The organism is Wolbachia endosymbiont of Rhagoletis cingulata, assembly GCF_048537655.1.
Lineage (GTDB): Bacteria > Pseudomonadota > Alphaproteobacteria > Rickettsiales > Anaplasmataceae > Wolbachia > Wolbachia pipientis.
The window spans coordinates 519,044-576,714 of the sequence record NZ_CP175927.1 but is presented as its reverse complement, the minus strand read 5'-3'; the positions used below and the strand labels follow the sequence as shown (position 1 = coordinate 576,714).

The 57,671-nt window shown below is 35.1% G+C and carries 42 protein-coding genes, 4 pseudogenes and 1 riboswitch (2 of these 47 running past the window's edge); of the genes and pseudogenes, 17 read left to right on the top strand and 29 right to left on the bottom strand.

What is annotated here, in order from left to right; genetic code table 11:
• A protein-coding gene (locus ACJZL3_RS02675) for a valine--tRNA ligase (RefSeq protein WP_182282612.1) crosses the window boundary here: on the bottom strand, window positions 1–1,706 show its 5' portion. It extends 889 nt beyond the left edge of the window; the window shows 1,706 of its 2,595 coding nt (coding positions 1–1,706); it begins with the start codon at window positions 1,704–1,706; its stop codon lies beyond the left edge, outside the window.
• A 249-nt stretch (window positions 1,707–1,955) separates the two neighbouring features.
• Here ACJZL3_RS02675 and ACJZL3_RS02670 point away from each other — a divergent pair, with 249 nt between their 5' ends.
• On the top strand, window positions 1,956–3,248 hold the full coding sequence (locus tag ACJZL3_RS02670; protein WP_419198913.1) for a hypothetical protein: 1,293 nt from the start codon (window positions 1,956–1,958) through the stop codon (window positions 3,246–3,248).
• Window positions 3,249–3,298: 50 nt separating this feature from the next.
• Here the strand turns inward: ACJZL3_RS02670 and ACJZL3_RS02665 are convergent, their stop codons facing one another.
• On the bottom strand, window positions 3,299–3,814 hold the full coding sequence (locus ACJZL3_RS02665; RefSeq protein WP_010962614.1) for a gamma carbonic anhydrase family protein: 516 nt from the start codon (window positions 3,812–3,814) through the stop codon (window positions 3,299–3,301).
• Between the two features lie 144 nt (window positions 3,815–3,958).
• On the opposite strand from ACJZL3_RS02665, the gene secG reads away from it, so the two are divergent.
• The 3 genes from secG to ACJZL3_RS02650 are packed head-to-tail and all read left to right on the top strand — an operon-like array spanning window position 3,959 to window position 6,316.
• Window positions 3,959–4,279: a preprotein translocase subunit SecG gene (gene secG, locus ACJZL3_RS02660; RefSeq protein ID WP_010962615.1), complete on the top strand. Its 321-nt coding sequence runs from the start codon at window positions 3,959–3,961 to the stop codon at window positions 4,277–4,279.
• On the top strand, window positions 4,279–5,883 hold the full coding sequence (locus ACJZL3_RS02655) for a CTP synthase (RefSeq protein WP_015588967.1): 1,605 nt from the start codon (window positions 4,279–4,281) through the stop codon (window positions 5,881–5,883). The genes secG and ACJZL3_RS02655 overlap by 1 nt, the downstream gene beginning before the upstream one ends.
• Before the next feature lie 25 nt (window positions 5,884–5,908).
• Window positions 5,909–6,316, top strand: a complete 408-nt coding sequence (locus ACJZL3_RS02650) for a nucleoside deaminase (protein WP_010962617.1) — start codon at window positions 5,909–5,911, stop codon at window positions 6,314–6,316.
• A gap of 40 nt (window positions 6,317–6,356) precedes the next feature.
• On the opposite strand, the gene ACJZL3_RS02645 is transcribed toward ACJZL3_RS02650, so the two are convergent.
• Together ACJZL3_RS02645 and ACJZL3_RS02640 are read right to left on the bottom strand one after the other, a co-directional pair.
• Window positions 6,357–7,559 (bottom strand): MFS transporter, encoded by a 1,203-nt coding sequence (locus ACJZL3_RS02645; protein WP_419198962.1) that lies wholly within the window; start codon window positions 7,557–7,559, stop codon window positions 6,357–6,359.
• Between the two features lie 178 nt (window positions 7,560–7,737).
• The gene (locus ACJZL3_RS02640) at window positions 7,738–7,971 is read right to left on the bottom strand and encodes a hypothetical protein (protein WP_419198912.1); all 234 of its coding nucleotides are present in this window, start codon (window positions 7,969–7,971) and stop codon (window positions 7,738–7,740) included.
• 868 nt (window positions 7,972–8,839) lie between these two features.
• On the opposite strand from ACJZL3_RS02640, the gene ACJZL3_RS02635 reads away from it, so the two are divergent.
• The 3 genes from ACJZL3_RS02635 (at window position 8,840) to ACJZL3_RS02625 (ending at window position 11,328) form a co-directional block, all read left to right on the top strand.
• The gene (locus ACJZL3_RS02635; protein WP_419198911.1) at window positions 8,840–9,187 is read left to right on the top strand and encodes an AAA family ATPase; all 348 of its coding nucleotides are present in this window, start codon (window positions 8,840–8,842) and stop codon (window positions 9,185–9,187) included.
• A gap of 4 nt (window positions 9,188–9,191) precedes the next feature.
• Window positions 9,192–9,782 (top strand): AAA family ATPase, encoded by a 591-nt coding sequence (locus tag ACJZL3_RS02630; protein WP_419198961.1) that lies wholly within the window; start codon window positions 9,192–9,194, stop codon window positions 9,780–9,782.
• Window positions 9,783–10,329: 547 nt separating this feature from the next.
• Entirely contained in the window at window positions 10,330–11,328 is a 999-nt protein-coding gene (locus ACJZL3_RS02625; RefSeq protein ID WP_010082654.1) for a pyruvate dehydrogenase complex E1 component subunit beta, read from the top strand.
• Here the strand turns inward: ACJZL3_RS02625 and ACJZL3_RS02620 are convergent.
• The 14 genes and pseudogenes from ACJZL3_RS02620 to ACJZL3_RS02555 form a co-directional block, all read right to left on the bottom strand.
• On the bottom strand, window positions 11,304–11,678 hold the full coding sequence (locus ACJZL3_RS02620; RefSeq protein ID WP_006279664.1) for a TrbC/VirB2 family protein: 375 nt from the start codon (window positions 11,676–11,678) through the stop codon (window positions 11,304–11,306). The genes ACJZL3_RS02625 and ACJZL3_RS02620 overlap by 25 nt on opposite strands.
• A gap of 854 nt (window positions 11,679–12,532) precedes the next feature.
• Window positions 12,533–14,329: a translation elongation factor 4 gene (gene lepA / locus ACJZL3_RS02615; RefSeq protein ID WP_010082651.1), complete on the bottom strand. Its 1,797-nt coding sequence runs from the start codon at window positions 14,327–14,329 to the stop codon at window positions 12,533–12,535.
• Window positions 14,330–14,404: 75 nt separating this feature from the next.
• Entirely contained in the window at window positions 14,405–15,799 is a 1,395-nt protein-coding gene (locus ACJZL3_RS02610; RefSeq protein WP_419198910.1) for a malonyl-CoA decarboxylase, read from the bottom strand.
• 1,270 nt (window positions 15,800–17,069) lie between these two features.
• Window positions 17,070–17,762, bottom strand: a complete 693-nt coding sequence (locus ACJZL3_RS02605) for a thiamine diphosphokinase (protein ID WP_010962623.1) — start codon at window positions 17,760–17,762, stop codon at window positions 17,070–17,072.
• Entirely contained in the window at window positions 17,743–18,018 is a 276-nt protein-coding gene (locus tag ACJZL3_RS02600) for a SemiSWEET family sugar transporter (protein ID WP_006280002.1), read from the bottom strand. Before ACJZL3_RS02600 ends, ACJZL3_RS02605 begins: the two co-directional genes overlap by 20 nt.
• Window positions 18,007–18,109, bottom strand: a riboswitch (TPP riboswitch). (Overlaps the previous gene by 12 nt.)
• Window positions 18,110–18,185: 76 nt before the next feature.
• Complete coding sequence (locus ACJZL3_RS02595) at window positions 18,186–19,031, bottom strand: SPFH domain-containing protein (protein ID WP_010962624.1); 846 nt, start codon at window positions 19,029–19,031, stop codon at window positions 18,186–18,188.
• A 7-nt stretch (window positions 19,032–19,038) separates the two neighbouring features.
• Complete coding sequence (locus ACJZL3_RS02590) at window positions 19,039–19,977, bottom strand: M23 family metallopeptidase (RefSeq protein ID WP_419198960.1); 939 nt, start codon at window positions 19,975–19,977, stop codon at window positions 19,039–19,041.
• Window positions 19,978–19,980: 3 nt separating this feature from the next.
• A complete protein-coding gene (locus tag ACJZL3_RS02585; RefSeq protein ID WP_419198909.1) occupies window positions 19,981–20,721 on the bottom strand; it encodes a YebC/PmpR family DNA-binding transcriptional regulator in 741 nt (246 codons plus the stop codon).
• Window positions 20,722–20,780: 59 nt separating this feature from the next.
• A complete protein-coding gene (locus ACJZL3_RS02580; protein ID WP_010962627.1) occupies window positions 20,781–21,488 on the bottom strand; it encodes an outer membrane protein assembly factor BamD in 708 nt (235 codons plus the stop codon).
• Between the two features lie 60 nt (window positions 21,489–21,548).
• Window positions 21,549–22,376: a hypothetical protein gene (locus ACJZL3_RS02575; RefSeq protein ID WP_419198908.1), complete on the bottom strand. Its 828-nt coding sequence runs from the start codon at window positions 22,374–22,376 to the stop codon at window positions 21,549–21,551.
• Between the two features lie 126 nt (window positions 22,377–22,502).
• Entirely contained in the window at window positions 22,503–24,296 is a 1,794-nt protein-coding gene (locus ACJZL3_RS02570) for a reverse transcriptase/maturase family protein (RefSeq protein WP_253309139.1), read from the bottom strand.
• Window positions 24,297–24,849: 553 nt separating this feature from the next.
• The gene (gene ltrA, locus ACJZL3_RS02565) at window positions 24,850–26,100 is read right to left on the bottom strand and encodes a group II intron reverse transcriptase/maturase (protein WP_419198617.1); all 1,251 of its coding nucleotides are present in this window, start codon (window positions 26,098–26,100) and stop codon (window positions 24,850–24,852) included.
• A gap of 43 nt (window positions 26,101–26,143) precedes the next feature.
• Window positions 26,144–26,266: a hypothetical protein gene (locus tag ACJZL3_RS02560; RefSeq protein WP_419198591.1), complete on the bottom strand. Its 123-nt coding sequence runs from the start codon at window positions 26,264–26,266 to the stop codon at window positions 26,144–26,146.
• A 353-nt stretch (window positions 26,267–26,619) separates the two neighbouring features.
• Window positions 26,620–27,135, bottom strand: a pseudogene (locus ACJZL3_RS02555) (helix-turn-helix domain-containing protein); the annotation flags it as partial.
• Window positions 27,136–27,264: 129 nt separating this feature from the next.
• Here ACJZL3_RS02555 and ACJZL3_RS02550 point away from each other — a divergent pair.
• The 7 genes and pseudogenes from ACJZL3_RS02550 (at window position 27,265) to ACJZL3_RS02520 (ending at window position 36,100) form a co-directional block, all read left to right on the top strand.
• Complete coding sequence (locus ACJZL3_RS02550) at window positions 27,265–28,161, top strand: Rpn family recombination-promoting nuclease/putative transposase (RefSeq protein ID WP_010962719.1); 897 nt, start codon at window positions 27,265–27,267, stop codon at window positions 28,159–28,161.
• A complete protein-coding gene (locus ACJZL3_RS02545) occupies window positions 28,162–28,701 on the top strand; it encodes a pyrimidine dimer DNA glycosylase/endonuclease V (protein ID WP_419198907.1) in 540 nt (179 codons plus the stop codon).
• Window positions 28,702–30,056: 1,355 nt separating this feature from the next.
• Window positions 30,057–31,850 (top strand): reverse transcriptase/maturase family protein, encoded by a 1,794-nt coding sequence (locus ACJZL3_RS02540; RefSeq protein WP_253309139.1) that lies wholly within the window; start codon window positions 30,057–30,059, stop codon window positions 31,848–31,850.
• Between the two features lie 150 nt (window positions 31,851–32,000).
• Window positions 32,001–32,393: pseudogene (locus tag ACJZL3_RS02535) on the top strand (helix-turn-helix domain-containing protein); the annotation flags it as partial.
• A 25-nt stretch (window positions 32,394–32,418) separates the two neighbouring features.
• Entirely contained in the window at window positions 32,419–33,330 is a 912-nt protein-coding gene (gene wmk, locus ACJZL3_RS02530) for a WO male-killing family protein Wmk (RefSeq protein WP_010962716.1), read from the top strand.
• A gap of 483 nt (window positions 33,331–33,813) precedes the next feature.
• Entirely contained in the window at window positions 33,814–34,728 is a 915-nt protein-coding gene (locus tag ACJZL3_RS02525) for a DMT family transporter (protein WP_006280073.1), read from the top strand.
• A 64-nt stretch (window positions 34,729–34,792) separates the two neighbouring features.
• Entirely contained in the window at window positions 34,793–36,100 is a 1,308-nt protein-coding gene (locus ACJZL3_RS02520; RefSeq protein ID WP_419198906.1) for a UDP-glucose dehydrogenase family protein, read from the top strand.
• A 17-nt stretch (window positions 36,101–36,117) separates the two neighbouring features.
• Here ACJZL3_RS02520 and ACJZL3_RS02515 read toward each other — a convergent pair whose 3' ends face one another.
• The 3 genes and pseudogenes from ACJZL3_RS02515 to ACJZL3_RS02505 form a co-directional block, all read right to left on the bottom strand.
• Window positions 36,118–37,263, bottom strand: a complete 1,146-nt coding sequence (locus ACJZL3_RS02515) for an MFS transporter (RefSeq protein ID WP_006280071.1) — start codon at window positions 37,261–37,263, stop codon at window positions 36,118–36,120.
• Between the two features lie 127 nt (window positions 37,264–37,390).
• Window positions 37,391–38,443, bottom strand: coding sequence for a threonine aldolase family protein (locus ACJZL3_RS02510; protein ID WP_006280070.1), 1,053 nt, complete (start codon window positions 38,441–38,443; stop codon window positions 37,391–37,393).
• Window positions 38,440–39,063, bottom strand: a pseudogene (locus tag ACJZL3_RS02505) (threonine aldolase family protein); the annotation flags it as partial. The pseudogene ACJZL3_RS02505 and the gene ACJZL3_RS02510, both read right to left, overlap by 4 nt.
• A gap of 58 nt (window positions 39,064–39,121) precedes the next feature.
• Here ACJZL3_RS02505 and ACJZL3_RS02500 point away from each other — a divergent pair.
• Window positions 39,122–39,954 (top strand): IS5-like element ISWpi1 family transposase gene (locus ACJZL3_RS02500; protein ID WP_094189578.1). Its coding sequence is split into 2 segments (ribosomal slippage): window positions 39,122–39,491 and window positions 39,491–39,954, totalling 834 coding nucleotides; the frame shifts between segments, so codons are not numbered across the junction.
• A 19-nt stretch (window positions 39,955–39,973) separates the two neighbouring features.
• Here the strand turns inward: ACJZL3_RS02500 and ACJZL3_RS02495 are convergent.
• The 7 genes and pseudogenes from ACJZL3_RS02495 to ACJZL3_RS02465 form a co-directional block, all read right to left on the bottom strand.
• Window positions 39,974–40,408: pseudogene (locus tag ACJZL3_RS02495) on the bottom strand (aminotransferase class I/II-fold pyridoxal phosphate-dependent enzyme); the annotation flags it as partial.
• Between the two features lies 1 nt (window position 40,409).
• Window positions 40,410–42,185, bottom strand: coding sequence for an ABC transporter ATP-binding protein (locus ACJZL3_RS02490; RefSeq protein ID WP_006280068.1), 1,776 nt, complete (start codon window positions 42,183–42,185; stop codon window positions 40,410–40,412).
• Window positions 42,186–43,175: a phytanoyl-CoA dioxygenase family protein gene (locus ACJZL3_RS02485; protein ID WP_006280067.1), complete on the bottom strand. Its 990-nt coding sequence runs from the start codon at window positions 43,173–43,175 to the stop codon at window positions 42,186–42,188.
• Between the two features lie 3 nt (window positions 43,176–43,178).
• The gene (locus ACJZL3_RS02480; RefSeq protein ID WP_006280066.1) at window positions 43,179–44,873 is read right to left on the bottom strand and encodes a WG repeat-containing protein; all 1,695 of its coding nucleotides are present in this window, start codon (window positions 44,871–44,873) and stop codon (window positions 43,179–43,181) included.
• On the bottom strand, window positions 44,834–47,170 hold the full coding sequence (locus ACJZL3_RS02475) for a glycosyltransferase (protein WP_006280065.1): 2,337 nt from the start codon (window positions 47,168–47,170) through the stop codon (window positions 44,834–44,836). The genes ACJZL3_RS02480 and ACJZL3_RS02475 overlap by 40 nt, the downstream gene beginning before the upstream one ends.
• Window positions 47,127–48,086 (bottom strand): NAD-dependent epimerase/dehydratase family protein, encoded by a 960-nt coding sequence (locus ACJZL3_RS02470; protein WP_419198905.1) that lies wholly within the window; start codon window positions 48,084–48,086, stop codon window positions 47,127–47,129. Before ACJZL3_RS02470 ends, ACJZL3_RS02475 begins: the two co-directional genes overlap by 44 nt.
• A gap of 131 nt (window positions 48,087–48,217) precedes the next feature.
• Complete coding sequence (locus ACJZL3_RS02465; protein WP_010082157.1) at window positions 48,218–48,979, bottom strand: sugar phosphate nucleotidyltransferase; 762 nt, start codon at window positions 48,977–48,979, stop codon at window positions 48,218–48,220.
• Between the two features lie 693 nt (window positions 48,980–49,672).
• On the opposite strand from ACJZL3_RS02465, the gene ACJZL3_RS02460 reads away from it, so the two are divergent.
• Together ACJZL3_RS02460 and ACJZL3_RS02455 are read left to right on the top strand one after the other, a co-directional pair.
• Window positions 49,673–53,200, top strand: a complete 3,528-nt coding sequence (locus ACJZL3_RS02460; protein WP_419198904.1) for an SNF2-related protein — start codon at window positions 49,673–49,675, stop codon at window positions 53,198–53,200.
• Window positions 53,201–53,905: 705 nt separating this feature from the next.
• Entirely contained in the window at window positions 53,906–56,101 is a 2,196-nt protein-coding gene (locus tag ACJZL3_RS02455) for an AAA family ATPase (protein ID WP_006280189.1), read from the top strand.
• Between the two features lie 1,165 nt (window positions 56,102–57,266).
• On the opposite strand, the gene ltrA (ACJZL3_RS02450) is transcribed toward ACJZL3_RS02455, so the two are convergent.
• On the bottom strand, window positions 57,267–57,671 hold the end of the coding sequence (gene ltrA / locus ACJZL3_RS02450; RefSeq protein ID WP_419198903.1) for a group II intron reverse transcriptase/maturase. The gene runs 909 nt beyond the window's last position; only the last 405 of its 1,314 coding nucleotides appear in the window; its start codon lies off the right edge, out of view; its stop codon occupies window positions 57,267–57,269.

Below are 57,671 nucleotides of genomic sequence, written 5' to 3'. Positions count from 1 at the left end.
TTTGCATGATAATGTGCCTTTAAAATAGTATAAAAAGCCCAAGTTCTTATTATCTCATGGCTCTGGCTGCGCAGATCTGCAGGAAATATCGTATCATAGCGATGATTTGGTAAGCTAAACTCACTGTTTACTGCCAGTGCACTTAGTTGAGGAGTAATTGAACTTGTGGCCCAAGTATCCATTACATCTTGATCTGGGATAATCTCTTCTTTGCTATACCCTTTTGGTAAATCTTTCGATGGATCTATAGGTAGGGCCTTTATTTCAGCTAGGATGATTTTGCCCTCTTCTCCTTTACGCTTGGAATACCACGCTGGAAATGGCACACCAAAATAGCGCTGCCTTGAGATGCACCAGTCCCAATTTAGCCCTTCTATCCACACTTCCATGCGTTTACGCATATTGCTTGGGTGCCAATTGCATTCTTTTACTTTATCTAATACTTGAGCTTTTTGCTCTAAGGTCTTGATAAACCATTGATAAGTAGGCAATATCTCAAGTGGTGCACCAGATCTTTCTGCACACTTAACAGAATGAGAAATGTTAGTGCTTTCTACCAAAAGTCCTTTTTCAGTTAGGATTTCGATTATCCGCTTTCTTGCTGCTGTAACTTTCAATCCATTTATTTCATTTAGTATATCGTCTGTCATCCGAGTAGCTGACACTGGGATCCATTCTTCTTTCTGATCACACCCACCTTCCTTTGTCATCTGAGTAGCCCTTTCTCCTGTCATCCCAGTAGCCCCTATGGTGTCATCCCAGTGCCCAGACACTGGGATCCATATTTCTTCCTTCTGACCATGTACTGAATGAAGGCTCATCCTCCCATCCTGATCGATGATAATTTTCATCGGTAGATTATGCTTTTGCTGCCAATATATGTCGAGTTCATCACCAAACGTACAGCACATAACAAGCCCAGTGCCTTTATCTATTTTAACCTTATCATCAGCTATTATTGGAACTTTTGTCTCTGTGATCGGCACCACGGCTGTTTTTCCGATCAGATGGGTGTAGCGCGCATCCTCTGGATGACAAAAAACTGCAACACATGCTGGAAGTAACTCAGGTCGCGTAGTTGCAATGTTGATCTGCTCATTTTCTTCAGTAGAGAAAACTATCGTATTTAAGGATGACTCAAAAACTTTATCTTCTATTTCTGCTTGCGCAATTGCTGTTTTATCAACCGGGTCCCAAAGGATGGGCTGCATTTTTCTATATGCATACCCTTTATTATATAGATCAATAAACGACATCTGTGAAAGCGTCACAGTTTCCTTGCTGATCGTGTGATATTCCAAATCCCAGTCATAACTAATGCCGACCGATTTAAATAGTTCCTTGAATTCTTGCTTTGATTTTTCAATAACCTCATGGCACATCTCTATAAATTTTTCCCTGCCAACTTCTTTTGCGCGGGTTTTATAGGTTTGCTCAACCAATCTTTCAGTGGGAAGCCCATTATCATCAAACCCAATTGGGTAAAACACATCTTTTCCCAGCATGCGCTGAAACCTTGCAATAAAGTCCGTGTGGCAATAGCTAAATATATGGCCAATATGCAATTTACCCGATATTGTCGGTGGAGGTGTGTCTATAGTGAAAGTGTTATCCTTTTCACCATTCCACCTGTAAACTTTACTGCCTTCCCACAATATGTTGCATTTGTCTTCAACTTCTTTAAAGCCGTATTTTTCTTTTAACATAAATATTTCTCAATTTTAAACTTTAAGCTAGCAACGTCATACCGCCGCGGTATCTCTAGATCCCGCTAACAAGCAGCGGAATGACGATGGTCGGTAAACCTAAATTACTTTAGCTATAGCACAATTACGGCAATTTTACGCCAAAATTTTTTGTTTACGAACATAAATTTTCTATGCTATGATAAAAATATTACTTGACCTTAGGTTCTAAGGGTATTATGTAATGTTAAATTATAATTGAGGTTCGTTATGCTAAGCTTAAAGAATGGTACAGTACAGGTTGCCGATGATAAAATAGTGCTTGTTATAAAAAAAGATGATTATGAAGAATTTAAAAAGTATAAAAACGTAGATAAGAGTGGTGCTATAATTGATGACAAGTTTTATGTGGGCTGTACGCTAAATGATCAACAACTATATATTACTGGTTCTTATCCTCAAGAAGAACTAGGAGATAATACAATCATGAATGTAAAATCCGTTGGGAAAAAGGGTGGCAAATATTTTAGTCGCCTAGAAGAAATGAAAAATCTGTTAGGCTTTAACGATGGGAAAGAGGAGATTATGGTAAAAGCCCTATCTTTCCATCCCACAGTACAATTGTTAGAAGAGAAAAATGTTAAAACAACAGAATTGGAAGCTGCAGAAGAGCAGTTAAAGGGGAAAAATGAAGAATTAGAAGCTGCAAAGAAGAAAGCTGAGGAGGAATTGAGAATTAAAACACAAGAATTACAAGATCAATTGGACACAGCTCAGCAGGAAAAACAAGACTTAGAAGCTGAAGTGGAAAAACTAAAGGCAATAGATTCTACAGCGTTGCAGCAGCAGTTAGAAGAGAAAAATGCTAAAATAACAGAATTGGAAGCATTAGATGCTGTGGCGTTACAGCAAAAGTTAACAGAGAAAGAGAATGAAATGACAGCATTAAAAGCTCAACCAGATGCTGCTGTTACGAAGTTAGAGGGTGAAAAAACAACACTAACAAATAAAATAAAAGATTTAGAAGCACAGTTAAACAACCAACCAAATGCTGCTCAGTTAAAAGCCAAAGAGGATGAAATAAATAAACTAAATGATGAAGTTGCGCAGTTAAAGGCAGCACCAAATGATACTGCTGCTCAGTTAAAAGCCAAAGAGAATGAAATAATAGCATTAAAAGATCAAGTTCAGCAGTTGCAAGCAGCACCAAATGATACTGCTGCTCAGTTAAAAGCCAAAAAGGATGAAACAAAAGACTTACAAAATCGATTGACTGAAGCTGAGGAGAAAAATAGAAAACTAGAAGATAAAAGCAAAACAACTGAGCAACCAAAACAAGGCAATGGAGCACGGTACACTGCTACTGTTGGTATGGGTCTTGCTGCTGGACTGATAGCATTTACTGCACTTGAACGTACAGTTAAGTTAGAGATGTTAGTAATGATTGGTATAGCAGTAGCATCTGCACTCGTAGCCGGTGGTATTACATATGCAGTATTACCTAGTACTCAAGTAGATGGGGCAAAAGCACAAGAAGTAAATGAGAATGGGAAAAAGAAGTAACAAGGGTTAAGCCGAAATGTACGTGTCAAGTAAAACACTTGACGCGAACTTCAGTTTTTATATTCCTTCATTAGCATAATATAATTTTGTGCTGATTGTGTAATATGTTTAATTTCTTCATTCGACATTTTTTTGAAGAATTTTGCTGGCCTGCCAGCCCATATTTCCCCACTTTTTATCACTTTTCCGTGTGTTACCAGTGAGCCAGCAGCTACCATAGCTTCAGGCTCCACAACTGCATGGTCCATCACGGTAGAGCCCATACCAATAAACGCCTTATCATGCACCGTGCATGCGTGCAACACACAAAAATGTCCCACTGTTACCATGCTGCCAATAATTGTGTCACCACCTGGGTTTCTATCCACATGAATTACCGTTCCATCTTGAATATTTGTTCCATTACCTATTTTTATTGATCCAACGTCCCCTCTGATTACACAATTAAACCAGATGCTTGCATCTCTTCCTATTTCAACCTTACCTATGATATGCGAACCACCTGCGATGAAAGCACTTTCGTCTATTTTTGGTTCATAATCTTTATATTTTAAAATGTGATACATATTAAGCCCAAAGTCTTATGCATATGTTAATCAAAATAAGGTAAGCAGTAAATACATACTTAGATTTCAAGTTATTTGGGTGACAGATGTTCTTGACTTACGTGCTTTGTACTGCTAAGATTTTTATTTTCAGCCCTATCTATAATGTCAGTAGCGGTATTAAGTATATTTCAAATAATATTGGTTGTTGTGTTAGTAATTTTAGTGCTCTTGCAGCCGCCTGGAAGTAGTTCGTTAAGTGGTTTTAGTAATACACAACAGGGGGTCAATTCGATGATTCCAGTGAAATCTTCTGAAAACCCGCTCAGCAGAATAACGGCTATTGTTGCTGGATTGTTTATTATAAACACATTGCTATTGTCAGGATTATATTCAAAAGACGTACATAAAAAATCGATTGCAGAGAAAATTATATTAGAAAAAAAGCAAGAAAGTGAACCTACTTCTGTTCCATTTGAAAATTAATGAAGGAAGCTAAATTTATCTTTGTTACAGGTGGAGTTGTGTCATCGCTTGGTAAAGGCTTAGTTGCTTCAAGCGTTGGTGCGCTTCTTCAAGCTCACGGTTTTAAGATCCGTATCAGAAAACTTGACCCGTATCTCAACATTGATCCTGGGACAATGAACCCAACTCAGCACGGAGAGGTATTTGTGACCGAGGATGGTGCTGAAACTGATTTGGATCTTGGGCATTATGAGCGTTTTACTGGAATTAAAGCAACAAAAGATGACAATATAACAACTGGTAAGATATATCATGAGTTATTGAAGAAAGAGAGGCGTGGTGATTATCTGGGCAAAACTGTGCAAGTCATTCCTCATGTGACAGATTTGATCAAATCGTTCATTTTTAATGGTACGGAAGGTTTAGATTTTGTAATATGTGAAATAGGCGGAACTGTAGGTGACATTGAAAGCCAACCATTTTTGGAGGCTATACGTCAAGTTAACTACACATTAGGAAAACAAAGAGTTATCCTTATTCACTTAACTTTAATACCATATCTTACCGCAGCGCAAGAATTAAAGACAAAACCAACGCAGCATTCAGTTCGAGAGTTAAATTCCGCGGGGTTACAACCAGATATTATATTATGCCGCAGTGAGAAAGAAATTTTCGATAATCAAAGAGAGAAAATAGCTAAGCTTTGCAATGTTTCTTTATCCAATGTGATACCTGCCCCTGATGTGAGTCATATATATGAGTTACCGGTGTTGTATAGCCAATGTGGGCTTGATACGCAAATTTTGGAGCACTTTCATTTAAGTAAGCCAAAACCAAGCTTGACTGAATGGGATCAAATAGTGCATTCCATAAGGCACCCAACACAGGAAGTTACTGTATCTATAGTGGGAAAATACACCGAATTCCCTGATGCATACAAATCACTGGTTGAAGCATTAAATCATGGTGCGATTAGTAATAAAGTCAAAGTAAAGATAAATTGGGTTAACTCAAGAGAGAAGGAAGAAAAACCTATAAATGAAAAACTTATAGGAGAGAAATTACAGAATTCTCATGCAATCCTTGTTCCAGGGGGGTTTGGTGATGACGGAGTAGAGGGTAAAATATTAGCAATAAATTATGCCCGTACAAATAATATCCCATTTTTCGGAATTTGCCTTGGTATGCAGCTTGCAATTATTGAATTTGCTCGTAATGTTGTTAAGCTTGAAGATGCACACTCTGAAGAATTTCGTAACTGTAAACATCCAATCGTTAAGTTAGCTGGCGATCAAGATGACGATCTTGGTGGAACCATGAGACTTGGGGCATACAAATGTAATATAAATGCAAACTCTAAAATGATGGATGCATATAGTAACACTACTATTTCAGAAAGACACAGGCATAGATACATAATCAATTCAGATTATAAAGATGATTTGGAAAAAAATGGGCTGCTATGCAGTGGCATATCAGAAGATGGAACGTGCATAGAGGCAGTGGAGTTAGAGAGTCATCCGTGGTTTATTGGTGTGCAGTTTCATCCAGAATTTCAATCAAAGCCGTTTTCTCCTCATCCTCTTTTCGTGTCGTTCGTTAAAGCAGCAATTGATAAGAAATAAGTGCCTAGTGTTTAAGTATCAATATATGGAGCTTGCCATAGAGCAAGCCAAACTCGCTCAAAAAAATGATGAGGTGCCCATAGGTGCTGTAATAGTGAGTGGAGACAATATCATTTCTTCTGCACACAATATATCCAGCGATCCAACTGCACATGCAGAGATGTTAGCGATCAGACAAGCATTTTCAACTCCCACGCTTTGTGATGCTGATATGTACGTAACATTAGAACCATGTCCGATGTGTGCTCAAGCTATTTCCTTTGCCAGAATTAAACGATTGTACTTTGGAGCTTATAATCCAAAAGGTGGAGGAATTGAAAATGGTGCTAAGATATTTCAATTTTGCAGCCATATACCTGAAGTTTATGGTGGGATATTAGAAATAGAATGCTCTTTTTTGTTAAAGGATTTTTTTGAGAAACTAAGGACCTAATTTAGGTTACGGTATAAATCTAAGAGAAAACTGAGAACTTTCACAAATCAAAATTTTTATCTTGCGGTTTTATTTGCAATATTGCTACCACACTGATCAACAAGCAGAAGACTATATAAAGCCCAGCAGCAAGGTTTGTTTGAGGAAATGTTACAGTCAACCAAATACAAACCATAGGAGTAAATCCTCCATGTAACGCATAAGAGATATTGCGTGATAAGCTCACACCACTAAATCTAACATTGGTAGGAAAGAGTTCAGATGCAACTATTCCTATGGGAACTATACCCCTTTCTATTATAGAGAGAACCATTACGCTCAACGCAATCACAAGATAATTTTTATAGTAATATGCAATAGATAACGCAGGACAACACAGTGCCATTGTAATTGCTATAAATAAGATTGCAGTGCGCTCTTTTCCAACTTTATCAGCCAACATTCCAAACGCTATTGAAGATATCGGCATTAATACACTGGTTATAATCAATACAATTTCGTTGATATATGTTGTTACATAAACATCCACTGATGCTATTTCCTTTGCGAGAGTTCGAAGAAATATGGTAAATCCAACAGCAACATTAGCAGGTACAGATATTAAAATAGCAAGTATAAGAGCTCTCTTGTGGCGTTTTATAAGCTCTATTATTGGCAAATCAGGTAAATTTCTTTGTTTTCGATTTTTTTCATATGCTGGAGTTTCTCCCAATGTGTATATGCTATACGCGCTAATTAATCCTAAAATAGCTGAGAAAATAAATGGCAATCTCCAACCCCAGGTACAAAAATCAGTAGTTTTTTTGCAGATAATCACTATCACCGCAGAAAGCAAGACGCCAATGGAGCGACCAAAACCCATCATTCCAAAATACATCCCTAAGTTCTCTTTCCTACTGGATAAATGCTCTATAAGATAAACAGAACTTCCTTGTTCACCACCAAGTGCAATTCCTTGTGTTATATGGATTGCAAGAAGCAATATAGTAGAAATTATACCTACTTGATTGTGACTTGGAATAAATGCAATGAGACTTGATGGTATCAATATTAGCAAGATAGTAATTATTAATGCTATCCTCCTTCCATACCTGTCACCAACGTGACCAAATATGAATGCACCAAGTGGCCTTACAATTGCACCTAGCCCTACAATTCCAAATAATTGCAGTATGTTACTGTAGACATCTTTTGCAAAACAAAACTCTCTGCTGATTATGTAAATCAAATCAATAAAAAGCATGTAGTCATACCATATTGCGATTCTGCAGAGTATGGTTGATATCAACACCCTTGTTTGCACTAAATTCAATTCGTAAATGTTTGCTTATTCTATTCTGGCTGCTTTTTGGGATTTTACAACCTAAACATATGGAGTTGACTTTTTTATTATGGTGTGTGATAATTGCAATGAATATAGCTTATTTAGCAGCACTTATAGCAGCAGCTATAATGTGTATAAGCATTTTCTTTATATTATTTAAGGGAATTAAAGAACACTTAGATTCAAAAGGATTTCTATCTCTTCTGAAAACAGTAGGTGTAATTTCTATAATACTATCAATTATATCTCTCCCACTTATTATATTAAGCCTTACTACTCCGTCACCTCTGGTAGTAGGTATAGTAGGTGGTATCGTTGGTGCTATTTCCATAATACCATTAATAGTAGCTTACATTTTGCTTGTGGCTATATCGAATATCTTTATTACCAAGTCTTTATAAATTTGAGCTAATGTTACTGTCTTCATTTCTTCTTGGTTGTAATATTGCTGAAAGTTATCTATTTCCATAGGTATAACATATAATCTGATTTTATAAGATATTCTACCGGGATTAAAATATCGTAAATCTTAGGCGTTATAAACAAAATTTACAGGAAAAATAAGATGATACTACTCAAAAAGGCAAACAAGACGGTATTTTTCTGGCATAAGTTAGCGTTCAGCTTTACCTTTCCTTGCAAGACATTTTAGAGCTATTATGTCTTACTTCTTGAAGATACAAGTTAGCGTTTTTAACCCGAATTCTGGATTGGAGATTAAAAAAAACAAGAATATCAATAGCTTATTGTTTTAGCATTTACGATAAAGCAGTAAGCATTTTAAGACTAGTTACTAATTTAGTAAAATTCAAGACTTTCAATAATTTACCTAAAATCTAATCCAGAATTCGGGTTAATAATAAAATCTTGTTTTTTGAAAATGAATTTGGTAAACTTTAAAGATGTATGTGACAATATGGTGATATATTGTTTTTAGTATTTAATAAAGTACGTACTTGATAATTTTTCTGAACGCTCTAATCAAGCTAAAATAGGTAAGCTAGATAAAATTATTCTTAGTTTAAAATTGGTATAAGGTATTAAGATGAAAAAAATTGAAATTTCAGAATTACTAAAAAGAATTTCAATCTGTTTACTATGCGTGGCAACTATTGTCTCTATCGCTTTTTTGTTTGCCTATATGCATACAATGTTGCTTAGTAAAGGGTATGAGTTAGCTGCACATTGTTAGTGAAGCTATGCCTTGTGTGTTACTTGTCGTTCTCCTTTTTATTGTTTGGTTTGTATATGATCAAGTATTCAGCAAACTAAAGGAAGTAGAGCTGCCTATATCGATAGAATTAGCTAATTCAGATGATAAAAGAATAACATTTGCTGATGCTATAATTGATGACTCCTTAAAACAACGGTTGCAGATGATTTGCTGTGACCAAATGACAGAAGAAATGCGCAAGCTGTTTGGAAATAAAAGTATTAATTCACTAAGAGGTTACATATTATATGGCCCTCCTGGAAATGGTAAAACACTTATCGCTCGTGCAATTGCAGGTGAATCAAATATGAATTTCATAAGCATCTCAGGTTGAACTTATTGGAGTATATATTGGTCATGGTGCACATGCTGTACGCGAGCTTTTTAAAATAGCAAAAAAATATTCTCCTTGTATAGTCTTTATAGATGAAATAGATGCAGTTGCACAAAAAAGAAGTACCGCTAATAACTCAGCTTACCATTGTCGAGAGAGTTTAACACAGTTGTTAACTGAAATAGATGGATTTAAGAGCAGAAAAGATATAATAGTAATTGGTGCAACTAACCTTATCGGTGGTATAGATCCAGCACTTATTAGACCTGGACGTTTAGGTCAGAAGGTTTATGTCCCTAATCCAAACATAGAGGTGAGACAAAAGATATTGGCACTTTATATGCGAGGTACAAAAACTGATGAAAAGCTAAGCCTCCAAGACATTGCAGACAAGACTGAAGGCTATTCTGGGGCTGAGTTAGAGCAATTAGTGAATGAAGCAAAAATTAGCGCTGGTGCGCAAAGACGGCTTATAGTGAGTGAGGAAGATTTCAGTTACGCGCTTCACAGGTTAAGTCCAGAACAAGAAAGAGATAGAATAAAGTTAGTTTCAAACGCGAAGACACAGATAGAAGAAACTTCTTTTATACGGTAAACATAAAAATTGAAATTATAGAAGTGTAGCTGAGCCAACCTTCGTTATTCTTATTATTACCCACAAATAAAGACATGGTATTGCATTTACTCAAATAATTTAATTTTATTAACCTGAAAGCTTATTGGATTAAAATTATTAAATTAAGAGTTATAATTTTAGCAACTAAAAGCTGTAAATTGCACCATATAAACAGTTATTTCAAGCAAAAGTTATACTGACCTTAGCCAGAAAAAGTGGTGGAAAAGTTAGGAATGTTTTTTACAAAAAAAGACAGTATCAATAAAAAGGATTTTATTCTATTTGAAATATAAAATTATCATGTATTTTTCTGTTATTCCCAAGTGAATTATTATTAACTTAGCAGTATATATTATTAAAAACACAAGCAATACAATCATTTTTAGCAACCAAAACCAGCAAGCGTGAGAAGATTTTTTTTTGGAATGAGTTGGTCATGATGTTTGTAAAACTTAATTTGTACACTTTACTTACCCCCAGTAATTCTGATATAGTTACTTTAGTTAAAGTCTATAAAAGTTTATAAATGGCAACCTTAAGTGTAAGAGAAGCTTTATGCACAGCAATTAGAGAAGAAATGCAAAACGACTCTGATGTGCTTATCATGGGTGAAGAAGTTGCAGAGTATGATGGTGCTTATAAAGTAACGAAAGGATTACTGAAAGAGTTTGGAGAAAACAGAGTAGTTGATACGCCTATTACCGAACATGGATTTGCTGGCCTTGCTGTTGGAGCGGCATTTGCTGGATTAAAGCCAATAGTCGAGTTTATGACTTTTAATTTTTCTATGCAAGCTATTGACCAAATTGTGAATTCCGCAGCAAAAACAAATTATATGTCAGGCGGACAACTTGGATGCCCTATAGTATTTCGTGGACCAAATGGCGCTGCAGCAAGAGTTGCTGCACAACATTCTCAATGCTTTGCAGCTTGGTATTCGCATATACCGGGGTTAAAAGTAATAGCACCCTATTTTGCCTCAGATTGCAGAGGTCTGCTTAAAGCTGCAATTCGTGACCCTAATCCGGTAATATTTCTAGAAAACGAAATAGCTTATGGACATGAGCATGAAGTTTCTGACTCTGAGCTATCAAACAAAGATTATCTACTTGAGATAGGCAAAGCTGCTGTTATACGGGAAGGAAAGGATGTAACTATCACTGCTTTTTCATTAAAATTAATGGATGCCTTAAATGCAGCAGATTTACTTTCGAGTAAAGGTATAGAAGCTGAAGTTATTGACCTCAGAACCTTAAGACCACTTGACACTCAAACTGTTATTAACTCTATTCAGAAGACTAATAGGTTAGTTAGTGTAGAAGAAGGATGGCCATTTGCAGGAATAGGAGCAGAGCTGTCAGCCGTTGTTATGGAACAAGGATTTGACTACCTTGATGCTCCAGTTGTACGTGTAACTGGCAAGGACATCCCCTTACCTTACGCTGCAAATCTAGAAAAAAAAGCATTACCGCAAGTGGAAGATATAGTTGAAGCCGTGCATCAGGTCTGTTTTAGAAAAAAATAGTTCTTTTTTGTGTCTCCTGTTCCGCATTGGTCCATCAAAGAAGTATTTCCAGTGCCGCCTATACCACCCATTACTTTTATGACGATAGTTTTAGCACCGAAAAATACAGCACAAAATATACCGAGTGCAAAAAGAGCTGGCCATGGCATTCTACCAAATATCGCAAGCAAAGCTGCACCTATTATCACTACGGTCATAAGCGGTCCGCCTATTCCCCAAACGTAGCCAATAATGTTACATATTACTTGAGCAGTTGTATCAGTATTAGTGTCAGCGGCAGCACTCCCAACATGAGAAAAAGAAATAAATAATACTATAAAAAGAATATTAAAAACTTTCCTAGGGTTCATCTCTATACCTTAAATTTAGATATTGCAATTATACCTAAAATACTATAATTTTTAGTAAAACTAGCATAAAGATTGAATAACAAACGGTGCCACAAAAGTAGTTGACACACAACTGCACAAATATTGTAATATAGACATAGTAAACGATATTATTCCAGTGCTTGACGCTGGAATCCAGACTTTAATTGTTATATTTATAAATAAGTCTGGAACGTTCATCTCAAATGCAGTATTTTTGTTGAAATAGCTCAACTGGATCCCAGTGTCAAGCACTGGGATGACAGCAGTCCTACGTCATACCGCCGCGGTATCTCAGCCGCTAACAAGTAGCGGGATGACGGTTGTCGTTTAGCCATAAACATTAAGAAATTTACCAAATGAAAAAAAAGGCAAAAGAAGCCCCGTGGTTGGCTAATTACTTACATTATACTTTCAAGTATGGCGTTTTTTTATTCTAAATGCTTAATAACCGCGATTCAGTTGCTTTTAAACCGCAACTAATCTAAATTAGAAACATTAAGAAATTTACTAAACAGAAAAAAAGGCAAAAGAAACCCTAGGGTAGCTAGTTATTCACTATCCATTTTTTAAGTTGGCGTTTTTTTATGTTTTAAACGCTTTATAAGCGCGTTTCAGCTTATGTAGGTAGAAGTTTGATAAAGACATAAGGTGCACATAGTGCAAAAAATTAAACATGAGACGCCAGATACGTGAGTTTTTTTGTCATTTAATCTGTACAGAGAAGATAAATAAATAGCTTCAGTTTCATGATAAGGGGGCTGGCGGAGTTTGTCAAGTAAGTTTTTTCGTTTCTAACGGTTGTTGCCAAAAACTATACAAGAAGTCTTTTAAGATCAATCACTTATCTTCAAGGCTTGAATAAAAGCATTCTGTGGAATATTTACGTTCCCTATAGAATGTAACCTTTTTTTACCCTTCTTTTGCTTTTCAAGTAGTTTCATTCTTCGCGTTACATCTCCACCATAGAGTTTAGCTGTTACATCTTTTCTGTATGGGTTAATCGTTTCTCTGGCAATAATTTTTCCGCCCACTGCCGCTTGAATCGCGATTTTATATTGCTGACGTGGTATTAAATCCTTCAAGCGTGCACATATTTCACGCCCCCTTTTTTCTGCCCTACTTTTGTGAACGATACAAGCCAGTGCATCTACGGGCTCTCCATTAATTAAAAAGCTTAATTTATCTATTTGGCTTACCAGATAGCTGGAAATTTCCCAATCCAAACTTGCATATCCTTTGGAAATTGATTTTAATCGATCATAAAAGTCAAAAACAACTTCAGACAGTGGTAATTTATATCTTAACAATGCTGTTGTTGTGTTACCAATGTAAGATAAATCCTCCTGTTCTCCCCTCCTTTCTTCACATAGAGATAGAATATCACCTAAGTATTGATCAGGAACCATTATGGTTGCGGTAATCCACGGTTCTTCCACAATTTCAATTTTCGTTGGATCTGGCATATCACTTGGGTTATGAATATTCAAAACTTCACCACTTCGTGTTGTAACCCTATATATAACACTCGGTGCAGTTGCTGTTAGATCTAAATCAAACTCTCTCTCGAGTCTTTCTTGAATAACTTCAAGATGCAACATTCCCAAAAAACCACAACGAAATCCATAGCCTAGTGCATTTGAAGTTTCAGCTTCGAAGGTAAAACTTGCATCATTTAAATGTAACTTCTCTAGAGCTTCCCTTAGATATTTAAAATCATCCGTTTTGTGAGGGAAAATGCTACAAAATACCACAGGATGCACTTCTTTAAATCCAGGAAGTGCTTCACTACAAGGTCTCTTTTCCTCAGTGATAGTGTCTCCTACCTTGCAGTCTGCTACTTCCTTCATTGAAGCAGTTATAAAACCAACTTCACCCGCTGAAAGTTCACCCGTCATCACTTTTTTAGGGGTGAAAATACCGATATTATCTATCTGATATGTAGCATTATTAGACATCATAACAATTCTCATGCCTTTTTTTAGCACTCCATTTTTAACTCGCACTAAAATTACTACTCCTAAGTAAGTGTCATACCAACTATCAACCAAAATTGCTTGCAGTGGAGCATTTACATCACCTTGAGGAGCTGGAAGTTTTGCTACTATTGCTTCCAGTACATCTTTTATTCCAAGTCCAGTTTTTGCTGATATTAAAACTGACTCACTTGCGTCAATGCCAATTACTTCCTCAACCTGGAGTTTTACCTTTTCTGGATCTGCAGCAGGAAGATCAACTTTATTGAGCACAACTATTATTTCATGGTTGTTGTCAATAGCTTTATATACATTTGCAAGGGTTTGTGCTTCAACGCCCTGGCTACTATCTACCACTAAAAGTGAACCTTCACATGCGGCTAAGCTTCGGCTTACCTCGTAAGAAAAGTCAACGTGACCTGGGGTGTCCATGAGATTTAGGCAATATTGATTACCGTCGTTTGCCGTATAATTGAGTTTTACCGTCTGTGCCTTAATTGTAATCCCACGTTCGCGTTCTATATCCATTGAATCGAGTATTTGATTGATCATTTCTCTTGCTTCAAGGCCGTTACATTCCTCTATTAAACGGTCAGCAAGCGTTGACTTACCGTGGTCTATATGCGCTATTATTGCAAAATTTCTTATGTTGTTCATTTATGGCTATTTTACTTAAGTAGAACCATTTTACATTTTAAGTGTTGTGAGGGCAATCCTTTATTAAGAGACTATTTACTCCTTCAACATAGACGACACTTTTTTCGAGCAGGAAATCACTTTATTAACCATATAGTTTTCATGATTATTATCTATTTTAGGCAACTCATACAGATAATTTACCATCATTCCAGCCGACTGACTAATACCTTTTTCAGAAGTATCCGCCATCCAGTTTAATTGTTTTATCGATGCACCATTGCTTAAATGAAAATGCGCCACCGGATCATAAGCATTCCCATTACTATTATTCACTTTTAGTAAATAATATGCACATAGTTTAAGCATGCATTGTTTAGTTTCATTTATACATTCAACGTTAATTTTTAATTGCTCTGCACTTTCTAAAATTTCTGCACTAGATTGTTTTATATTTAGTTTGCCCAATAAAGTGACATCTTGGTTTAGATTGTTTTTTAGCCATTTCGTAAAGCCAGGTATTGGAGAAAGAGTTGCATATGTTTTTATACTTTTAAACTCCTGTGATAGCTTTTCTACAACCCTTTTGATCAAAAAATTACCAAGGCTGATTCCAGATAACCCTGCTTGAGTGTTTGATATTGAATAGAATATAGCAGTGCTTGCATTACTCGGATCATTTGAAGGTACTGACTCATCTAAAAGGTGTTGAATACTATCTGCAATCTTATCCACCAATGCAACCTCTACAAAAATTAGAGGTTCGTTTGGTATCTTGTAATGAAAAAAAGCAAAACAGAGACCCAGCCTGTTTTTTAAGTCATCCCAAGAGGAAATTTTATGCACAGCTTCATATTTTATAAGTTTTTCTAGCAATGATGCAGGTGAATCCCAGGTGATTTGACGAAGATCAAGTAGATCAACATCAACCCAAGTATAGAGTATATTTTTTAATTCGCTTTCTAGTGGATTCAAGCTTCTATATTGGTTCTTTAGCTTAAGCACGTTAGAACGCATATCAACAATAAACTTAAGGCCTTCTGGTAAAGAAATAAATTGCTTCAATATTTTAGAACGCGGTGATTCAAGAATTTTTATTAAATCCTGTTCAAATTTATAGTTTAACTCGGGATCTTGGTTTTTCTTATACTCTCTAATTTTCTCATCTATTTCCGCTTTATTCGGATTAAATTTTTCTGCCAGGGTTTGTAGAAATTTTATTTTACCTTTCTCTGATAAGCTTAAGTACAAGTTACCAAGAGATACAGCGTTTTTACGTGCTGAAACCTCCCCTCCCTTTGGATTTAAGCACTCGTTCATCTTCAAGACTAAACTATCGATATCGCGACTGTTGCTTAAATCAGGACTGATGTTACCAATCCACGATCTTACAGCATCTGCCACTCCACCTAGTATTTTAAAAAAGCTTCTTACCGCCTTTTTGTCTTCAACTTTCACTATATCAGTTTTTACCAATGATTCTTTTGTCATAGATTCCCTTTATTATACATAGCTAATGCAAGTCAGGGTCATACCGCTGCGATATCTCTAGATCCCGCTAACAAGTAGCGGGATGACGAATTTGTCGTTTGTCAAATCGTCGGTAAACCCAAGTTATTTTAGCTACATATAGCTTAAGTTAAAGGAAAATTTTAGCTACATAGCAGGCACTATTACTAGATTATTAATAATTCAGTAATACAATAGACTTCTTGCACTACCTCCCAAGCCACAACTGTCATTCAGTAGAAACGAAAAAACTTGCTTGACAAACTCCGCCAGCTCCCCTATCATGAAACTGAAGCTATTGTATTTGCTTTCGCCAATCTGCAGATTAAAAGGTAAGGATTACTTAATGTATCGGCGTCTTATGTTCAATTTTTTGCAGTATATAGATACTGTATGTCTTTACAAAACTCCATCTACATCTAGATTTTTATCTAAATAAGCTGAACGCGCTTATAAAGCGTTACAAGACATCAAAAAATGCCAATACTCGACAGAGATAGTAAAAGACTAGCTAACTCGGGGATTCTTTGTCTTTTTTTCTGCTTAGTAAATTTCTTAAACGTTTGCAGCGTAAGTTAGTTGCAATTAAAAGCGGCTGAATCTCGCTTGTCAAGCGTTTAAAACATAAAAAACGCCAATATTTTAAAGCGGATAATAACCTCAGGGCTTCTTTTGCCTTTTTTTTCGTTTGGTAAATTTCTTAATGTTTATAGCTAAACGACAATCGTCATCCCGCTACGTGTTAGCGGGATCTATGTTAAGGTATAGTAGGGGATCTATGTTAAGAGATACCGCGAATGAATCGCGGTATGACGGTGTAATGATGGTTAAGTAATTCGTCATCCCGCTGCTTGTTAGCGGGATCTCTTGTTAGCGCCGCGGCAGAATGACGGTTCGTAGCGGTATGACGGTTAAGCAATTTGTCATCCCACTACGTGTTAGCGGGATCTCTTGTTAGCGCCGCGGCGGTATGACGGTTCGTGGCGGTATGACGGTTAAGCAATTTGTCATCCCACTACGTGTTAGCAGCTAAGAGATACCGCGAATGAATCGCGGTATGACGGTGTAGATGATGGTTAAGCAATTCGTCATCCCGCTGCTTGTTAGCGGCTAAGAGATACCGCGGCGGTATGACGTAGGACTGCTGTCATTCAAGTAGCTGAAACTGGAATGACACGTCATAAAGGAACCAGTGTCAGCTACTTGGATGATACCTTTTTTCTACTTAGTTTGGGTTATGCAAGAAGTCTATTTACTTCTTAACTTGACGCACATGATGTCTTGCAGCATCATCTACTGTCTCTAAATAAATCATTGCTAGACATATACCACTGTGTACTTCTACGGATACCTTATTGCCTAAACTTCGATTAAAGCAAGAATTTTTTCCCGGAAAAGCAAGATTACTAAGGTGCAGTTCCCATTTTAATCCTTTAGTTGATATTTGAGCTCTCGGTATACCAAGTAAAGATATTTTAGTATTTTTTGGCAAAGAAAAAAAATGGGTAATACCTTTTTGTAAAGTGTAACCTACCATGGGAGGTGAAGGTGTGTAAAAGATACTGCCCGTACTTAGAAAAATGTTAATATTCTGTAGTATGTGATCAATTGCTCCTCCAGTAATACCCGTTACTATTGATGGCAATAACTTTACTGTTTTTAAGTGAGCCATTGCTTTAGAAAAGTCGCAATAATCTTGATCAGGTAGATATATCGTATTCAAATTAGCACGTAAATCCAGATTTACGCTATCCAAATCTCCTACTACAAGATCAGGTTTTACGCCAATTGATAGAAGCTTGTTTGCTCCTCCATCTACAGCAATAATAGGTATATCTCGTTTAAAAAACGATGAGCTCGGTATTTTTCCATTTAGCACTACAATAGAACGATATTGTTGTTGTGTACTGCAGTGCAGCACATGATCATGGTGCAGGTTTTGCATCGTAGTAACATTTTTGAATAATTGATATTATGCTAATCACTAATCCAGCAATATTGCTAAGCACCACAAAAATTGAGCTCTGGTAAAGACCATAGCCAATCCAAGACAATGAACAAATAAGATAGTTTACTAACATTAACATCGATACATCACGAGTAACTTTAGTGATATATGCTTTATATACTTGAGGTGATAATCCAATTAGAGATGCAATTAACGCAATGAAGCCGAAGCATTCTTCAATATTTATATACATACATTTTCCTACGCTTGCTTTAACAATATCAGGTTCAAAGGGTTGTACTTTATGTACTCTCAGCTTTTCTAGAGCACCCCTAATGCGTGTAATTTATAACATCATTTAGTCTATTAATCAAGAAATTAATAGTGACTTGCATTTATGAAACCCAATCGGCTTCTATGCTAATTATTATCTAAACTAATCGTCGGTTGTGCATCTTGCTCAGAGATTAGGGCAACCAACAAATTATTTATCAATTGAACCTTTTGCTTGCCATCTAATTGTAAGCTTTTGTTTTTTTCAAAATGAGCTATTACTTCCTCGACAATTCCTATTGCATTTTGCACTATATGCCTTCTTGCCGAAGTGATAGCATGTGCTTGTTGACGCCTTAACATTGCTTGTGCAATCTCGGACGAATACGCCAAATGCGATATTCTTGCTTCTGTAATCTCAATTCCTGCAATATCTAATCTTTGTTGTAACATTGACCGCAATTCATCTGAAATTTTATCAGAATTTTTACGTAAAGATTCCTCATTGCTCTCGCTGTCATACGGATAATTGCTCGCCAATTCTCTAATTACCGAGTCACTTTGTACAAAAACAAATTCGTGATAGTTGTTAACATTATAATACGCCTTTGCAGGACTGCTCACTCTCCAAACAATTACTGCAGAAATCTCTATTGGACTTCCATTTGCATCATTAACTTTTATTTTTTCTGTGTTAATATTCTGAAATTTTAGGGAAACTATATATTTGCTTGAAAAGGGAAGCGTTACACATATTCCAGACTTAAAATAAGTTCCAATATAATGACCAAAAAATTCTATCACTCTTGCTTCATTAGGGTCATTAATAAAAAATCCTTGAAGAAAAGTCAAAATTGAAACGGCAGCAACTCCAAGTGCAATTGTGCTGTCATATGCCAAAAAAAGCAGCGATAAAATTAATCCTAGCGCTATTAGTACAGGAAAAGCCCGAATTTGACTCAAATTTCTATCGTTTATCGTATTCTTATCCATATTGTCTTTAAACTTCTTTTTCACTTGAACTCTCTCTGTTGATCGTTTTATTTATCTTATTTACAAATAGTTTAAACTCTCTTAATTCATGATCAGGCAATTTTACTTCAGTTTTATGTGCTATCGTAAGCGGATCGATGTGTTTGCCGTTATATATAACTTCGTAATGTAAATGAGGGCCTGTTGCAACACCAGTGCTACCAACATAGGCGATGACCTGCCCCTGCTTTACTTTAGAGCCTAACTTTATATCGCCACTAAATCTACTTATATGCGCGTAACAGGTTGAATATTCATTTTTGTGTTTTATTTTGATGTAATTTCCATAGCCACCATTCTTTCCTATATATTCTATCACACCCTCTGCAGCAGCGTATATGGGAGTGCCAAGTTTAGCTGCATAATCCACTCCTTTGTGAAAAGCAATTTTACCGCGAACAGGATGCTTTCTATTGCCAAATTTTGAGGATATGCGATAATCTCCATTTAAAGGATTTTCAAAAATTTCGCCATTTTTTAAGCTTATTCCTTCTTTATTAAAATACCTTTCTTTGCCGTCTTGCGATTTATAATGATATAAACTAATAGCTTTCTTGTTTATTATCAGTGAAGCATATAAAATTTTTTCTTCAGTCTTCTGATTATTAGGCAATCTCTCAAAAAGAACCTCCAATTTACTCTTCGGCACAATGTCTTTTTTAAAATCAACACCGAAATCTTTATATATGTTGATCAATTTCACCACTGTATTTGGCGCCAACCCTTCCGTGGCAAAAAAGGAAGATTTTATGGTACTGGATATGAATAACAACTTTCTATCACTTTCTGTCGTCAAAGTAGCTTTTTTTTTTCTGATTCCATGCTGGAATGGCTGTGCAAGATCTGTTGATGTTTCAGCGGTATATAACGGTAAGATAAAGAGCAGCATAAATACAATCAGCTTCATCATTTAAACAGCATCAACAAAAGTAAAATTACCTTCCACATACTGTACATCATCATTATCTTCTAATTCTTCAACCAATGCAGATAATTTATCAATCAACTCTTTATCGCTAATTTCAATCAGATCTTTTGGCTGCCATGAAAGACGAGCAAGTTCTGGTTCTCCGAATTTTGCATAAAAGGCATCGCGTACTTTACCAAAATCTTTTATTTCACAAGTTATAACGTGTAATCCTTCTTTGTCATTTTCCTCAACATTCAATACTTCTAATTCGATTCCATGACTGAATAAATCATCAAAATTCACACCCTCTGCTTTATAGACGATTAAGCCTACATGATCGAAAAGGTAACTAACACTTCCTGTTTCTCCCAAGTTTTCACCCTTGCGAGAAAATATATAACGTACCTCAGAAGCAGTTCGGTTGCGATTATTAGTCAAAACATGGACAATGAGTGCAGTGCCAGAAGGCCCATGACCTTCATATTGGATTTCCTCGTAATTTTCTCCAGCAACGTTACCAGTTGCATTTTTTATTGCTGTTTCTATTTTATCTTTTGGTAGATTTTCCTTGCGTGCAGCAAATATAGCAGAGCGAAGGCGCGGGTTGAGTTCGGGATCGGGCAGCCCTTGCTTTGCAGCAACTGTTATTTCTCTGATCAGCTTCGTAAATTTTTGAGAGCGCTTTGCATCCTGAGCGCCTTTCCGATGTTTTATATTTGAAAATTGTGAATGACCAGCCATATTCAAATAGTTAAAAACCTAATTATATATCAAAGCATAGAAAAAGCTAAAGCAAATTTTCAAGCCTCTGGCTTGGCATCTTGCAGGTTTTCTGCTAATAACATACTTTCATACTGCTCAGCTTCTAAGTCAAGGCCAAGAGCTGAATGGGCTGCTATTAAATGGTTAATAGACTTAGAAAAATATTTAGAATCCTTATAGCTTGCCATATTCTGGAAACGCTTAATTGCTGCTAAATATTCACCACGCCTCAGGTAAAATTTACCGATAGAATACTCTTTTGTTGATATATGTTCTGTGATTAATTTTGCTCTTTCCTTTATCTCGTCTACATATTCGCTGCCTGGAAAGAGATTAATGTACTCAGTGGCTAGCTCTAAAGTTTTATATGCAGTTTGCTGTCCAAGTTGCACTTTATTAATTTGCATGTAATAAGATAATACTCTTAAGTAGTATACATATGGTAAATCTTCACCATTTGAATAAACATATATATAATCAGCCATATCACTTGCAGCACTGCTATAGTTACCCATATTATAGTGAGAGACCCCAGATAATAATTTTGCTTTCATTGCCCAATAAGAAAAAGGATACAAATCCTCTATCTTATGAAATGCCCTAATAGCTTGTTTATATTTTTTCTGGTCAAAAAGTTCAACTGCTTCTTCATATAGTTCAGTTTCAGTTTTTTCAAGATCATCCGCATACGATTGTGTAAAGGAGCAAATTAGGAAAATAAAGCACGTGATTAAAGTCTTATACATAAGATTTTTTTCGATCAAAATAAAGTATAGACCTAAATATTACTTAAATAAATAAATTTCTTAGGCAATAGCCGGTCCTTCTTCTTTATAACTACGGTCAGAACTACCTGCATTTCTTGATTCACCTCGTCCTTCCACTTTTGGATCTTTCAGCGTCTTACTGTAGGAATGTATAGTTAAGACCTGTACAGCCATAAAAATTGCAATACCTACCAAGCCTAAAGTAGGTCCAACAGCAGGATTTAAGGACGATGCTAATGCTATTAACATTATCCTTCTTATTAAAAATACAGAAGAACCAGCAAGCGCCAATCCGGCTACAGATATATTGCTAGTTTTCTTGCTAGATTTCTCATCAAGATCAGACTTTTCTGTTTCCTTTTTCTTATTTTTTTCATGCTTATCAATATAAGAAACAAGAGTTGCAAGAAAAGCAATTGCATTGGCAAGAAATAAAATTGCATCCTCTGCTGCTTCAAGTGAAGATGTTTCACCCATTATCATACCTACAATAACCAGTGCAGTTGTTATAGCCTCAATATAGATCAAACACTGACCTATATCAGAAATATTGTGCTCTTTTTCCTTTACTTCCTCTCCATTTTCAATAATCTCCAACTCTCGTTCTTTTTGTGCTATCTTCCTATTATTGTAAATTAAATATAGCGTACAAATAAGAGATAAGACTGTAAAAGGTAATATAGTGTGGCTTAGCGCGCCACTTATCACGCCAAGTAATACCTGATCGCTATATGTTTTTTCCAGTTCAATCGCCATCAGCAATGTAAATGGGACCATTGTTGCCAATGATGCACATTTTCTATATAGCTCTCTTTTTTTTAGTGCTAATAGTTCTTGTTGGAGAGTAGACCGGCGGAACTTCCCCACCAGTCTCTCGCAGAACTGTGCATGAAGTAGAGTGGGCAGCCAGCGAGTTACTTGTTAAGTACTTTTCCAACAACCCCTCTCCGAACCACGCATGATCGTTTCCGTATCACGTGGCTCTCCAATAATCTAACGTTTTAAGGAGTCACCATCATATTTTCCATATTGGATTTTCTTATGGCATTCATGACAAACAACAAGAGTCTTCCTCTGTCGTTCAATCATTCTCTTTTTCCATTTCGGTAGCTCAGTATTACGTTTACCTAGCAAATCAGCAAGTTTACGTACGTGATGTACTTCAATCTGCTCTTGTGATTTACATAATTCACAAGTTTGTGCCAATAGTCTTTGCTCTATTTCACTACGCTTATTCCATATTGGTATAAGGTTATCACTTATACTTACCCATTTATTCCATTTTAGTGACACAGCACCAAAGTGTGTAATTAATGGTATCTTTGATGGTAAACGATCTACTCTGACTTGGATGACTTTTCGTTTTTCACCTTCGTCGTTTTCAATCATTGCACCAAATTTTCTATAAATTTTCCTGCAAGTTGTTTTGTATTTAGATGCTAAAGTCTTTACTAATGATACTTCCATCACATACTTCAAATAACTTAGTGTGTGAAGGTTGTAGGCCATTTTGTAATATTGTACAATTCCTCGATATTCAGTTTGATACTGAGCAACAATACTGTAAGCTGTATCAAGTGTACGTTGAGGTAAATGTATAGGCTTTCCACAACGCATATATTCAGAACACTTTTTCTGCTTTATATGATGTGGTACACGTAACCCAATACTACCGTTAATACATCGTTGTGTCCGATGATCATGTTTATCATCTGCATGCAAGACGTGTATTTTATAACCTAAAAAATTGGCTTTGCTATCACACGCGTGTGTAATAAGCGTTTTATCTTCATTAAGCATAAGTTTGAGCTCCTCATTGAGGAATTTAGCAATCTCATTTTTAATTTGTTCAGCTTCATTTTTTGGTCCTGCAAACCCTACCAGAATATCATCAGCATACCTAACATACCAAAGACGTCGATAATTTAGATCACAAGAATCCTTAGATGGCATACCCTGCACTAATTGACGCAGTTGTTTTGCTTGATCCCAGTTCCCTTGTTTTCTCATCATCGATACTTGCATGGTTAACCTTAAATATTTTGGATTTGTCTTTCTTCGCTTACCTCGGTTATTTGCTGGTATTAGTATATGTTCCACATGTTTATCTAACCGATCGAGTAATATGTTACTCAAAATTGGACCAATAATAGAACCTTGTGGTACCCCACTATGACTCTTATTGTACTTCCAATTTTCCATATATCCTGCTTTTAGCAGTCGATTGATTAGCTGAATAAAACGGTTATCTTGGAAGCTTTCACTCAGTATTTTCAACAACATAGTATGATCAATTGAGTCATAACATGCACTGAGATCTCCCTCTATAAACCATTTTGTACCTCTGCCTTTTTGCATTACTGCTCTTAATGCAGTGTGGCATCCACGCTTTGGTCGAAATCCATGTGAACATTCACTAAATTTAGGCTCATAGTAGGCTTCCAATATTAATCGGATTACTTCTTGAAGTAACTTATTTGACCATGTTGGCAATCCTAACGGCCTGCGTTTACCACTCTTCTTTAAAATATAGATACGTTTTACTGGTGTCCACCGATATCGCTCATAGCGTAAATCCTCTATGATTTTATCGATTTTCTCCAAAGACATACCATCAACTGTTTCAGTTGTCACACCTTCTGTCATAGCACCTTTATTACGACAAAGTTTGCCATACGCTCGAAGGTAAAGATCACGCTGATAAAGTAGGCGATATACGTTTTTAACCGGCAAATTTCTTTGTCCACGTTCACGTATAATGTTAAGTATTGTTTCAGCTTTCCGCATCTTGCGTACCTCCCAATTTCAACATTCAATTATCTGTCACCCTTTGCCCTGTATGTGGCTTTCCCACGCTCCCCGGTGATTCGTTACTTTCACGACTACTACGATGACTCCGTAACCATAGAACTCGCGTTCCTTAGGTCATCCCATGTTCCGTCACTAAGAACTGTTCTAGATCAACTTAGGTTTTCCATTCATCCTCTTAAATAAGTTCACTACTTATCGTTCTACAGCCAGAATGTCACACAAACGAAAGTTTAATCTGTGCTTACCGTAGACATGGGGTTTTAAATGCGATACCCATGGATGTGAAGTCCCACCCCTGAAGATTAGAATTCAAGCAGTTTAGCTTTAACCATATTGATCAGGTGTTGCAAGCCGTTATCTTACACATCTTCAGATAACTCTCGCTTTACATACATGCTCTTGTCCTCCTTCCCTTTCGGGTTAAAGTTAGTTGTTCACCTCGAGGCCATTTGTTCTGAACCCCGCTTAGCTCTGCTAAGTATTTCTTAATGCGTACCACGGCGCACCCTCGCGACTCACACAGCTCCCATTATTCAGTCTTTTGACCTAAAGCTAGTGTCCAGTGGTAAAAAGTATTTGTCCCTTCTTTCCTCATTTTTCCTAGAAGTTGCCTCGCTAGTCTTCCATGATTTCGAAGCTTCTTATACTTTCTTCTGACCCACTTTTCTAGGTGCTGCTCTATGTTTCTCAGAGGTTTATATATCTCTTTCCTGTAAAACCTGCCATAGTACTGATACCAGCCTCTGACTATTGGATTTACTGTCTTTGATATTTCCTCTAATGTTTTGTGTGTATTTCGTAGTATTTTCCAGGACCTTATGGTTGTAGTAATATTTTTCTTGGCCTTGTTGCTAATTGCGGGAAGAAATGAAACAAAATGCTTTCCTATTTTATTTCTTGCTAACCTGGGTCTAAATGTGTAACCCAGAAAATCAAAACTTTGTTTAGGAAATTCATTTTTCCTATTGTCATCCTTGCAGTACACAATTTGTGTCTTTGCAGGATGTAATTTTAGCTTATACTCAGCCAGTCTTTCTTCAATTGCTACCCTCATAAATTCCGCCTGTCTACTACTCTTGCAGTGCACTATCGCATCATCTACATACCTCTCAAATGGTATTGTTGGGCACTTTCGTCTCATCCACTCATCAAATACATGATGCATAAATATGTTTGAGATCAGCGGGCTTATTGAACCTCCTTGCGGAACTCCTTTATCCCTAACTACCTTACTTCCATCTGCTTGCTGAATTGGCGCTTTCATCCATCTTTCAACATACAGTATGACCCATTTGCAGTCTGTGTGCCTTTTGATAGCTCGCAATGCCAACTCGTGGTCCAAATTGTCGAAAAATCCTGCTATATCAAGATCTATCGTCCAATCGTACCACCAGCATCTTTTCCTCGCAGTTCCTACCGCATCCAGTGCAGATTTGTTTGGTCTATAACCATATGAATCTTCATGAAACTTCGGGTCTACTAACGGTTCTAGATACATTGTAGCTGCTGTCTGCGCTATCCTGTCCGATACTGAAGGGACACATAAAATTCTTTGTCCCCCTTCTGTACCTTTTGGTATTGCTACAGCTTTTACAGGCTCTGGAAAATAACTTCCAGATGACATTCGATTCCATAGCTTGTACAGATTATCTTTTAGATTTTCTTCAAACTTTGTTATCGTAACCTCATCTACACCAGCAGCACCCTTATTTTTCGATACTTGTTTATAAGCTCTCCAAATAACTTGCTTCGGTATATCAAAAGACTTTGTTTTACTCATTAACTCCTCCCTTTCGGTTGATAAATAATTAAAACTGAATAACTCAGCCCCTTCGCTCCATTTCCATTACAGAAATTTCTTCACTACTACGAGCTGATCCGCCCCTGTTCTTCGCATCGGTACTCTCATCCTTGAAGTTTAGCTTCTTGGATTTCTCCCTTATCATCGAAATGACAGGTTCCCGCAGTTCTACACAATAGCCCAAAATGGATCCGCGCCACCTATATGCCGGACGCCATCTATCCAGTAAACAAGTTTCCGATAGATTTATCCCAGGTTAGGCTAGAACACCTGGTTTTGACATCTTCTATGAAGTTTCGACACTTCATCAGTGGTTCATTTGCATTCGCCTCTCCATTTTACACATGACGCATAATTGCGCCTTTTCCATAACGCTCACTACCATGGCTCTTTACCAAAGCAGCTTATGGCTGTTTGAAGCCTGCTCTTGTAAACCGGCTCCGAGGGACCTACCCTCATCTATTGTGCAGCTTCAACTGATCGCTTCTACGGCACACCTAGCCTCCATTCTTTTATCTTTTTTCCTATTTGGTAGTAGATAGAACCTGTTTTTTCTTCAACACACTCATTAGCAGAGAGGCCAATTGCTTGTGAAACAATATCAACAGAAATTCCTGCTTTAACCATACCCTTTGCAATTTTTACCTTCTCTGCTTTTTTACTACTTTTCTCACCAACTCGGGTAAATTTTGTTAGCAAGTAAAACACCTTGCGCAACTCTTGATCATTAATCGTTTTATATTTTCTTACTAGATTTAATATTTCCTCTTCTTCGTTTTTAAGGCAAATTTTTTCACTTGATACAGGAATAAGATCTATGATGCCAACCGATAACACTTCTGCTATAGCATACAATTTCTCAATCGAAATTTTACGTGTTCCTTTTTCATATTGTAGTACTACTTGATACGTTACGCCAATTTTTCCCGCTAAATCTTTTTGAGTATAACCTCGCTTTAACCTCCAGCTCCTTACTTTTTGTGCTATTTTGTACCTTATCGAGATATTTGCCATAAATATTATACAGGTTAATACTACCAAATAAAGATATACAAAAGGGATGCTTCTTTCTATGTTTGAATTTTAGTTGAATATTTCTTCACAATTGTGTATAATTATTAATGCTTTTTAAGTGGATTTCCTATGGCTCTTTCGAAGTTTCTCGATCCCAAGAATGATATATCGTTCAAGCGCATCTTTGGTACTGAAAAAAATAAAGATATCCTTATTCACTTTCTTAATGATATTCTCGGCTTTGCTGGAACAAATGCAATACAGGATATAGAGTTTTTAAGTACTATTCAAGATCCTGATATTGCTTCTAAAAAACAAAGCATTGTTGATGTTCTTTGTAGAGATAAAAATGGGCTGCAAGTGATAGTCGAAATGCAGGTCGCTAAAACTAAGGGCTTTGAAAAACGTGCTCAATACTATGCTGCTAAAGCCTATTCAAGACAGGCTGACAAAGGCGATCAATATCATGACCTTAAGGAAATTATCTTTATTGCTATAGCAGACTGTATTTTATTTCCTGATAAGTCTGAGTATAAGTCAAAGCATACCATTCGCGATGAAGATACTAATGAACATGATCTAAAAGATTTTTACTTTATATTTATTGAGTTGCCTAAATTTCCAAAAACCAAAGAAGATCAGCTTTCAAGTATTGTTGAGAAATGGGTCTACTTCTTTAAATATGCAGATGAGACTAGTGAAGAAGAGCTGGAAAAAATAATAGGTAGTGATCTAATAATTAAAAAGGCCTATGAAGAACTAAATAGGTTCAACTGGTCAGAAAAAGAATTTATTGCCTATGAACAGGAAATAAAACGTATTCTTGATGAACAGGCTGTCCTTGCTCAAAAACTTGATGATGCTACTGCAAAAGGCATCCTCATCGGACATGAAAAAGGCAGAAAAGAGAGGGAAATTGAAGTTGCAAAGAATCTACTTAAAGCAGGAGTTTCTATTGATATCATAGCTCAAACTACTGGTCTTACAGCTAATGAAATTAAAGACTTAAGCTCTTTGGATGTTTAGATGAACATCTTTGTACTAGATGAAAACCCAGAGATTGCGGCAAAAATGTTATGTGATAAGCATATAGTAAAAATACTATTAGAAACTGCTCAGTTACTGAGTAATGTTTTTTCAATAGCATTAAAAGTGCCAAATCCTTTAGTCAGCATCACAGACCAGAATATAGAAGTTCCATATAAACTTACTCACAAAAACCACCCTTGTTCTCTATGGGCTAGACAATCCAAAGGGAACTTTTTCTGGTTAATAAAATACGGAAGGGAGCTGTGCAAAGAGTATACTTGGCGATATAAAAGAAAACACAGATCAGAAGAAGTTATAGATTGGTGTGATAGTAATAAGAATTTGCTTGTTTTTCAATCAACCGATATAAAGCCTTTTGTACAGGCGTTACCAGATCAATATAAGTCTAGTCATTCAGTAAAAGCTTACAGAGAGTACTACCTAAAAGAAAAGATGAGGTTTGCTAAGTGGGAAAAGGGTAGAGAAGTACCGGATTGGTTGCTAAGCAGAATCGTACGTCTGAAAAGCCGCAAATAAAAAGAACGCCTTAATTAGTAGAGAGGAAGGTGCATAAAAACTAAAACATCTTCTCACTTTAACTCTTAATTAGATTTGAGGTAAATCATTAAAATCTCCACTCTTTTAACTGAGTCTGATAAAATTTAAAAACGGCAGTTTATTGAATACTTTACATGATTAAACCATTAAAACTCTTCAATTTTACTGAATTGATGGTAATTTCAAGGTATTTGCTGCTCAAATTTAGATACATGCTAATTTCTCTATTATAAATACTTAAATTATAAACTATTTACTCTTTAATTTTGGTTATTAGTACTGCGATCCAGAGGTATTCCAACATCACTCACTTCAGAAGAGCAAAGTACTCTGATAATCTGGAATTTCAAAGTAAGGTCTCGATATTACTTCTTTTATAACCTAACGAAAATCTGAGTTCAGAACATAAAACCAGTCCCTTAATATAACTACTTTGCTGTTCCCTTACTATCATTTACAAAGAAGCCCTTATATTTTTCTACTAAATCTGGTCTTTTCTTCATCTATATCTCCTTCTACACCTAGAACTCTATTCGCCAATTCCCTATTCTCTAGAGAAATAAGTAATGCTCTATATCACCGTCAGAAATTAATCTGCCGCACCGAGAACTGATAGACCTTTTTATCTTTCCCATTATCTCTTTTCTTGGGGTGAGTAAAACAATATATTTTTCCACATAGTTATAAGCTGGGAACCATAAAAACAGCTTCATGATCAGCCATTTTAAAAGTTCGATCAAGTTCAATATTCCTAAGCGTTGTACTTGCCTTATATGAACAATAACATCCCAATGTAAGGAAAGTGTGCGCCGTGGTACGCATTAAGAAATACTTAGCAGAGCTAAGCGGGGTTCAGAATAAATGGCCTCGAGGTGAACAACTAACTTTAACCCGAAAGGGAAGGAGGACAAGAGCATGTATGTAAAGCGAGAGTTATCTGAAGATGTGTAAGATAACGGCTTGCAACACCTGATCAATATGGTTAAAGCTAAACTGCTTGAATTCTAATCTTCAGGGGTGGGACTTCACATCCATGGGTATCGCATTTAAAACCCCATGTCTACGGTAAGCACAGATTAAACTTTCGTTTGTGTGACATTCTGGCTGTAGAACGATAAGTAGTGAACTTATTTAAGAGGATGAATGGAAAACCTAAGTTGATCTAGAACAGTTCTTAGTGACGGAACATGGGATGACCTAAGGAACGCGAGTTCTATGGTTACGGAGTCATCGTAGTAGTCGTGAAAGTAACGAATCACCGGGGAGCGTGGGAAAGCCACATACAGGGCAAAGGGTGACAGATAATTGAATGTTGAAATTGGGAGGTACGCAAGATGCGGAAAGCTGAAACAATACTTAACATTATACGTGAACGTGGACAAAGAAATTTGCCGGTTAAAAACGTATATCGCCTACTTTATCAGCGTGATCTTTACCTTCGAGCGTATGGCAAACTTTGTCGTAATAAAGGTGCTATGACAGAAGGTGTGACAACTGAAACAGTTGATGGTATGTCTTTGGAGAAAATCGATAAAATCATAGAGGATTTACGCTATGAGCGATATCGGTGGACACCAGTAAAACGTATCTATATTTTAAAGAAGAGTGGTAAACGCAGGCCGTTAGGATTGCCAACATGGTCAAATAAGTTACTTCAAGAAGTAATCCGATTAATATTGGAAGCCTACTATGAGCCTAAATTTAGTGAATGTTCACATGGATTTCGACCAAAGCGTGGATGCCACACTGCATTAAGAGCAGTAATGCAAAAAGGCAGAGGTACAAAATGGTTTATAGAGGGAGATCTCAGTGCATGTTATGACTCAATTGATCATACTATGTTGTTGAAAATACTGAGTGAAAGCTTCCAAGATAACCGTTTTATTCAGCTAATCAATCGACTGCTAAAAGCAGGATATATGGAAAATTGGAAGTACAATAAGAGTCATAGTGGGGTACCACAAGGTTCTATTATTGGTCCAATTTTGAGTAACATATTACTCGATCGGTTAGATAAACATGTGGAACATATACTAATACCAGCAAATAACCGAGGTAAGCGAAGAAAGACAAATCCAAAATATTTAAGGTTAACCATGCAAGTATCGATGATGAGAAAACAAGGGAACTGGGATCAAGCAAAACAACTGCGTCAATTAGTGCAGGGTATGCCATCTAAGGATTCTTGTGATCTAAATTATCGACGTCTTTGGTATGTTAGGTATGCTGATGATATTCTGGTAGGGTTTGCAGGACCAAAAAATGAAGCTGAACAAATTAAAAATGAGATTGCTAAATTCCTCAATGAGGAGCTCAAACTTATGCTTAATGAAGATAAAACGCTTATTACACACGCGTGTGATAGCAAAGCCAATTTTTTAGGTTATAAAATACACGTCTTGCATGCAGATGATAAACATGATCATCGGACACAACGATGTATTAACGGTAGTATTGGGTTACGTGTACCACATCATATAAAGCAGAAAAAGTGTTCTGAATATATGCGTTGTGGAAAGCCTATACATTTACCTCAACGTACACTTGATACAGCTTACAGTATTGTTGCTCAGTATCAAACTGAATATCGAGGAATTGTACAATATTACAAAATGGCCTACAACCTTCACACACTAAGTTATTTGAAGTATGTGATGGAAGTATCATTAGTAAAGACTTTAGCATCTAAATACAAAACAACTTGCAGGAAAATTTATAGAAAATTTGGTGCAATGATTGAAAACGACGAAGGTGAAAAACGAAAAGTCATCCAAGTCAGAGTAGATCGTTTACCATCAAAGATACCATTAATTACACACTTTGGTGCTGTGTCACTAAAATGGAATAAATGGGTAAGTATAAGTGATAACCTTATACCAATATGGAATAAGCGTAGTGAAATAGAGCAAAGACTATTGGCACAAACTTGTGAATTATGTAAATCACAAGAGCAGATTGAAGTACATCACGTACGTAAACTTGCTGATTTGCTAGGTAAACGTAATACTGAGCTACCGAAATGGAAAAAGAGAATGATTGAACGACAGAGGAAGACTCTTGTTGTTTGTCATGAATGCCATAAGAAAATCCAATATGGAAAATATGATGGTGACTCCTTAAAACGTTAGATTATTGGAGAGCCACGTGATACGGAAACGATCATGCGTGGTTCGGAGAGGGGTTGTTGGAAAAGTACTTAACAAGTAACTCGCTGGCTGCCCACTCTACTTCATGCACAGTTCTGCGAGAGACTGGTGGGGAAGTTCCGCCGGTCTACTCTCCTGAGAGAGTATACTCAAAAAGATTTAGTAGAAAAAATGAGTACAACACGTGACGAAATAAGCAACTATGAGCAAGGAAGGACTGCTGTTCCACTTGATAAATTATATGAAATGGCAGAAGCATTATCGATTAATATTACGGATCTACTAATAGAGGAAGGGAGTAAAGTGAAAAATGAGCTACCTGATTTGATTAAAGAATACAAAGAAATTGAGAGCCAAGAACTACGGCATGCACTAATAAAGTCTTTGTTTGAAGGGATACGGATTTGTGAGGAGAAAGTGAGAGAGATAGAAAGGATTAAAGTTGCAAAGGATTTAGTAAAAGGGGGAATTTCTATTGATATTATTTTGCAAATAATCGGTTTATCCGTTGATCAAATTGCATGAAAATTTATTTCTAAGTAAGGTATATATGTTTGTTTCTGTAAGCGATATTAGTTCTATAAGCTACAAAATAGGACAAAAAATAGAAGATAGCAGGTTAATGCGAGGGCATACTCAAGTAGAATTGGCAAGTGAAATAGGTTTAACATACCAAGAAGTAAACAGCTATGAAAATGGGTATATTCCTATTCCAATTGAAGTACTATATGTAATAGCAAGAGTATTGTCAGTTAATGCTATAGATTTATTACCCGAACCAGTAATAGTAAGGGAAGACAGCTATGAAGACGAGGAAATACTCTATCTAACGAAAATATATGAGAATCAAAAGTTAGGCAAAATAGTACCTTCATTAGTCAGGTTTGTTCATATTAGCGAAAAAATTAATCAAGAAGAGGCAAGGTTGGAAATAGCAAAAAATCTAGTGAAAGAAGGAGTTTCAGTTGACATAATTTCCCAGGCAACCGGCTTATCTATTTACGAGTATGATAATACAGAGAGAGAAATCTGCACTGATTCTATATATTACAGAATAGGGCAAAGAATAAGAGAATGGAGGTTAATAAGAAGGTATACTCAAAAAGATTTAGCGGATAAAGTTGGCGTAACACTCAAGGAAATACATGAATATGAAAGAGGTTATACTACCATACTATTTGATAAATTATATGAAATAGCAGGAGCATTATCAGTAAATATTAAAGTCTTGCTACCTGAAACGAGAGAAAGTAAAAAGCTATTGAGTTTAATAAACGAGTACAGAGAACCGGAATCATTAGATGCGTTAGTCAAATCTCTATCTGAAGATATGAAAAGCGGCAAGGAAAAAGTTAAAAAAGCAGAGAAAATCAGGGTTGCGAAAAATCTAGCAAAGGCAGGTGTTGCAATTGATATTATTGTGCGAGCAAGTGGCCTAACTGCTGATGAGTGTGAAAATTGAATTGTGTTAAAGACGGTACTGAGAAACATTATATTAAGATATAAGTAAAGATGGTTACGTATTTAATACATCTATTCTGAAAATTTGTTTAGCTGACTCAACTGAAGCATTTTCGTAAAGTTTTGCTGCTAATTTGCTTGTTTGATAACTTTCTTTAACGTCTTCACAGCTAACACTGAAAACACATATTGCTAATGCTAGCAGAGAAGCTAGTTGGTAAAATTGCCACAGCCGTCAGTACTCCCGATTACTTTTCCTGATAATGTGATAGTATTCGCAAGTATTATCATATATTACAAAAAAATCAGTTAGCATTTCTGTTTATTAAAATTATACAATAAAGCTGCACTTTATATAATACTTCTCAAATCATTTCTACTAAATATTTATGAATATGGTTAAACAGTAGATAGAGGAAAACTTGTCTAGTATTGATCTTTTTTATAGTAAAGTTATCTCATAAAATATTAAATTGGGAGTTTTATGGATCACAGATTAAGAGCTTATTTGCTTGGAGTTACCTGGTTTATACTCAGTTTACTTAGTAGTGTAGCTAATGATACTATATCAAAATATCTAAGTTTACATCTCCAAAGTTTTGAAGTAATCTTTTTCCGCTTTTTATTTAGCACTATTACCCTTGTACCTTTTATGCTTTACTATGGAAGAGAAGCTTTTAAAACAAGTCAAATATCTATTCAGATAACTAGAGGAGTATTGTTATTTGTTGGAATAACCTTGTGGACCTATGGGTTAGCTATTTTTCCCATAGTAACTGCAACAATTATAAGTTTTTCTATACCATTATTTGTTATACTTCTTGCAATCCCTTTACTAAATGAAAATATAATTTGGCAAAGATGGTCAGTAACTGTTATTGGCTTTGTTGGTATTGCTATTACTACCAAAGCTTATAGTGAAGACTTTAATCCTAAAATTCTTATTTTTATTGTATCTACATTAATCTTTGCTATATTAGACATACTTAATAAGAAACTCGCAATAAAAGAGTCCGTAATAAGTATGTTATTTTATTCAGCTCTAACAACAACTATTTTTTCCACTGTGCCTTTGCTGTTTTATTGGCATTTGCCTTCCTTGTTAGAATTAGTATTACTACTGATTTTGGGAATTAATTCAAATCTAATTCTGTTCTTCACATTAAAAGCTTTTACTCTTGCAGATGCTACTGCACTTGCACCATATAGATACATAGAGCTAATAATTTCTGCAATAGTAACATATGTTATGTTTAATGAGTTGCCTGATAAAAGTGCTTTGTATGGTATTTTAATATTAATACCATCGACTTTGTTTATAGTTTATTCAGAAAGTAAAGTAATTAAGAAAAATAATGTATGCAACGCTAGAGTAAAAATTTATGACTCTAATTGTTAATGATGTTCTTTTTAAATGTTTAAGCAGTTGAGCTACATTAGGATATTTTTAAGGTGATGACAAGATGTATATAACCATTATAGGAATAGGGTATGTAGGTTTAGTATCTTGTGCAATGTTATCAGAGCAGGGTCATAACGTTGATTGCATTGACATAAATACTAAGAAGATTGAGTTATTGAAATTAGGAAAAATTCCTATATATGAGCCTGGATTAGCAGACTATTTAGAGAATAATATAAAGTTACAAAGGATAAGATTCTTCGATTCGTATTCTCAAATAAATCCCAACACAGAAGTAGTGTTTGTAACTGTAGATACTCCATCAGACTCCCTAGGAAATGCAAATTTACAGAATGTATATAATGCAGTAAGTGAAGTTTCTGAGAGAGTTAATCAAGATTGCTTAATAGTGATAAAGTCAACTGTTCCTCCTGGTACTGCAGAAAATATATATAATTATTTATCTAATAAGGGCTATAACTTTGATTTGGGGGTTAATCCAGAGTTTCTCAAGCAAGGCTCTGCAGTATCAGATTTTTTATACCCAGATAGGATAATAATAGGAGTAAAAACTAAGCTAGCTAGAGCAAAACTAGAAGTTATATATAGATCATTTATAGATAAGAATATTCCGTTAATAGTCACTGATACAGTTACTGCTGAAATGATTAAATATGCTTCTAATGCTTTTCTAGCAACAAAGGTTGCTTTTATCAATGAGATGGCAGGTTTATGTGGGCTATTAGGAGCAGACATTGACCTTTTAGCTAACAGTATGGGAATGGACCATAGAATAGGTAAGGAATTTCTCAAAGCTGGTCCAGGATTTGGAGGATCATGTTTTCCTAAAGATTTGTCAGCTTTAATAAGGCTTGCTGAAGATCACAATGTCAAGCTACAAATTTTAAATTCAGTTAAGGAATCTAACTATAATCATATAACAAACATTGCTAAAAAGGTAGAATATGTATTAAATGGAGTCCAAAATAAAAAAATAGCAATATGGGGGCTAACTTTTAAGTCTGGTACTGATGATGTAAGAAATAGCCCAGCTATAGATATTGCACAATTGTTAGTGAATAACAAGGCTAAAATTACTGCATATGACCCAATGGGGATGGATAATGCTAGGCAAGTTCTAAAGGATATAGAATACGCGGACAATGCTATAGGGGCTGCAAGGGACGCGGAAGCCTTGTTATTGTTAACGGAGTGGAAAGAATTTAAAAATCAAGATTTTGCAAGTTTAAAGAGTATTATGGCTGCACCTAATGTTTTTGATTTCCGTAATTTATTAGATAGCGAGCTATTACTAAGATATGGTTACCATGTTTATTCCTTGGGTAAAAAATCTATCTACAAAGTTTAACTGTTGAGAAATTTTTTTTACACCGCTTTACTTAGTTTTTTTAGATCTTTGCTTGATAGTATGGAAAAGCAAACGAGTGCAACAACAGAGCAAATGGAAAAAAATGAAAACATAATACTGTTACCACAGTGCTTAACAAGTACTCCTAAGAGCACGCATGAAAATATTGAACTTGCAATATACCCAAATAATCCTGTTAAGCTTACAATTGCACATACATTATTTTGTGGAGCAATTTCTACAGCTATAACACCTGTCAGTACTTGCACTCCAAATATAAAGAATCCTGATAAGATTGCACAAAGGTTCATAAGAATTATGTTTTGACCAAAGTTCATTGCAATAAAAGTGAGTGCTATACCCAACATATAAAGTGATGCCAGCAAGCTTCTATTTTGAAAGAAGTACATATCACTAATTCTTCCTGTTATTAAAGTTCCAAGGATTCCACCTAAATCATATACGCCTGTTATTAGTGAGGATTGTACAAGAGAAATTTGTAATTTATTCTTTAAAATTATAGGAAACCAAAAGAAGATTCCCATTTTTATAATATAAGCACAAAAAGTAGCACAACATAGAAACCATATGGAACTTGTTACCTTGATACCTATTTGAGATTTCTGCACCTTATAATAGGTAGTAAAGTTGGCACTTTCTTTGTAATATGCCTTTAATATTATATAAATTCCAAAAAGTAAGCATAAGAAACCAGAGTACAAAAATGCACTTTTTGCATTATATATTTTAATTATACTTGGTAATACAATTAAAGTAATACAAGAACCAAGTTGCTGAGATGCGCTCATAACTCCCCATGATGATGCAATTGAAGAGATGCTAGAGTTTGTAACCATAAACTTGGTAATAGCTGGCCAACCTAACCCTTGTGTCCAAGCTAATAATATTAATGTTAACAGTAATAAAGTTAGATTATTATATGATAAAGTTATACCAATGGTTAATAATCCAGTTGCAATATTGCATAGCCCAAACATAAATAATGGATTATTTTTGGAGTCCATGATTATTCCATTAACAAATTTTGATACTCCATAAAAAAAAGAAAAGCAGGCAAAAAAATAGCTTAATTTTACATGGTCAGTATCTATTAACAGTGGTAGAGCAATTGGTATACTTTGTCTTGATAAATAAAGCAGCATATATCCACAGAAGAATAGTAAATATTGAAAGAAGACAAAGTTCACACCTATTCCCAAATAGCTCTATGCAGATGCTAGCATAATACTATATTGGTATAATATTGTTTGACAAGAAGTTTGCAAACAATTAGTGCAGAAAATTACTTAGTATCTTTCTTATAGCAGATACAGTAGTATTAATATCTTCATAGCTTATATCTCTATGTGTTATAGCTCTGATTTTACCTTTGATGTTAGCCATTCTAATTCCATAATTTGTCATTAGTACGTTTATTAATTCTTGAGTAGATATACAATTAGTACGTAATGAAAAATACGCTATATTAGTTTTATACAGGTCGATATCAATTATAACTTGATCTATGGAGTCTAGGCCTTCTATAAGGTGCTGCATTTTTTTATGATCTTCTTCTAAAGAATTTACATTATTACGTAGAGCATATAAACATGCAGCTGAAATAATGCCAGCTTGGTGCATACCTCCGCCAATTTGAAACTTATAGTACCAAGCTTTTTCAATAAAATCTTCACTTCCAAGCAATATTGCACCCATTGGAGCACCTAATCCTTTACTAAAATCAATGAATACCGAATCAAAATAACTTGCATACTCCTTTGGAGATATTTTAGTATGAGCACAAGCGTTGAACAGTCTTGCTCCATCTAAATGAGTGAATACGTCATTCTCTTTGCAGAGACTTGAGATCTCTTGAATATATTCTAAAGGCCACACAGCTCCACCACCAAAATTTGTCGTTTGTTCGATAGAAACAAGCCCAACTCTCGGAATATTTCTTAAACTAGGACGAGTAATAAACTCAACAATTTGTTCTCCAGTAAATATTCCTCTTGTACCTTTGATGGGCAAAGGAGTAGCATGTGCCTGGGCTGCGATCAAGCCAGATTGTACTATGAGTGGATGTGAAGTTTCATCAAGCAGCAAGTAATCACCAGGTCTTTGAATGTGTACTTTATAAGCAATTACATTGGACATCGTTCCTGAAATCAAAAAGATTCCTGCAGGTTTACCTAATATTTTACATGCGGTTGCCACTAATTCGTTCACAGTTGGATCTTCACATGCAGCTTCGTTTCCAACTTTTGCTTTAGCCATCGCTTCCCTCATTTTAGCTGAAGGGTCAGTGTTTGAATCGCTAAAGAAATCTATTTTTACTCTCATATTAAATTTAACACAACCTCCTTTATAATTTCAGCAGCTTTCATGATGTCTGTTTCCTTTGTGCCAAGATGGGTAACTGCTCTTATATGAGACTCGAGCCAAGGAAAAAGCAATAAACCATAAGCTTGGCACTTACTCAAGAAAACCTCATTAGTTACATTTAGTGCTTTTATACTAAAGCTTACTATATTAGTTTCTGGATAAGGTAGTACCAGTTTTATGTGTGGAATTTCCTTAATCTTGTCTGCAAACAGTTTGGCGAGTTTATTGTCTTCTTTAAGCCTAGAAATATTGTTCTGTAGTACATACTTTGCTGCATTAGCACAATACCCTATCTGATGATAACCACTACCTAGCCAAACCTGTAGCTTTTTAGCCCTTTCAATTATCTCTCTTTTACCCATAAGCATTGAACCAAAAGGAGCTCCAAGTCCTTTGGTAAAAGAAAAGCTCATTGTATCCACATATTTAGCATAATCTGCTAAAGCAATATTTGTTTCGACATGAGCATTAAATATTCTTGCACCGTCTAAATGAAGATTTACATTGTGAGCTTTTAAAAAGTGATATAACTCGACTTGTTTTTCAAAAGGATAAATTTTACCATTAAACCCGTTTAGAGGTTGTCCGGAAACAAGTAAAAGGCTATAATATCTGAAATTTTAGTACGGGGTAAAGATGAGAAAAAAGTATCCAACAGATCTAAGCGAAAGGGAATGGGCAAGAATAGAAAAACACTTCAGAGTATCATACAAGAAAGGAGGAAGGCCGCCAAAGTATAGCAAAAGAGAAATATTAGAAGCAATTTTCTATGTATTGCGTACAGGGTGTCAATGGCGGTATTTACCAAATGATTTTCCGCTATGGAAGACTGTGTATGAGCAGTTCAGGCAATGGAAGAAGCAGGGAATTTTTGAGAAAATGAATTATGAAATTACAAAATATAGTAGAAGAAAAATAGGAAGGAATGAGCAGCCGAGTGCCTGTATAGTAGATAGTCAATCTGTAAAGACTACAGAAAAGGGGGGATCAAAGGCTATGATGGAAGTAAAAAAGTAAAGGGTAGAAAAAGGCATATAATTACAGACACTCAGGGTTTTATACTAGGTTGTTACGTAGGCGCTGCTAACGAAAATGATAGAGATGGTATTAAAATAGCATTAAACAATATGAGAACAAAATATACTAAAGTTAAAAAAATGTGGGCTGACATGGGATACCAAGGAAGAAATTTAAAGAATCACATAAAGGAAGAATATGACATAGATATTGAAATTGTTAAAAGGCCTCCATGTAGATTTTGGGTGCACAAAGATACGCCACCTGAGCTACTACCAACAAGAGAACAAGGGTTTAAAGTACAGCCAAGAAGATGGGTTGTAGAAAGGACTTTTGCTTGGGTTAATAGGAATAGAAGGCTATCGAAGGAGTATGATTTACTCACAACATCCACTGAGAATTTCATATACCTAGCTATGAGTAGGGTTATGTTAAAGAGGGAATATGCTTGAATTTACTAGTTTCCGGACAACCTCTTATACTATTTTCTATAGAAACAAGTCTCACCTGAGCAAAAATTTTGTACCTTGGCTTAGAATTAATAGCATATTCTACTGCAGCAACATCTAAGATTCCGCTATTATTTCTAATACAATTAAATACGATATTATTTACTTTTGCATTGCCTGCGCTATCGAAAAAATTAACGTGATAATTATAATGAGTTATTAGTTCATCACCAGGACTTGTTTGACTGGCAATGGCTAATCTATTTGCAAGCATACCGCTGGTTGCAAATAATGCTTCTTCTACTTTGAATAATTGTTTGCAATATTCTGATAAGTCATTACAGCTTTTGTCTTCACCATAAGCAAAATCTCCAACAGTTGCATTACTTATTGCATGTATAACGTTGGAGCTCTGCAGAGTTGTAGTGTCACTTCTCAGATCAATAATTTTTTCCATCTTATTTTTTGCCATTCAAACAACCAATTTGAGCATTCCAAAGTTCCTTGTAAAGACCTTGCTTAGAAACTAATTCAGCGTGTTTACCATCTTGGACAATTTTTCCTTTGTTAAATACTAGAATTCGGTCCATATGTAAAAGTGTAGAAATACGGTGTGCTATAGTAATGGTGGTTTTATTTTCCATCAACTTAAATAAACTCATTTGAATTGTTTTCTCTGTTATAGAATCTAACTGACTAGTTGGCTCATCGAAAAATAATATCGGAGCGTTTTTTAGAAATGCTCTCGCTATGATTATTCTTTGTCTTTCCCCTCCAGATAGCTTTATGCCTTTTTCTCCGACTACAGTTTCATATTGATCGGGTAGAGTCATAATGAAATCGTGAATACCAGCCAGCTTTGCAGCTCTTATTATTTCTTCGATAGTAGATTGAAGTTTACCATATATAATATTTGCTAAAATAGTATCATGAAACAACAATGGTTCTTGAGGTATTACAGATATTTGTTGCCTCAAAGAACTCTGTGTAACTTCCGATACTACTTGATTATCAATCTGTATATTACCTTTTTTAACATCAAATAGCCTTATGATTAAGTTTATAAAAGTAGATTTACCACCTCCAGAATAACCAACTAGACCTACCTTTTCGCAAGGATTAATGGTAACTGAAAAATCTTGAAATAATGACTTCTGACCCTCATAAGAAAAAGAAACATTATTAAACGTTATTCTTCCACTTAATAAATTTAATTTTTTAGCATTTTCCTTATCTTGAATTTCTGGTACGGTAGTCAAGATTGGCAATGCATCTGAAACTTTGCCGAAATGAGTAGAAAATTGGGTAAGATTCCTAGTTAGATGGTTAAGAAACTCTATAATCGATATATTAATTCCAAGTACAAGAGCAATATCTCCTATTGCAATCTTGTTCAATTGATAATCATGAATTAAAAAATACAAGTTTACTGCTTGGAGTATATCAAATGAATAGCCATATATAAACCAAAGCCAAAAGTATGCCCATTGTAATTTTCTTTCTGCAATAGTTTTTTTCTTGCATACTTGAAAAAATTTATGCCTCTCATGCGCTTGCCGAGAAAATAACCTTACTGATATAACATTTAAAATACTGTCGGCTATACCCGCTATTACTTGTGAACTTTGTTTAGAATGATCATCGGCTAATCCGGTAAGCACCCGAAAACTGAAAACCGAAATCAAAATAAAAATGTTCACCCAAATGAATGTAGCTATTGCAAACTTTATATTTACTAGTGATAAAGTATAAATAGCCAAGATTAATGCTATACTATAACTAAAGAAACAGTCTATAAGCAGTCTTATTAGCTCTATCACACTATCCATTAAGTTACTGACCTTATATACTAAACTTCCGGATAGGTTGTTTTGATAATAGGAATGGTCTTGCTGAAGCAGCCTGTAAAAAGACATATCAGCTATTTTTTGACGCATTGAGGTAAACATTCGAATGTCAACAAAATAGCCATAGAATCTAAAAGCAGTAGTAATAAGTAATGCCATACAAACATAAGCGCTTACAGGTAATAAAAGATTTTCAATTACATTACCTTCTTGATATTTTACAGCTGTATCTAAGATATTTTTTACTAAATACTTTCTAAAAGATAAATCAACAGCCACTACTAGGGCAACCAGGAACATTACAAGCACATTAAGCTTAAACTTGGATAAGATATTCAAAATGAACACCAATATATACTTGAAACTACCAACTCTACTTTTGTTCATTTATAATGCTAGCTCCACCACATTGACTTTTTTATTGAGAAATACAAGCAGTGAAAACCATAAATTTTTGTATATTTTTCCTGAAATGTCTCCAGCATCATGTAGTGCTGACGCTTGATTCAGAATAAGTAGCTTATATAAATCTCGCTTAGCTTCAGCAGTGTTGACCTCAGAAATATTTGTAGTTGTGTCTGTAATAAAGGCTAACCAGCTCTTAATAAGTTCTTCCATATTTTTTGTTTTTATACTTTCCTGGCGACGAAATAATGATAAGTATTCTCTCAGTATAAATTCTGTTAATGCACCACAGTTTAATATACCAAAAACTGAAGGCTGAGGTTTTGGCACACAAGGAAGACTTTTATCTTTTACAACCCATCTCGTAACATAAGCAAACCTATCTTTAGCATCTATATTCTTATCACTACCATGCCATAACCGTGAATCAAAAACTATCGCATCTCCTGCTGAAATAGGTAGTGACTTAATTTTATAATTTTCCCGGTTATCCGAGTATTGATCCAAAAAGTATGGATGCCAAAAATCAACTAGAGGCTGTATTTTCCAGTTGTGACTATCTTCTATAACTTGTAGTGCACCTGAAGTTTTATTGACATTATTCAAAGCTAGCCAAACAGAAAAATGATAAGGGTCATTAAAGCTATAAGAGATGTCCTGATGGAAGGGAACTGCATCTATTAAATCAGCAGTTTTACATATAACATTTGATTTTTTCTGCAGTATCTGGCATTGAAGTGACTTTTCAAGATAATTTTTAATAATTTTATCTAATACTTGAGATACAATTCTAGTTACCTGAGATGATGTACCCCATCTTCCAGTGCAGTTTAAATAGTCAGAAGTTGAAACACCTAATTCTTGAGATAACTTTGATATCTTGCTTATTATATCATTTAAAGACTGAGTTATTAACTCTAAAGGAACTAGATTTTTGATAATAAAAAAACCATTTTTTTGTAATGCTTTCATATATTAACACCTAATGTCAATAACTGATAAATAATCTGTTAAAGGTACAATACTAAAAATTTTAAGCCCTTTTACTTGTTTTAGTATTCTTTTCCAATCGCTCAATGTCCTTAGTTTACCCCCTGTTTCAACCATTACATTAATATCTACAGAACCTCCCACTGGGGAGTAGTAATCTAGGATAGTTTCTATCACTAAAACGCGTGGTATTCCTTTATTTTTTACCAATTTTAAATAAGACAATACCTTATTATCATCATAATGCTGCAGAAAGCGGCAAAAGACACCTAATTCATAATTTGTAGCTGATAATTCTTCTTGAGTTATGAGTTTAATTTTTAAATCTTCTACTGCCTGCCTAGGCACTTTATGTTCGTTGTAATAATATAAGCCTATAGAACCTTTATTGTGTATATCAGAATAAGCAAGAAATAAAGAGTGTACGCCAAATAGCAATATATTTTTAGCACCATCTATATTAACCCTAGAATTAAACTCTTTAGTGTCAAACCTGGAATATCCTAGCAATGCTTGGTAAAACGCTATTTTCCTGTCTTCTGATGTTTCTTTCTCCTTAAAAGATTCAAATGAAGATATTGACTCCTGCCTTAATATATCGGCAATTTTTAACCAATTCTTTTCAGCGGCAACCCTTGCCCACATTGCTGCTGCTTTAGGCAAAAATGGTATTTCCTTAAAACACTTACCTTTTGATGATAGTTGCCATAAGTCCTTGTTCTTATCGTAATCAATAAACCCTATTTCCCACAACGCCCTTAACAGCCTTTCTAGATTTGGAACGATAATATTTAACTTTTGAGATAAAACTGGCATAGTTGCAGGTAAGATATTTAACAAATCAAGTTCAATAGCAACATTTGCGAGGTAAGTTTTCCAAAAGGCTGAAAGTTCTGCAGAAATCTTATGCACTTGAGATTCTTTATCTAAATCAAAAATACTAAACTTTACGTTTCCGGTAATATCGATCTGTCCTAATACACCTTCAAAAGTTTCAACTTTTGCCATGCCATTATAGAATGCTTCTACCATTTTAAATCTTTGCCGGTAAACAGGATTGCCATTAATATCTATATGAAACCAGCCATGCTTATCTTCTGCAATAGCAAATCCTTTATGAAAAACATTAAGCTTTTTATACCATTTATTATGTACTAACTTTCCATGATTATTAATATGTGTAGCTTTACCATCTTTATGGACTACAGCGATACCATCCTTAAAATCCCCAACATAATTGTATTCTTGCTCATAAACTCTATTGCCGTTCAAATCAATATGAAAAAACTTATCATGCTTTCTAATCACACAAATATCTTCTTGGTAATTTCCAATCCATTGATACGAATGTTTGTATACTCTACATCCAGATGGATCAATATGGTAATACCCTGTGTCATCTTCTACGGCTGCTCTATTGCAGTAAAATCCAAAAGTTTTTAAAAATCTGTCGCGATAAATTGCTTCTCCCATTGCATCGATGTGATAAGCGCCTGTCTCATCATAAACTGGTGCAAGGCCAGGCTCGTGAAATTTATCAACTCTAATAAATCTATTTTTGTACAAAGGATTTTCTGACAATTGGTGAAACCTTTCACAGGGGGAAACCCTAATAGATTTAAGGTACTCACTATCTTTCATTAATTGACTAATGGTTTTCTCATGTTGCATGTTTTGCATAATTCATAGTTTAAATAATTCTTTTGTAAGTTTAGGTACTCGCTACTTTGCCATATTTCCTCCAGTTTAACTTCATTAACATTGCCAAAATCTCCTAATGTTTTGCGTAGTTCATCTGGAGCACAGCAGGGACTAAACTTGCCTTCATTGTTTATCCATGCTTCTTTACCTAAAAATGGGCACTGACCACCTGGAGCCAAATCCTTGATACCCTCTTGAGAAAGGATCGTAAAATTTTCTAATTTTATCTTTTTACCATTTGGCAATAGCATATTATCCCTAAGTTCATATAACCTTCCCACCTCCGTATTCCATCTACTAATTGCTAATTCATCTCTCCTCATAGATAGATCCTTAATTTCCTTAAAATGTGCCCAAAGATGATGTCCTTTAACTCTATCTATGCCATTTTTTATAGCCATCTCAACTATGTCGTAAAGTTCATGTAAATTACTTTCTAAAAATGTTAATTGTAAAGTAACGGTACACCTTTCACCTGTATCGCTAAAGTATTTATCTCTAACTTCAAGGAAAGTTTTTAAATTTTCTGTCACTACTTCCCATTTTGAACCTTTCATGATTCTTTCATGAGTTTCTTTAGTTGCCCCATTCCAGGAAATCTTAACATCAGATAAAATTGGTACCAATAGTTCAGCCCATTTTCTAGCTCCTTTAATAGGAAAAGAACCATTGGTCGTGAGGTTAAGCTTCAGGCCGAACTCATGGCACAAATTGATTATTTCATCAAAGCTTTTATACATTAAAGGCTCACCCATAGTAGAAGGAATGATTTCCCTTAAAGGTGTTCCATCTGCTTCCTTAATTACCTTCCTGATAGTTTCTATTGACATTATCTTGGGTTTTATCCCTTTAGCTTTCTTCTCCTCTTTAACTTTACTATATGGTGAAAAGCATTCACACATTACACAAGCAAAGTTGCAGTAATCTGGATTAGTATCAAAAGTAATTCTCCAAGGACCAGGTTTTGTAGCCACTGATTTGCCTTTATTTTCAATAACATTACGGTAAATTTTGTTAAGTTTCTCAGTATGCTCACTTATAGAAGGTACATTACCATTTTTAGTATAAAGATAGCCTCTTTGGGTCAGTTCACTGTATAATTCCTGGTCTGTAGATAGGACTTGCATTTTTTCTGACAAACTATTTGTATCTCTATGCTTAAATAATAGTCCGTTTATTCCATCTCTTACATATTCTGCCATGCCACCATAATCAGCCGTTATTACTGGTACACTCAGTTGCTGTGCTTCATGTATTACTAATGGTGAATTTTCACCCCAAATTGAAGGAACAACTATCGCATCAACTTTATTAAATACATCAGTAACTATATTTTTATTGTTATAACTTCCCATCCATTCTATCCTTTCTTTAACAGCATGTGGAAACTGATCGGCAATCGCTTTTAAAGTTTTAGTTTCTTCCCTTGCCGCTCCCCAAATTCTAAGTTTTGCTTTAGATGATAAGCGAGAAAAAGCCTTCAATAATAGGTCAACACCTTTCTCGGGAGTATGAGTACCTATATAACCGAAAATAAACCCTTTTTCTTGCACCCTATTTCTATTCTTAAGACGATTTAGATCAAAACCATAATCAAGATAAGAAATTTTGTTTATCGGAACATTAAAGTCTTGAGTAAATTTATCCATTAAGAATTTTGACGGAGCAATGAAGTAATCTATATAGTCCACTACTTTCTTTGTTTGCTTCATTCTAGTTGCAACCCATTGTTCCCAATAATTTAAGTCTGAATTCAAGAATTCTTCATCTCCTGTAAAATGCCCCTTGTAACATTGGGTTGCACATTTTTGATCCTTCTGTCCATCACAAAGCCGTAACAAATCTTCAGAATTACGTTGAATAAATCTTCCTCTTGGACACATTAACCAAAAATCATGTAGCGTAAAAATTGTAGGTATATTTTCTTTAAAAGCAACTTCTGGTAAAGTAATTGATAGATGATTAAGATGACCAAAATGTATAAGATCTGGCTGAAAGTTATCTATTATTCTTTTAAATTTTATATTTACTTCTTCATTGATAAATTTGTAACGATATTTAGTTGTAGGTATATTAATTAAATTCAGTAAGATCCGGGAATCACTACAGTCCAGAGCTATAGTATAATGGAAATCAGGTAAGAAGCTGTTTTCATGCCTAGTAAATATTTGTACCTCATTATTATTGGCTAGTTCATGGGCAAGAGTTTGGCTGTAAACCTCCGAACCAGCGCTATAATAAGGAGGGTAACCATGAATAACTTTTAATATTTTCATATATTACCATATCTATATTGTTAGGATATTCTTGTGTATTGTTTTGTAGACTTTTTATAAATTTACCTAATCCTACTTTTAATGAATGCTTTGGAGACCAACCAAGTAGCTCTTTAGCTCTAGTAAAATCACCATGGAACTTAGTTACGTCAAAATTTCTTGGAGGATAAAAATCAATTCTAGAATCACTTTCCGTGACTTTTAATATTGTTTTTGCTAAGTTTTCTAAAGTACATGGGCTATTAGTAGTAAGATGAATAGCAGGAAGAGAAGATTTCTCGTTTTGTAAATATTTAACAGTTAAGTATATACCCTCTATAACATCATCCAAATAGGTAAAATCAAAAACACATTCTTTACCTTCTATCCTAATTGGATCGCCTTTCAATGCATTGATACAGAGTGCAGGAATTACTCTACTACTATGATCTAGTAAACCACCATATACATTTGAGAGGCGTAATATTGCTACATTAAAGTTAGAACCTTTTAAATTTATTACTTGTTCTTCAATAAATGCTTTACCTTTGGCGTAATTATTTATTGGGTTGATACTAGCAGACTCTGCAACTGGTAGTTCCTTTTGTTCTCCATATACTTCTCTACTGCTTGCATATATAAACCATGGTTTATTCGGAAGCGACTTGCAGAATTCTAAGAATTGGATTGTACCATCGACATTAACTTTTTGGCACAATTCAGGATAAAGCTCACCATGTATAACTCTAGAAATTGCAGCCAGATGAATAACCCCCGTACACTTAGCGAGTAGCGGCATTATATCTTCTGAAAAAAAACTGAGTGGGTTGTCGCGAAACCTAATATCGCAGCTTATTACTTCATAACCCTGCTTTTCTAACTTTTCTACTAAAGCCGATCCTATCAAACCTGCAGCACCTGTTATTAATATTCCCATGTGTCCCCCTCACTACAACCAGGAAAATCTTTCACACCTATCATCTTACAAGTAAGACTTAAAAAGCATTATAAAACTAGTATAAAACAAATGTCAACTTAAATTAAGGATCAATGAATAAAAAAATATAGTTATGAAAGAAGGGTTGGTTGTCTTCTTCTATTTGCCTGAAAATAACGTTCTGCTTTGACCAAATCCTCTTTGTTATTTACCCCCATTGCTTCCTTTTCGTCAGCGACTACATAACCTGCACGTAAGTTATTGCTTGCTGCAATGGGTATTATATCATTAAGACAACATTCGTTGGTCGAATCATTAAATTTTACTTCTTTTATTAGGGTATAAAGATCTTTAGCGTATGAAACCATTATTCCAGAGTTTGCAAGAAGAATTTCATCTTCACTTTTCAAGACTTTTTGAACATTGTCATTATCATCAATTACTAATCTTCCATATTGCTTATCTTGACTATTAAATCCAAGAAGAACTAAATTTTTATTATTACACTTTAAACAATCAGTCATTCTCATAACTGTATCACTAGATATAAACGGGGTGTCTCCGTACTGTATTAAAACTATGTCTTGGTCAGATAACCGCTCCAGGCTTTCTAGGGCAATTTTAACTGCAGTGCCAGTACCTGTAATATTTTCTTGAATTATCAATTTTATATTATATTTATCAATTATATCTTTTAAGGTACTAAATCTTTCTAACTCCTTTAGAAAAGGCTTGTTAATGACAATTGATAGACTTTTTAAACTCAGCGGTTTTGCATTGTGAATTATATGCTCTAAAAGAGTAAAATTTCCTACTAGGTGTAGTGTTTTTGAGTACTGTGAATTCATTCTACTGCTTTTTCCTGCTGCTAATATTATCAACGTGTTATCCATACATAACTCAAGAACTTACTAGGAGGTAAGTTAAGTGATAATTAATGAGTTGTAAAGTCTACTATAGTTTCCTAAATGATCCAGAAAAAATAATTAACATGCTTGAAATATATAAATCCTCTATGACGCTAATATAGATTAGCCGATAAAGTAAGCTTCCCAGAACTACTCATTTATATTGACCCATCAGTACTTATACAAAAGCTAGTTGATCGAGAAAATAGGCAAATCCTTATCAACGGCCTACTACTTTTCCTAACTTATGCTTCCTTGTTATATTGTTGAGTATACTTTTTAAATAGTTTTTTTCTGTTTTCTATCAACCAATAGAAGTTTCTTTTAGCCCATAAGGATATTTATATAGGAACTGATATTTTCTATGCTGGCAAGAGTCTTGACGCCGTAAAAAAAACTACTCAATAATTGGGTAACTTCTGATGACATTTTCACTGTACATTTATCGCACAACATTAGTGCTACAATCACAGGTGTAAAGGTATTAAACAACCTTTAAAAAGTTTCACTTTTCCCTTAATCAATTTTTCCTTTGATATAAGTGTTTATTGCTTTTGCCCTCTCTGTTGTTATAATTAACATTTTGTAGTAGTTCAAGATGAGTTTTGCATATTCAGAGAAAATCGTCCATAGAATCAGCATCTAGCTTATCTAGGTTAAAATATATAGTTTTACAAGATGACTATTTATGGAAGAACATGGTGGGGTAAGAAGTGGCTCCAGTCTTTTGACGGAATAGATTATGATAACCGTCTTCCACGTGGCAGAACTTGTGCTAATACTGGTCGAGCTTTTGGTATTAAAATTAATGGTCACATAGTTACAGCTAAAGTTCATAGCTCAGGATCTTACCCATATCGTGGTTCAAAACCTCAACCATATAAAGTCAAAATTATACTCAATGAATTAAGCTCATCAGAACAACAGACCATTCGTCAAATTATTGAAACTTCACCAGCTATATTAGCTAAATTGATAAATAGACAATTATCAGCCAGCTTGTTTGATAAGCTTAATGATCTTGGGATTAAATTATTTCCTTCAAATTGGCAGGAGATGAATGCAAGTTGTAGTTGTCCTGATTGGGCTATGCCTTGTAAACACATTGCTGCTGTAATTTATCTTATTGCTGCAGAAATTGATAAAAACCCCTTCATGATTTTTAATATTCATAATTGTAATTTGTCAGCACTTATCGATGATTTTGGGAATGGAAAATTAGAAAATGCTCAAAACATTTTAAAGATAGATGATATATTTAAGGCATGTTCTAAAATTAGAATACATAACCAAGCAATTTTAAATGATATTGATTTATCAACTATTCCTAACCTTTTTGATTGTATCAGTAGTATTTTAACAGATAATCCACTTTTTTTTGAAAAAAACTTTCATAATATCTTACAGATAGCTTATAAGCATTGGCAAAAGTATCCTGCAGGAAGATTAGTGTACTATCCAGCTTCTAAGAAGGAACTATCAGAAGAGGAGCTATTTATTAAAAGATGGGGAAATATTGAGAATTGGCAAACATTTCAACTATTCATTGATGATCAGCATTACCTTACTCAAGTGAGCAATGGTACAACTAATTTATTTAGGCTCAGTGGAAATGTATTGAGGGATGTAGCACGATTTTTAAATGATATTCCTAGTTCGTTACTCCACAAACTTAACCCTGAACTTCGCTTCATGCATATGATTTCACAGTTTGCACATATGCTAATGGAAAAGTCAGCGCTAATACCACAAGTATTACAAAACAAAAGAGGAGAAGTAATAATTAGGTGGATTCCGGCGTTGTTTAATGAGTCAGTTAAGGAAATTCATAGCAAGATATCATCTATTTGTCCGCCTCTATTGATTAAATATCAAGAAATCGTTATGGAACCAGAGGAACAAGTAAATGTTGCTATCTCTCTCATCCTTTTAGGGTATATAGAAGATAACTTTCCTGCATCACTGGATAAGCATAGAGATAAATCCATCTTTGAATTATTCTTTACTGGAAGATCATACAAGTTTACTGAGTTTAGCAACAAGGAAATACCGCAAGCAATTAATCTCTGGCTTTCACGTCTTTATTTAGCAGATAAACCTTACAAACTCTATTTAATGATAAAAGATCACCATGAAAAATTTGAACTTGAGGTACAGTTATCACTGGATGATGAGAAGTCATTCATCAAGCTGGAAAAAGCACTCTCTAATCAAAACGTAAAGCTTAGTATTTTATCTGATCTTGCACTTTTGTCTGAATATATACCTGAACTAGAAAAGTCGATTGACGATAATAGCACATTATCATTTAATTTAGATAATTTTGCACCATTATTTTTGCATATCTTGCCTGTACTAAGAGCAATAGGCATCAAAGTTATTTTGCCGAAATCTTTACAAAAAATCTTAAAACCACAATTAAGTCTTAATTTGTCTACTAAAGATAAAATAAAAGAAGATCGCGAAAGCTTTTTAACGCTGGAAAATTTATTGAAATTTGATTGGAAAGTAGCAATAGGAGATAGAAAACTAAGCGTTACAGAATTTAAAAAATTGCTAAAAGATTCCCGAGGGCTTGTGCGAATAGTCGATCAGTACGTCCTTTTGGATGACAAAGAGGTAGAAGCTTTATTAAAAAAACTTGATAAATTGCCTGATTATTTAAGTCAAGCAGAGCTTATGCAAGCTGCTCTAACAGGAGAAGTAAATGAAACTAAAGTAGCATTTGACCAGCAGCTTACAAGCTTATTTAATAAACTTAATACTTACACACCTGTTACTACACCAAATAATCTAATAGCACAACTACGCCCATATCAAGAACGTGGATTTAGTTGGCTTGTACAGAACATAGAAAACGGGTTTGGTAGCATAATTGCTGATGATATGGGTCTTGGTAAAACATTACAGGTTATAGCAGCTATTCTGTGTTGCAAAAATACAGGGTTTTTGGATCGGGACAGAGTCTTGGTAGTAGCTCCCACAAGCATATTAAGTAATTGGCAACGAGAGATGGAACGTTTTGCACCAGAATTAAAGCTTTTCGTCTATCACGGACAAAATCGAGAATTGGCAAGTGATTATGATGTAGCTCTAACATCCTATGGTCTTGCACGTCGTGATAAAAAAGAACTTAATAAAATTCGCTGGTTTTTGCTCGTGATTGATGAAGCACAAAATATAAAAAATCCTAATACCGAACAAACCAAGGCAATTAAAACTATTGCAGCAAAACATAAGATAGCTATGAGTGGTACGCCTGTTGAGAATAGGTTGCTTGAGTATTGGAGCATTTTTGACTTTATCAACAAATCTTATCTTGGTACTCCTAAGCAGTTTAAAAGCAGCTTTGCAACACCGATTGAAAAAGCAAGAGATAAAACTTGTCTAGAAAGGTTTATGAAAATCACTAGCCCTTTTATGTTACGTAGGCTTAAGAGTGATAAAAGCATTATTCAGGATTTACCAGATAAAATTGAGAACAATCGTTATTGTTCCCTCACTTCAGAGCAAACAGCGCTTTATCAAAAGGTTGTTGATACAACTATGGAGAAGATAGAAAAAAGTGAAGGGATTGAACGTAAGGGACTAATCTTTAAACTTATCAATGCTTTAAAGCAAATTTGTAACCATCCATCACAGTTTGGCAAGAAAAAGCGTGCGAGTATTGAACAATCCGGTAAAATGCAGATGCTTGAGGAAATATTGATTAGTATTGGTGAAGTTGCAGAAAAATCATTGATATTTACTCAATACACTGAAATGGGTGAGATTATAGCTAGGCTACTTGAAGAAAGGTTTGAATCAGAAGTGCCATTTTTACATGGAGGACTTTCTAGAAAAGCACGTGATACAATGATTAATGACTTTCAAAACTTATTCCAGTCCAACATTCTTATAGTGTCTTTAAAAGCTGGTGGAACAGGGCTTAATTTAACAGCGGCAAACCATGTAATACATTACGATTTATGGTGGAATCCAGCAGTGGAAGCACAAGCAACAGATCGGGCCTATCGTATCGGGCAAGAACGTAATGTCATGGTGTACAGGCTACTTTCAACAGGTACATTTGAAGAGCGTATTGATGAGATGATTCAAAGCAAGAAGGAATTAGCAAACCTAACTATAAGTAGTGGCGAGAGTTGGATTACAGAATTTAACAACGATCAATTAAGAGATTTAGTTAATATAAAAAATGCACTATAATATAGCTGAGTTATTTAATGTAAAGAACCAGCTAACTACCGCTAATAGTTCAAAATAGAGACAAAGATTTATATTTCGTACTTTATGTCTCATTGGTAGGCAAAAAGCCTGTAATTACGTTTTAAAGTGATTCCACTTTAAACTGTACCCTTTAGCACCTGTAATGCCCTTTAAAATTTGAATAAAAAGCATCTTTAATAATTCTATTCATGAACCAAAAAGTAATTGCCGTTTTCAGAAACTTTTCATTTTTACAGATGGCTTGAAAAGATTATCATTAATAGGTAGGCCAAACTCCTCCAAAGAAAAAAGTTTTTAATTTTTTCAGAAAAAGTCATAAGAAACCCGGTATATATAGTAGAGGGTTTTCTATCAAAGACACCATTATGAATTATATAGCAGAAAGAAAACATTAGTTTTTTTAATTTATTTTAAATATATCAACAGAATAAAAACTAAGTGGTTGACATGGTGAGTAAAATGTAGTAGAATTATAATAGAGTATTTTTCCTTAAAAGAAAGAAGATACTAAAACCTCACTTTTCACCTGAACTGACTTCCTTTACTTGTTAATATATTTTTCAAGCTTTGCCAAGAGAACCCCCACCGTAGTTTTTACTTACATAATGAAAGAGTAAGACCCCAATCAAAACAGCCTTACTCAAAAACCTTTCAAACGCTTAATCTTAAAAGGAGTTTCAACTTATGGTACAAGATTTTTTAACTGATGTCAAACAAAAAAATACTTTAAATGATGAATATTATGATTTTAATAATACTGTAGAACCATTAGAGCAATTTGATGTAGAAGAAATAAAAAGACAACTATTATTAAACATAAGATCATGCCTTTCTTATTTATTCCCAAGGGGAACTTTTCATGGAGATGAATTCCGAATAGGTGATGTGCATGGTAACAAAGGACAAAGCCTCAGAGTAGCATTAACTGGTGGAAAAGCCGGACTCTGGCAGGATTTTGCAACTGGGCAGAAAGGTGATGTTCTTGATATTTGGGCAGGTGCACAGGGAAAAGATACAAAGAGAGACTTTTGTGAAGTGATGGCCTCTATAAGTGAATGTCTTGGATATAACAAGAAATGCGCAAAGGCTGACGAAGACTTCGAGAAATTTATTACCCACAGTTGGAATTATTATGATGAAAATGGTCAGGTCATTGTAAAAATTTATCGTTCTGATCCTCCTAAAGGAAAAAAGCAATATAAGCCTTTTGATGTTAAACAATCTCGGTATGGTGCGCCAAAAGTAAGACCTCTCTATAACATACCAAGTATTTTAAAGTCTGATAAAGTTGTTCTGGTTGAAGGGGAAAAATGTGCAGAAGCGCTGATAGAACAAGGTATCACAGCAACAACAGCAATGTCTGGAGCAAACGCACCAATTGATAAAACAGACTGGTCACCACTTAAAGGTAAGCATATTATCATTTGGCCAGATAATGATGAAGCAGGTAATAAATACGCAAAAAATGCTGAAAAAAAGCTTTTAGAGATCGGAGTTGCATCACTTGCTGTGCTTGAAATTCCTCGAGGTAAGCCTGAGAAATGGGATGCTGCTGATTGTGTAGAGGAAGGTATAGATGTCAAAGAGTTTTTAGCTTCAACTCCGTTGCTTACTATTGATACTCCAGCTACTGATACTTCAAATATGAAAAGTTTAGAAAGATCCACAAAACAGCCACTTAACATTTTAGATTGGAGTGCAGAGCGCTTTGTAGGTCCGGTACCAGAGCAAAAGTTTCTTGTTGAAGGTCTATTTCCTTTAGGTGTTACTTCAATAATAGCAGCAATGGGAGATACAGGCAAAGGTATGCTTCTTCTTGACCTAGCGCTTAAGGTTGCAAGTGATAAGGATCAGATGTGTGGCTTTGGTTCACTTGTTACTGAACATGGATCAGTAGTGATTTTTTCAGCAGAAGATGATGCAAGTGAGATACACCGCCGCTTAGAACGACTCGACCCTAAGTGTGAAAGGTTGAAACATAAAGATAAATTATTTATTGTACCACTGCCAAACGTCAGAGGATCACTTACAATACTCAGAAATGTTCGTGGTAAAATCGTCGAAGTTTCTCCTGAATTCGAATCCGTAATGAAACAGCTCGAGGAAATTAAAGATCTGAAATTGATAGTATTTGATCCACTTGCTTCATTTATCCATGCAGATATAAATGCTGATCCTGCTGTAGGGGATTATCTAATGTGCTTATTATCTGATTTAGCATGTAGTACTGGAGCTTCGATAATTACTGCTCATCACATGAGAAAGCCAAAAGGAGAAAAACCAATATTAACTGCTGAACAAGCACGCGATGCAATTAGAGGTACCTCTGCTCTTGTTAATGGTGTTAGATGCTCATACGCTTTTTGGCCAATAGAAAATACAGCTAGGCTAGAAATCTTTAAGGCAGTAGGAGAAACACCAAGACAGAATGCTTTGTTTCATGGGGCAGTTGTGAAGGCCAATGGTTTAGCTGATCGCACTGTAAGAACTTACCTAAGAAATCAGGAAACAGGGCTACTAGAAGATATAACAATACAACTAACAGTTAAAAATGCTAGTGAAAAAGACCTTAAAATATGTCTTACTGATGCAATTACACGATCTGCTGTTGCAGGACACCCATTTACTCACACAGGAAGCACAGGAGTATATAAACAACGGCATAGGCTACCTGAGATTTTCCACAGTATGGGAAGAGATCGACTAGAGCGTATAGTTCAGGAACTTTTACAAGCAAAGCAGTTAGTTAAAGGAATGTCTACAGGTGCAAAAGAGGATAAGTGGCTTGACATTCCAACTGGACCATTTGCTTGTGGTATAGGAAAGTTCACTCTTGGAGCTGAAGATTTTAGCTATAGGCAAAATTTAATGTTAGGATAAGTCTTTCTTTATGGGTGGCTCTTTAAATATTTTAGAGTTGCCCTATTTTCTCTATTCAATCTACCATCTACTCAATCTAACTTCGGAGCCACAACCCTATTATAAGTTATGATTTCAATTAAAAAGGGATAAGACATCAAATGGTTGAATTATATTCCTGATTCCTTGGTTACTAAATAAGTAATGAGAAACTAGGAAGCTAAAGATCGCTTGAATCCTAACCTTTTGCCCTCTATTCCTAAAAGTGTTCCTAGTTATTATGTGTCTGAAGTCAGCCAGTATAGCGGATTCTGCGTTCCTAAAACCCTTATATATTATATATATATAATAGTAATAAATAATAATAGATAATATAAAATAATAGTAAAATACAAATAAAGTACAATAACTTAAACAGCAAAAAGAAAGAAGTCCAGAAAGGCTGCCACAAAATATTATTAAGATATTTACATTTAATGAAAAATACAATTAGTGCGTTTTTAAAAGGCTCTTACTCTCATCTTTTTTTTATGCTGATAAAACTCAAATAAACGTTGGTCTGCTAATGCGGTTTTAAAACGATTCTACGACTTCAGGGTACAATTATACCACCAAGACCTAAGTTGCTCATGTAAGGTAGCTTAAAAATCGATTATGAGGCATTTCTAAATTATTTTTTATCTCAAATTTTTATTTATTACAAAAAACCCTAAAGCTAGTCTATCATGTTTTTTTGTTGGTTGCAAAGAAAATTTTTCAAAAAAGATTGAACAACTTGTGGTGAGTATAAGGGGTTAATGGAGACTATATGAGAATACAACAACTTTTATTGCAAACCTCTGAGCAATTGATTGCAAAACTCTCAGTGATGAAACAATCTTTATCAGCAAATTGTAGATGAAGCTAAAGGAAAAAAGTTTGAAGTTACTGCCATAGAAGAAGAGACAGAAGCTCGTAAAATTTGATTGCTGCTTAAAATGGAGACAAAGAGCAAAGTTTATTTACGTCTCCAACAGAAAAGCTTCTTTTGTAGTAGTCAAAAAAAGCAGAGATATAGGGCTTTCTGAAGGGAGGGGGTCTGGTAGAGACTCATGACCTTGAAACCAGCGATTTGGTCTCATAACCATAGTCTCCCCAAAAGAACCGTGCTTGCGGATTTCCCGCACACGGCTCCACAATACAGCGTTCACACTAGTGCTCCTGTGTATAAAGAAACATATACCTTTGGTTTTGGTAATGGATTTACTTTTAAATAGTGTATAAATTGTTCCCAATCCATACTTTTCTTTTGACTACGTCGGTTTATCCACTTAAATGCTAACTTTGTTACCGGTCGATAGAATTGAATCAAACACCGATAATTTCCGCTAACTCCGAAGTAGCTATAGTGTCCTGTTAGTTTGGCTTTAAGTTTCTGCCACCAATCTTTGAGACAGATACGACTTCGTACCATCTTCAACCATTCTTTGATTTCTTTAATCTTTCTGGCTAGGCTTATTTTTGAAGTTTTCTGCTTCATCATAAGTTTACCATTACGACTTTTTCCACAATAATGTGTAAATCCTAGAAAGTTGAAGCTAGCCGTCCTACG

Coding starts and splice junctions, on each gene's coding strand:
- ACJZL3_RS02480 (WP_006280066.1), bottom strand. CDS start 44,873: ATGCAAAACATGCAACATGAGAAAACCATTAGTCAATTAATGAAAGAT.
- ACJZL3_RS02490 (WP_006280068.1), bottom strand. CDS start 42,185: ATGAACAAAAGTAGAGTTGGTAGTTTCAAGTATATATTGGTGTTCATT.
- ACJZL3_RS02640 (WP_419198912.1), bottom strand. CDS start 7,971: ATGGAAATAGCACCAACGATACCACCTACTATACCTACTACCAGAGGT.
- ACJZL3_RS02635 (WP_419198911.1), top strand. CDS start 8,840: ATGCCTTGTGTGTTACTTGTCGTTCTCCTTTTTATTGTTTGGTTTGTA.
- ACJZL3_RS02470 (WP_419198905.1), bottom strand. CDS start 48,086: ATGGGAATATTAATAACAGGTGCTGCAGGTTTGATAGGATCGGCTTTA.
- ACJZL3_RS02560 (WP_419198591.1), bottom strand. CDS start 26,266: ATGATAAGGGAGAAATCCAAGAAGCTAAACTTCAAGGATGAGAGTACC.
- lepA (WP_010082651.1), bottom strand. CDS start 14,329: ATGAACAACATAAGAAATTTTGCAATAATAGCGCATATAGACCACGGT.
- ACJZL3_RS02460 (WP_419198904.1), top strand. CDS start 49,673: ATGACTATTTATGGAAGAACATGGTGGGGTAAGAAGTGGCTCCAGTCT.
- ACJZL3_RS02605 (WP_010962623.1), bottom strand. CDS start 17,762: ATGCAAAACCTGCACCATGATCATGTGCTGCACTGCAGTACACAACAA.
- ACJZL3_RS02550 (WP_010962719.1), top strand. CDS start 27,265: ATGGCTCTTTCGAAGTTTCTCGATCCCAAGAATGATATATCGTTCAAG.
- ACJZL3_RS02540 (WP_253309139.1), top strand. CDS start 30,057: ATGCGGAAAGCTGAAACAATACTTAACATTATACGTGAACGTGGACAA.
- ACJZL3_RS02595 (WP_010962624.1), bottom strand. CDS start 19,031: ATGGATAAGAATACGATAAACGATAGAAATTTGAGTCAAATTCGGGCT.
- ACJZL3_RS02655 (WP_015588967.1), top strand. CDS start 4,279: ATGAAGGAAGCTAAATTTATCTTTGTTACAGGTGGAGTTGTGTCATCG.
- ACJZL3_RS02650 (WP_010962617.1), top strand. CDS start 5,909: ATGGAGCTTGCCATAGAGCAAGCCAAACTCGCTCAAAAAAATGATGAG.
- ACJZL3_RS02580 (WP_010962627.1), bottom strand. CDS start 21,488: ATGTATAAGACTTTAATCACGTGCTTTATTTTCCTAATTTGCTCCTTT.
- ACJZL3_RS02510 (WP_006280070.1), bottom strand. CDS start 38,443: ATGAGAGTAAAAATAGATTTCTTTAGCGATTCAAACACTGACCCTTCA.
- ACJZL3_RS02610 (WP_419198910.1), bottom strand. CDS start 15,799: ATGACAAAAGAATCATTGGTAAAAACTGATATAGTGAAAGTTGAAGAC.
- ACJZL3_RS02520 (WP_419198906.1), top strand. CDS start 34,793: ATGTATATAACCATTATAGGAATAGGGTATGTAGGTTTAGTATCTTGT.
- secG (WP_010962615.1), top strand. CDS start 3,959: ATGTCAGTAGCGGTATTAAGTATATTTCAAATAATATTGGTTGTTGTG.
- wmk (WP_010962716.1), top strand. CDS start 32,419: ATGTTTGTTTCTGTAAGCGATATTAGTTCTATAAGCTACAAAATAGGA.
- ACJZL3_RS02665 (WP_010962614.1), bottom strand. CDS start 3,814: ATGTATCACATTTTAAAATATAAAGATTATGAACCAAAAATAGACGAA.
- ACJZL3_RS02545 (WP_419198907.1), top strand. CDS start 28,162: ATGAACATCTTTGTACTAGATGAAAACCCAGAGATTGCGGCAAAAATG.
- ACJZL3_RS02590 (WP_419198960.1), bottom strand. CDS start 19,977: ATGAAGCTGATTGTATTTATGCTGCTCTTTATCTTACCGTTATATACC.
- ACJZL3_RS02600 (WP_006280002.1), bottom strand. CDS start 18,018: ATGTATATAAATATTGAAGAATGCTTCGGCTTCATTGCGTTAATTGCA.
- ACJZL3_RS02525 (WP_006280073.1), top strand. CDS start 33,814: ATGGATCACAGATTAAGAGCTTATTTGCTTGGAGTTACCTGGTTTATA.
- ACJZL3_RS02455 (WP_006280189.1), top strand. CDS start 53,906: ATGGTACAAGATTTTTTAACTGATGTCAAACAAAAAAATACTTTAAAT.
- ACJZL3_RS02670 (WP_419198913.1), top strand. CDS start 1,956: ATGCTAAGCTTAAAGAATGGTACAGTACAGGTTGCCGATGATAAAATA.
- ACJZL3_RS02515 (WP_006280071.1), bottom strand. CDS start 37,263: ATGCTGCTTTATTTATCAAGACAAAGTATACCAATTGCTCTACCACTG.
- ltrA (WP_419198617.1), bottom strand. CDS start 26,100: ATGAGTAAAACAAAGTCTTTTGATATACCGAAGCAAGTTATTTGGAGA.
- ACJZL3_RS02620 (WP_006279664.1), bottom strand. CDS start 11,678: ATGAACCCTAGGAAAGTTTTTAATATTCTTTTTATAGTATTATTTATT.
- ACJZL3_RS02625 (WP_010082654.1), top strand. CDS start 10,330: ATGGCAACCTTAAGTGTAAGAGAAGCTTTATGCACAGCAATTAGAGAA.
- ACJZL3_RS02485 (WP_006280067.1), bottom strand. CDS start 43,175: ATGAAAGCATTACAAAAAAATGGTTTTTTTATTATCAAAAATCTAGTT.
- ACJZL3_RS02465 (WP_010082157.1), bottom strand. CDS start 48,979: ATGGATAACACGTTGATAATATTAGCAGCAGGAAAAAGCAGTAGAATG.
- ACJZL3_RS02645 (WP_419198962.1), bottom strand. CDS start 7,559: ATGCTTTTTATTGATTTGATTTACATAATCAGCAGAGAGTTTTGTTTT.
- ACJZL3_RS02585 (WP_419198909.1), bottom strand. CDS start 20,721: ATGGCTGGTCATTCACAATTTTCAAATATAAAACATCGGAAAGGCGCT.
- ACJZL3_RS02570 (WP_253309139.1), bottom strand. CDS start 24,296: ATGCGGAAAGCTGAAACAATACTTAACATTATACGTGAACGTGGACAA.
- ACJZL3_RS02475 (WP_006280065.1), bottom strand. CDS start 47,170: ATGAAAATATTAAAAGTTATTCATGGTTACCCTCCTTATTATAGCGCT.